Source organism: Dermacoccus sp. 147Ba, from assembly GCF_004151355.1.
GTDB classification, from domain to species: domain Bacteria; phylum Actinomycetota; class Actinomycetes; order Actinomycetales; family Dermatophilaceae; genus Dermacoccus; species Dermacoccus abyssi.
The window spans coordinates 399,501-456,569 of sequence record NZ_SEHL01000001.1; the positions used below are offsets into that span (position 1 = coordinate 399,501).

53 protein-coding genes and 1 riboswitch (2 of these 54 running past the window's edge) are annotated in these 57,069 nt (G+C 67.3%); of the genes, 29 read left to right on the forward strand and 24 right to left on the reverse strand.

Annotation, left to right across the window (positions count from 1 at the left end; translation table 11 throughout):
• From EVU97_RS01800 to EVU97_RS01815, 4 genes are all read left to right on the forward strand, one after another.
• Positions 1 to 116, forward strand: the end of a protein-coding gene (locus EVU97_RS01800) for a DUF4192 family protein (protein ID WP_129663007.1). The gene continues 871 nt to the left of window position 1, outside the view; the window shows 116 of its 987 coding nt (coding positions 872-987); its start codon lies off the left edge, out of view; it ends in the stop codon at positions 114 to 116.
• A 113-nt stretch (positions 117 to 229) separates the two neighbouring features.
• A riboswitch (SAM riboswitch) is annotated at positions 230 to 339 on the forward strand.
• A gap of 36 nt (positions 340 to 375) precedes the next feature.
• On the forward strand, positions 376 to 1,554 hold the full coding sequence (locus EVU97_RS01805) for a homoserine O-acetyltransferase (RefSeq protein ID WP_052946945.1): 1,179 nt from the start codon (positions 376 to 378) through the stop codon (positions 1,552 to 1,554).
• A gap of 65 nt (positions 1,555 to 1,619) precedes the next feature.
• Entirely contained in the window at positions 1,620 to 1,976 is a 357-nt protein-coding gene (locus tag EVU97_RS01810; RefSeq protein WP_047311427.1) for a universal stress protein, read from the forward strand.
• Positions 1,977 to 2,234: 258 nt separating this feature from the next.
• The gene (locus EVU97_RS01815) at positions 2,235 to 3,902 is read left to right on the forward strand and encodes an RNA polymerase sigma factor (protein WP_129663238.1); all 1,668 of its coding nucleotides are present in this window, start codon (positions 2,235 to 2,237) and stop codon (positions 3,900 to 3,902) included.
• Between the two features lie 245 nt (positions 3,903 to 4,147).
• On the opposite strand, the gene EVU97_RS01820 is transcribed toward EVU97_RS01815, so the two are convergent.
• Genes EVU97_RS01820 through EVU97_RS01830 form a run of 3 tightly spaced genes read right to left on the reverse strand, consistent with a single transcriptional unit; the run spans position 4,148 to position 8,507 of the window.
• Entirely contained in the window at positions 4,148 to 6,388 is a 2,241-nt protein-coding gene (locus EVU97_RS01820) for a DUF3488 and transglutaminase-like domain-containing protein (protein ID WP_129663010.1), read from the reverse strand.
• Complete coding sequence (locus EVU97_RS01825) at positions 6,385 to 7,464, reverse strand: DUF58 domain-containing protein (RefSeq protein WP_165357836.1); 1,080 nt, start codon at positions 7,462 to 7,464, stop codon at positions 6,385 to 6,387. Before EVU97_RS01825 ends, EVU97_RS01820 begins: the two co-directional genes overlap by 4 nt.
• A gap of 41 nt (positions 7,465 to 7,505) precedes the next feature.
• Positions 7,506 to 8,507, reverse strand: coding sequence for a MoxR family ATPase (locus tag EVU97_RS01830; protein ID WP_129663014.1), 1,002 nt, complete (start codon positions 8,505 to 8,507; stop codon positions 7,506 to 7,508).
• A 418-nt stretch (positions 8,508 to 8,925) separates the two neighbouring features.
• On the opposite strand from EVU97_RS01830, the gene mraZ reads away from it, so the two are divergent.
• From mraZ to EVU97_RS01935, 21 genes are all read left to right on the forward strand, one after another.
• Positions 8,926 to 9,357: a division/cell wall cluster transcriptional repressor MraZ gene (gene mraZ, locus EVU97_RS01835; protein ID WP_118913114.1), complete on the forward strand. Its 432-nt coding sequence runs from the start codon at positions 8,926 to 8,928 to the stop codon at positions 9,355 to 9,357.
• A 152-nt stretch (positions 9,358 to 9,509) separates the two neighbouring features.
• Positions 9,510 to 10,481 carry a 16S rRNA (cytosine(1402)-N(4))-methyltransferase RsmH gene (rsmH, locus tag EVU97_RS01840; RefSeq protein WP_240730089.1) on the forward strand — a complete coding sequence of 324 codons (972 nt, stop codon included), beginning with the start codon at positions 9,510 to 9,512 and terminating at the stop codon, positions 10,479 to 10,481.
• Positions 10,478 to 11,182 carry a hypothetical protein gene (locus EVU97_RS15085; protein WP_205744834.1) on the forward strand — a complete coding sequence of 235 codons (705 nt, stop codon included), beginning with the start codon at positions 10,478 to 10,480 and terminating at the stop codon, positions 11,180 to 11,182. Before rsmH ends, EVU97_RS15085 begins: the two co-directional genes overlap by 4 nt.
• Before the next feature lie 82 nt (positions 11,183 to 11,264).
• Entirely contained in the window at positions 11,265 to 13,076 is a 1,812-nt protein-coding gene (locus EVU97_RS01850) for a penicillin-binding protein 2 (protein ID WP_240730099.1), read from the forward strand.
• Positions 13,073 to 14,485 (forward strand): UDP-N-acetylmuramoyl-tripeptide--D-alanyl-D-alanine ligase, encoded by a 1,413-nt coding sequence (gene murF, locus EVU97_RS01855; protein ID WP_129663018.1) that lies wholly within the window; start codon positions 13,073 to 13,075, stop codon positions 14,483 to 14,485. The genes EVU97_RS01850 and murF overlap by 4 nt, the downstream gene beginning before the upstream one ends.
• Positions 14,482 to 15,570: a phospho-N-acetylmuramoyl-pentapeptide-transferase gene (gene mraY / locus EVU97_RS01860; protein ID WP_129663020.1), complete on the forward strand. Its 1,089-nt coding sequence runs from the start codon at positions 14,482 to 14,484 to the stop codon at positions 15,568 to 15,570. Before murF ends, mraY begins: the two co-directional genes overlap by 4 nt.
• Positions 15,567 to 17,072, forward strand: coding sequence for a UDP-N-acetylmuramoyl-L-alanine--D-glutamate ligase (murD, locus tag EVU97_RS01865; RefSeq protein WP_370448507.1), 1,506 nt, complete (start codon positions 15,567 to 15,569; stop codon positions 17,070 to 17,072). Before mraY ends, murD begins: the two co-directional genes overlap by 4 nt.
• Complete coding sequence (gene ftsW, locus EVU97_RS01870; protein WP_129663024.1) at positions 17,069 to 18,334, forward strand: putative lipid II flippase FtsW; 1,266 nt, start codon at positions 17,069 to 17,071, stop codon at positions 18,332 to 18,334. Before murD ends, ftsW begins: the two co-directional genes overlap by 4 nt.
• Positions 18,331 to 19,434 (forward strand): undecaprenyldiphospho-muramoylpentapeptide beta-N-acetylglucosaminyltransferase, encoded by a 1,104-nt coding sequence (gene murG / locus EVU97_RS01875; RefSeq protein WP_129663026.1) that lies wholly within the window; start codon positions 18,331 to 18,333, stop codon positions 19,432 to 19,434. Before ftsW ends, murG begins: the two co-directional genes overlap by 4 nt.
• Positions 19,431 to 20,873 (forward strand): UDP-N-acetylmuramate--L-alanine ligase, encoded by a 1,443-nt coding sequence (murC, locus tag EVU97_RS01880; RefSeq protein ID WP_227484668.1) that lies wholly within the window; start codon positions 19,431 to 19,433, stop codon positions 20,871 to 20,873. Before murG ends, murC begins: the two co-directional genes overlap by 4 nt.
• A gap of 232 nt (positions 20,874 to 21,105) precedes the next feature.
• A complete protein-coding gene (gene ftsZ / locus EVU97_RS01885; RefSeq protein WP_129663028.1) occupies positions 21,106 to 22,437 on the forward strand; it encodes a cell division protein FtsZ in 1,332 nt (443 codons plus the stop codon).
• Between the two features lie 15 nt (positions 22,438 to 22,452).
• On the forward strand, positions 22,453 to 23,193 hold the full coding sequence (gene pgeF / locus EVU97_RS01890; RefSeq protein ID WP_129663030.1) for a peptidoglycan editing factor PgeF: 741 nt from the start codon (positions 22,453 to 22,455) through the stop codon (positions 23,191 to 23,193).
• On the forward strand, positions 23,190 to 23,915 hold the full coding sequence (locus tag EVU97_RS01895; RefSeq protein WP_205744835.1) for a YggS family pyridoxal phosphate-dependent enzyme: 726 nt from the start codon (positions 23,190 to 23,192) through the stop codon (positions 23,913 to 23,915). The genes pgeF and EVU97_RS01895 overlap by 4 nt, the downstream gene beginning before the upstream one ends.
• 72 nt (positions 23,916 to 23,987) lie before the next feature.
• The gene (locus EVU97_RS01900; RefSeq protein WP_118913122.1) at positions 23,988 to 24,491 is read left to right on the forward strand and encodes a cell division protein SepF; all 504 of its coding nucleotides are present in this window, start codon (positions 23,988 to 23,990) and stop codon (positions 24,489 to 24,491) included.
• A gap of 103 nt (positions 24,492 to 24,594) precedes the next feature.
• Complete coding sequence (locus EVU97_RS01905) at positions 24,595 to 24,873, forward strand: YggT family protein (protein ID WP_118913123.1); 279 nt, start codon at positions 24,595 to 24,597, stop codon at positions 24,871 to 24,873.
• A gap of 94 nt (positions 24,874 to 24,967) precedes the next feature.
• The gene (locus EVU97_RS01910; RefSeq protein WP_129663034.1) at positions 24,968 to 26,092 is read left to right on the forward strand and encodes a DivIVA domain-containing protein; all 1,125 of its coding nucleotides are present in this window, start codon (positions 24,968 to 24,970) and stop codon (positions 26,090 to 26,092) included.
• Between the two features lie 239 nt (positions 26,093 to 26,331).
• Entirely contained in the window at positions 26,332 to 26,754 is a 423-nt protein-coding gene (locus tag EVU97_RS01915) for a TraR/DksA family transcriptional regulator (RefSeq protein WP_129663036.1), read from the forward strand.
• The gene (lspA, locus tag EVU97_RS01920) at positions 26,727 to 27,326 is read left to right on the forward strand and encodes a signal peptidase II (RefSeq protein WP_205744836.1); all 600 of its coding nucleotides are present in this window, start codon (positions 26,727 to 26,729) and stop codon (positions 27,324 to 27,326) included. Before EVU97_RS01915 ends, lspA begins: the two co-directional genes overlap by 28 nt.
• The gene (locus tag EVU97_RS01925; RefSeq protein WP_047311447.1) at positions 27,323 to 28,252 is read left to right on the forward strand and encodes an RluA family pseudouridine synthase; all 930 of its coding nucleotides are present in this window, start codon (positions 27,323 to 27,325) and stop codon (positions 28,250 to 28,252) included. Before lspA ends, EVU97_RS01925 begins: the two co-directional genes overlap by 4 nt.
• A gap of 127 nt (positions 28,253 to 28,379) precedes the next feature.
• Entirely contained in the window at positions 28,380 to 31,928 is a 3,549-nt protein-coding gene (dnaE, locus tag EVU97_RS01930) for a DNA polymerase III subunit alpha (RefSeq protein ID WP_129663040.1), read from the forward strand.
• Positions 31,929 to 31,951: 23 nt separating this feature from the next.
• Positions 31,952 to 34,078 (forward strand): S9 family peptidase, encoded by a 2,127-nt coding sequence (locus tag EVU97_RS01935; RefSeq protein WP_129663042.1) that lies wholly within the window; start codon positions 31,952 to 31,954, stop codon positions 34,076 to 34,078.
• Between the two features lie 9 nt (positions 34,079 to 34,087).
• Here the strand turns inward: EVU97_RS01935 and EVU97_RS01940 are convergent, their stop codons facing one another.
• The 14 genes from EVU97_RS01940 to EVU97_RS02010 all read right to left on the reverse strand — a co-directional run bounded on the left by EVU97_RS01940 (position 34,088) and on the right by EVU97_RS02010 (position 44,865).
• On the reverse strand, positions 34,088 to 34,891 hold the full coding sequence (locus tag EVU97_RS01940) for an alpha/beta hydrolase (RefSeq protein WP_129663044.1): 804 nt from the start codon (positions 34,889 to 34,891) through the stop codon (positions 34,088 to 34,090).
• Positions 34,888 to 35,361, reverse strand: a complete 474-nt coding sequence (locus EVU97_RS01945) for an SRPBCC family protein (protein ID WP_129663047.1) — start codon at positions 35,359 to 35,361, stop codon at positions 34,888 to 34,890. The genes EVU97_RS01940 and EVU97_RS01945 overlap by 4 nt, the downstream gene beginning before the upstream one ends.
• A gap of 46 nt (positions 35,362 to 35,407) precedes the next feature.
• Positions 35,408 to 36,256: an alpha/beta fold hydrolase gene (locus tag EVU97_RS01950; protein WP_129663048.1), complete on the reverse strand. Its 849-nt coding sequence runs from the start codon at positions 36,254 to 36,256 to the stop codon at positions 35,408 to 35,410.
• 723 nt (positions 36,257 to 36,979) lie between these two features.
• Positions 36,980 to 37,303 carry a hypothetical protein gene (locus EVU97_RS01955; protein WP_129663050.1) on the reverse strand — a complete coding sequence of 108 codons (324 nt, stop codon included), beginning with the start codon at positions 37,301 to 37,303 and terminating at the stop codon, positions 36,980 to 36,982.
• On the reverse strand, positions 37,300 to 37,605 hold the full coding sequence (locus tag EVU97_RS01960; RefSeq protein ID WP_129663051.1) for a hypothetical protein: 306 nt from the start codon (positions 37,603 to 37,605) through the stop codon (positions 37,300 to 37,302). The genes EVU97_RS01955 and EVU97_RS01960 overlap by 4 nt, the downstream gene beginning before the upstream one ends.
• On the reverse strand, positions 37,605 to 38,477 hold the full coding sequence (locus EVU97_RS01965; protein WP_129663053.1) for a phage major capsid protein: 873 nt from the start codon (positions 38,475 to 38,477) through the stop codon (positions 37,605 to 37,607). Before EVU97_RS01965 ends, EVU97_RS01960 begins: the two co-directional genes overlap by 1 nt.
• 129 nt (positions 38,478 to 38,606) lie before the next feature.
• A complete protein-coding gene (locus EVU97_RS01970) occupies positions 38,607 to 39,143 on the reverse strand; it encodes a hypothetical protein (RefSeq protein WP_205744837.1) in 537 nt (178 codons plus the stop codon).
• On the reverse strand, positions 39,140 to 39,676 hold the full coding sequence (locus EVU97_RS01975) for a hypothetical protein (protein WP_129663055.1): 537 nt from the start codon (positions 39,674 to 39,676) through the stop codon (positions 39,140 to 39,142). Before EVU97_RS01975 ends, EVU97_RS01970 begins: the two co-directional genes overlap by 4 nt.
• Positions 39,673 to 40,992, reverse strand: coding sequence for a phage portal protein (locus EVU97_RS01980; RefSeq protein WP_205744838.1), 1,320 nt, complete (start codon positions 40,990 to 40,992; stop codon positions 39,673 to 39,675). The genes EVU97_RS01975 and EVU97_RS01980 overlap by 4 nt, the downstream gene beginning before the upstream one ends.
• Positions 40,993 to 41,000: 8 nt before the next feature.
• Positions 41,001 to 42,455, reverse strand: a complete 1,455-nt coding sequence (locus tag EVU97_RS01985) for a terminase large subunit domain-containing protein (RefSeq protein ID WP_129663059.1) — start codon at positions 42,453 to 42,455, stop codon at positions 41,001 to 41,003.
• A gap of 397 nt (positions 42,456 to 42,852) precedes the next feature.
• Positions 42,853 to 44,133, reverse strand: a complete 1,281-nt coding sequence (locus tag EVU97_RS01995; RefSeq protein ID WP_129663061.1) for a DUF3631 domain-containing protein — start codon at positions 44,131 to 44,133, stop codon at positions 42,853 to 42,855.
• Entirely contained in the window at positions 44,130 to 44,348 is a 219-nt protein-coding gene (locus tag EVU97_RS02000) for a hypothetical protein (protein ID WP_129663063.1), read from the reverse strand. The genes EVU97_RS01995 and EVU97_RS02000 overlap by 4 nt, the downstream gene beginning before the upstream one ends.
• Complete coding sequence (locus EVU97_RS02005) at positions 44,345 to 44,677, reverse strand: hypothetical protein (protein ID WP_129663065.1); 333 nt, start codon at positions 44,675 to 44,677, stop codon at positions 44,345 to 44,347. Before EVU97_RS02005 ends, EVU97_RS02000 begins: the two co-directional genes overlap by 4 nt.
• On the reverse strand, positions 44,674 to 44,865 hold the full coding sequence (locus tag EVU97_RS02010) for an AlpA family transcriptional regulator (RefSeq protein ID WP_129663067.1): 192 nt from the start codon (positions 44,863 to 44,865) through the stop codon (positions 44,674 to 44,676). Before EVU97_RS02010 ends, EVU97_RS02005 begins: the two co-directional genes overlap by 4 nt.
• A 107-nt stretch (positions 44,866 to 44,972) precedes the next feature.
• Here EVU97_RS02010 and EVU97_RS02015 point away from each other — a divergent pair, with 107 nt between their 5' ends.
• On the forward strand, positions 44,973 to 45,410 hold the full coding sequence (locus EVU97_RS02015; RefSeq protein ID WP_129663069.1) for a helix-turn-helix domain-containing protein: 438 nt from the start codon (positions 44,973 to 44,975) through the stop codon (positions 45,408 to 45,410).
• The gene (locus EVU97_RS02020) at positions 45,397 to 46,545 is read left to right on the forward strand and encodes a site-specific integrase (RefSeq protein ID WP_240730090.1); all 1,149 of its coding nucleotides are present in this window, start codon (positions 45,397 to 45,399) and stop codon (positions 46,543 to 46,545) included. The genes EVU97_RS02015 and EVU97_RS02020 overlap by 14 nt, the downstream gene beginning before the upstream one ends.
• Here EVU97_RS02020 and glnA read toward each other — a convergent pair.
• Positions 46,533 to 47,957: a type I glutamate--ammonia ligase gene (glnA, locus tag EVU97_RS02025; protein WP_047311452.1), complete on the reverse strand. Its 1,425-nt coding sequence runs from the start codon at positions 47,955 to 47,957 to the stop codon at positions 46,533 to 46,535. The two genes, EVU97_RS02020 and glnA, sit on opposite strands and share 13 nt — an antisense overlap.
• A 251-nt stretch (positions 47,958 to 48,208) precedes the next feature.
• On the opposite strand from glnA, the gene EVU97_RS02030 reads away from it, so the two are divergent.
• Entirely contained in the window at positions 48,209 to 48,625 is a 417-nt protein-coding gene (locus EVU97_RS02030) for an RDD family protein (protein WP_129663071.1), read from the forward strand.
• Between the two features lie 78 nt (positions 48,626 to 48,703).
• Here EVU97_RS02030 and EVU97_RS02035 read toward each other — a convergent pair whose 3' ends face one another.
• The 3 genes from EVU97_RS02035 to lipB form a co-directional block, all read right to left on the reverse strand.
• Positions 48,704 to 49,480 (reverse strand): DUF4191 domain-containing protein, encoded by a 777-nt coding sequence (locus tag EVU97_RS02035; protein WP_129663073.1) that lies wholly within the window; start codon positions 49,478 to 49,480, stop codon positions 48,704 to 48,706.
• Positions 49,481 to 49,485: 5 nt separating this feature from the next.
• Positions 49,486 to 50,511: a lipoyl synthase gene (lipA, locus tag EVU97_RS02040; RefSeq protein ID WP_129663075.1), complete on the reverse strand. Its 1,026-nt coding sequence runs from the start codon at positions 50,509 to 50,511 to the stop codon at positions 49,486 to 49,488.
• Between the two features lie 88 nt (positions 50,512 to 50,599).
• Positions 50,600 to 51,241, reverse strand: coding sequence for a lipoyl(octanoyl) transferase LipB (gene lipB, locus EVU97_RS02045; protein WP_129663077.1), 642 nt, complete (start codon positions 51,239 to 51,241; stop codon positions 50,600 to 50,602).
• Between the two features lie 140 nt (positions 51,242 to 51,381).
• Here lipB and EVU97_RS02050 point away from each other — a divergent pair, with 140 nt between their 5' ends.
• Positions 51,382 to 52,914 (forward strand): serine/threonine-protein kinase, encoded by a 1,533-nt coding sequence (locus EVU97_RS02050; RefSeq protein ID WP_165357837.1) that lies wholly within the window; start codon positions 51,382 to 51,384, stop codon positions 52,912 to 52,914.
• Here EVU97_RS02050 and EVU97_RS02055 read toward each other — a convergent pair.
• The 3 genes from EVU97_RS02055 to EVU97_RS02065 all read right to left on the reverse strand — a co-directional run.
• The gene (locus EVU97_RS02055; RefSeq protein ID WP_129663080.1) at positions 52,892 to 53,815 is read right to left on the reverse strand and encodes a TIGR01777 family oxidoreductase; all 924 of its coding nucleotides are present in this window, start codon (positions 53,813 to 53,815) and stop codon (positions 52,892 to 52,894) included. The genes EVU97_RS02050 and EVU97_RS02055 overlap by 23 nt on opposite strands.
• 33 nt (positions 53,816 to 53,848) lie before the next feature.
• A complete protein-coding gene (gene sucB, locus EVU97_RS02060) occupies positions 53,849 to 55,705 on the reverse strand; it encodes a 2-oxoglutarate dehydrogenase, E2 component, dihydrolipoamide succinyltransferase (protein ID WP_129663082.1) in 1,857 nt (618 codons plus the stop codon).
• A 201-nt stretch (positions 55,706 to 55,906) separates the two neighbouring features.
• Positions 55,907 to 57,069 carry the 3' portion of a leucyl aminopeptidase gene (locus EVU97_RS02065; RefSeq protein ID WP_129663084.1) on the reverse strand. 322 nt of this gene lie beyond the right edge of the window, so 1,163 of the gene's 1,485 nt are visible here — the last part of the coding sequence; the start codon falls outside the window, past its right edge — the gene reads right to left on this strand; its stop codon occupies positions 55,907 to 55,909.

The following is a 57,069-nucleotide window of genomic DNA, read 5'->3' on the forward strand; positions in this document are numbered from 1 at the left end:
GGGGCGCGCGCCTACCTCTCGTCGACCTCGTCGTGAGGATGACCTCCTCCGGCATGGCGTACGAGGACTTCCTGCGGCCGGCGAGGCCGAATCGTGCGGCGCGGCGCCGTCGCTGACGTCGTGGCGACGAGGCGAGAGAGTGCGGGCAGCCACCGGGCCGGCGCTTCACATCGTGGACATCAGCAGGGGCCTTCCTGGCGCATTCGCTGCACTCGCCCTAGTCTCAAAGCGTCAAGAGTCTCAGTCACACAAGCCCCGGCTGACTGAGCGGCAACCCTCCACCGCGGTGGGGTGCCCCGGGTGACGACAGGGCCGTGAACGCTGCGGCAAGCGCGGACTCGCCAGTCGCTTCGGCGAGTCCTTCGAGGAGGACACATGGCGAGCTCTCATTCAGCGCACGTCGCACCGGCCGCTACGCGTCCTGTGCAGGCGCCGAGTGGGTTCAACGCGCAGGCACGAGCCGTCGCTCTGGGAGACGTCGTTCTCGAAAGTGGCCGCACGCTGCCGGATGTCGTCATGACCTACGAGTGCTGGGGCGAGTTGAACGACGACGCGTCGAACGTCGTCCTCGTCGAGCACGCGCTCACGGGTGATTCGCACGTCGTCGGCGATACTGGCGACGGGCAGCCCACCCCGGGTTGGTGGCCAGGAATCATCGGCCCCGGCGCAGCACTGGACACCGACGAGTACTTCGTCGTCGCCATCAACGTTCTCGGTGGATGCCGTGGCAGTACCGGCCCCATCTCGCTCGCTCCGGACGGCGAGCCCTGGGGCGGACGTTTCCCGCAGGTGACCGTCCGAGACCAGGTCCGCGCCGAGGCGGCGTGCCTCGAAGCGCTCGGTGTGCGACGTCTGCACGCCGTCATCGGAGGCTCCTTCGGGGGGATGCGCACGGCCGAGTGGGTCGCGGGGTTCCCGGACCGCGTCGAGCGGGCATTGGTCGTGGCGAGCAGTGGCTGCGCGACCGCGGACCAGATTGCCTGGGGTCACACCCAGGTCGTCGCCATCACGTCCGACCCGGAATTCCGCGACGGCGACTACCTGCGTCACGGCACGTTTCCCACGAACGGCCTCGCCTTGGCCCGCCAGATCGCTCACGCCTCGTATCGCAGCGCAAGCGAGTTCGAGGCACGGTTCGGCGCCGAGCCCCAGCCAGGTGAGGACCCGCTCGAGGGCGGTCGCTTCAGCGTCGAGGGCTACCTCGACCACCACGGGGCCAAACTCGCGCGACGCTTCGACCCGCTGGCCTACGTGCGCCTGACGCAGGCCATGGCGACCCACGACATCGGGCGAGGACGCGGCGGGCTCGACGCGGTGCTGGAGGCGTACGAAGGAGAACTCCTCGTGGCCGCAGTCGACTCCGATCGACTCTTTCCCGTGAGCGCATCGACGCGGATGGTGCGCGCCTACGGTCGCGGACGACTGCGCATGATCCACTCGCCCTACGGCCACGACGGATTCCTCATCGAGGCCGACCAGATCGCGTCGCTCGTGCATGAACTCGTCCAGCGACCGTTGCGCGGAACACCGCGGCTCGTGCGCGGCGTCGCATGAGTGGCCCACCGCAGGGGCCTCGGGTAGCGTGACGGCAGATTCCGAATTTCGCGAGTGAGGTCGCCATGTCCGTCATCGTCAGTTTCGCGCCCGGCCCCGAGGGCGAAGCCGCCCTCGCCGAGGCAGCTCGCCAGTCGAAGGATCTGGGTCGCCCGCTCATCGTGGTGTGCACGGTGCCCTCGGACGAGGCTCGCACCGCGGCCCGCAAGGCGGCCGAGGAGTACACCGGCGCACAGGTCGTCGATGTGCAGGACGGCGCCGACGCCGTGGAATCCATCCTCGAGGAGATTTCCCGAGTGCAGCCCGCCCTGCTCGTCATCGGGCTGCGCAGGCGCACCCCTGTCGGCAAGTTGATCCTGGGCACGAGTGCTCAGCGCTTGTTGCTCGACGCCCCGTGCCCCGTGCTCGCCGTCAAGCCCTGAGGCTCCCGAACGGCCTTCAGTTGCTGAGATGGCGGCCGATCCGGGGCAGGGAATGAACGTCAATCGAAGCTCGTTGAACCCCGTGATTCTGCGGTTTCGTCCGTCGAGTTTTATAATGGGTGAAGAAGCGGTCACCACCCGGAGCGCCAAGCGCGGGGTTTCGTGATCGCACTCCTCGTTCCGGTGTCGCTTCGATCGTCGCTGCCCTGCGGCCGACGACGGCGACGCATTACTTTCGGAAGGTAGTTGGTGACGACAGTGTCGAAGACCACGCAGCCCCCCGCACTTCCCGCGGATGTCGACCACCCGGCTCTGGCAGCTCTGTTCGAATCGGGTCGTGAGACGGGCTCGGTGGACAGCGTCGCATTGAAGGACGCGATCGAAGAGGCACAGGTGTCGTCCGCCAAGCAGAAGTCCGTGTTGAAGGCGCTGGCCGCCGAGAACATCGAGGTCGTCCTCGACCAGGCCCACGCCGAGCAGGCCGTGGCCACCACAGCCGGACGTCGTAAGACGGCCGCGAAGAAGACGACGGCCAAGAAGGCCACCGCGAAGTCCGCTGCGGCCAAGACCACTGCGGCCAAGAAGACCACCGCCAAGAAGGCGACGGCGAAGACCGCGACCGCGAAGGTTGCGGCTGTCGAGGAGTCGAGCGAGGCGGACGAGACCGCCAACGAGGCTCCCGCCAAGAAGACGACGGCCAAGAAGGCTGCCGCGAAGAAGACCACGGCTAAGAAGGCTGCCGCCAAGACGGCCACGGCCAAGACCGCGACGGCTAAGACCGCAACGGCGAAGAAGGCTGCTGCAAAGAAGGCGACTAAGGCCGCCGACGAGCCCGAGGTCGACGAGGTCGAGCCGGTCGACATCGCGGCCGAAACCGGTGACGATGTCGAGACGCCCGAGCAGGCCTCCGACAGCAAGGCCGGCGACACCTCCGAGCCGGAGGACGAGAAGGGCGGCTTCGTCCTGCGTCAGGGCGACGAGGACGACGCTCCTGCTCAGCAGGTCGTCACGGCAGGCGCCACGGCAGACCCGGTCAAGGACTACCTCAAGCAGATCGGTAAGGTCGCGCTGCTCAACGCCGAGCAGGAGGTCGAGCTCGCCAAGCGCATCGAGGCCGGCCTGTTCGCGGAGCAGAAGCTCGACTCCGGCGACAAGATCGACATGAAGCTCAAGCGTGAGCTGTGGTGGATCGCCTCGGACGGCAAGAACGCCAAGAACCACCTCCTCGAGGCCAACCTGCGTCTCGTCGTGTCGCTCGCCAAGCGCTACACCGGTCGCGGAATGCTCTTCCTCGACCTCATCCAGGAAGGCAACCTGGGCCTCATCCGTGCGGTCGAGAAGTTCGACTACACCAAGGGCTACAAGTTCTCGACCTACGCGACGTGGTGGATTCGTCAGGCCATCACCCGCGCCATGGCCGACCAGGCGCGCACCATCCGCATCCCGGTGCACATGGTCGAGGTCATCAACAAGCTGGCCCGCGTCCAGCGCCAGATGCTCCAGGACCTGGGCCGCGAGCCCACCCCGGACGAGCTGGCCAAGGAACTCGACATGACCCCCGAGAAGGTCGTGGAGGTCCAGAAGTACGGTCGCGAGCCGATCTCCCTGCACACCCCGCTCGGCGAGGACGGCGACAGCGAGTTCGGTGACCTCATCGAGGACTCCGAGGCCGTCGTCCCGGCCGACGCCGTGAGCTTCACGCTGCTGCAGGAGCAGCTGCACTCGGTGCTCGACACGCTGAGCGAGCGCGAAGCGGGCGTCGTCTCGATGCGCTTCGGTCTCACCGACGGTCAGCCGAAGACGCTCGACGAGATCGGCAAGGTCTACGGCGTGACGCGCGAGCGTATCCGTCAGATCGAGAGCAAGACGATGAGCAAGCTGCGTCACCCGTCGCGCTCGCAGGTTCTGCGCGACTACCTCGACTGAGTAGCGGCGTTCACCGCCGAAGGGCGCATCCCATGGGGGATGCGCCCTTCGGCGTGTGCACGTCGTCGGAACCCTTCACGCCGAAGGATGGTGGGTTTGGCTGAAGGTGGCAGGGATATCGGTCGCATCTTCGGCCAAACCCAGCACCAGCGTTCGCCCGCGTGGCGTCGGACGGAGGATCGGCGCGAGAACGGACGAACCCGGCTCCACCCGTCAGGGGAGAGCCGGGGTCATCTCGTGTGGCGTCAGGTGCGGTTCCGGCGGCCGAGTGCCGTGAGGTAGGCGCGACCCGAGGCAGGGACGAGGAGGGCCTTCACCCGCGCACCCCACGATGCTTCGTCCCGTGCAGCCCGGACCACCCGGTCACACGCTGACGCCTGGGACCGGCCCGTCGTCGGCGCGTAGCGCGAGGCTTCCATACCTGAACACGCTCGCTCGAGGGCCTCACGCACCGTGGTGCCCGACTCCGGGTTGTCCCGGGTGAACGCCTCTGCGGTGGCTCGTGGCGACAAGCCCTCCGGCGTCGTGTAACCGAGATCGCGCAGCGACCAGAGCATGGCGTGCCACGCTCCCTCGTCACGTTCGCGATCCGTCGATGCCGTACGGGTGACCTCCTGCCGCTTACGTCGACCCGCCAGGGGCAGGACCGACGCGAGCAGCGCGACCAGGGCAAGACCCCCCAGCACCGCGAGCAGGCGGGCCCAAGGGAAGGAGTCCGAGTCGGGCTCGGCCGGCTGGGTCGTGCTCGACGAGGTGCTCGTCTCGCTCGACGGGCGCACGCTCGAGGTGGACGAGGACGTGCTCGTCGAGCTCGTGGGCGCACTAGAGGACGAGGACGCCGACGAGTCGCCGGTGGGGGTGTCCGGCGCGTAGGGCGGCGGCGCACCCGAACGCAGGCCGGGCGTCGGGTCGAAGCGCGTCCACCCCATACCGGGGAAGTAGACCTCCGCCCAGGCGTGGGCGTCCGCAGCTCGCACCTCGTACGTGCCGCTGCGCTCCGTGCCGGGCAGGAAGCCGATGGCCACACGCGCGGGCAGCCCCATCTGCCGCGCTCCCATGACCATGGCCGTCGCGAACTGAGTGCAGTAGCCCCGTCGCGTCTCCAGGAAGTTCGACAGCGGATCGAGCTCGCGACCGTTCTCCGAACGGGTCGGGGCCAACTTGAGCGAGTACGTGAACGACGGGTCGGTACGCAGATAGCGCTGCAGCGCGACGGCCTGCTCGAACGGTGTTCCCGCGTCGGCGGCCCCGGAGGCCTGATTGAGCCGAGTGATGCGCTGCTTCGCCGCCTCCGGGAGCGTTGCGGTGTCGAGATCCTTCGCCGTGACACTGCCACCGACTCCCGCGCGCTCGTTGCTCGTGGGTCGTGCGGCCGCCGTGTACTCGCGGTAGAGCACCGAGTAGGCCGGCGCGGGCTGCGACAGGAACGGCACACCGTTGTTCGTGCCGACACGGAAGGTCGGGTTCGCGGAACCGAAGTTGGCCGCACGCAGCTGAGCGGGCGCCGCGACGAACGGCGGTCGCATGCCGTTGAGGGTCACGGACATGCGTTCCGTGCGCGCCGGCATCGAATCCTCGGCGCCGGGGTTCGGCAACTCGGTGTTGGGACGGGCATCGGTGAACGGGCCCGACGACTCGGCGCGCCAGACGCCGTCAGCGTAGGAAGAGCTCGTCGTGGCACGCAACGGCGCAGGAGTGGTTGCCTGGGTCGTGTAGGTGAGCACGGGCGCGGCGTTGCGAGAGTTCAGGCTCTTGCTGAGGTCGAGCGTCTCGGAGAAGTCGACCGAGTTGTTGACGCCCTGTGCACCGCCCTCGGCGAGCGCGGGGGTGGCTCGCTGTGGCACTGAGGGGGCCAGGACGAGAGCCGTGAGTACGGCAACCGCCGTCATGGCGGCGAACACCGGCAGGGAGCGCATGAGGCCGGTGCGCAAGCTCGAGCCTTCGGCGAAGGACGCTGCCAGGACGACGAGGGCCCAGGCGATCGCCGCCGCGACGAAGTAGCGCGCGCGAAGGGTGTCACCGAGTGCGGTGGTGGCCAGGATGAAGGGCGCCGCCACCGGAAGGACCGTGAGCATGGGCATACGTGCGGTGCCGCCCACGTAGTCGACGACGAGCGTGACGAGACCCGCGGCGAGAGCCAGCATGACGAGGACGCCGAGCATCGCCGGCAACGGAGCGACGGAGGTGTTCGCCGCTTCCTGGGCAGAGGCGGCCGTTGCCTTCACGGACGCCGCAGTGAGTGACCCTCCCTTGGCGACGAAGACTCCCAGGGTGGCGACGGCGAGTGCGACGAGCTGTGCCGTCACGATGAAAGCCGGTGCGCGGTGTGTGAAGCGGCACAGAGCACCGACGAACCACACGAGAGCGACGACGGCGAGTGCGGGCCCCACGAGGGCAGAGCTGCTCGTCAGTTCCACCAGCGGCCAACTCGCGGCCAGAGCCAGGAGCAGGAGGGCGACGTCGGAGGGGAGTTGACGACTCTTCATCGAAGATCACCTCCGGACATCGCGGGGTACAGGGACTCGGCGATGGAGTCGTAGGGGGAGATGGCGACGGCGTCCCAACCCAACCGGGTCAGTTCGTTCGCGCCGTGCTCCGCGCTCGCGCCGCCCACCCAGGCGAACGCCGGGGAGTGGTGTGGGGCCGCGGGGAAGTGATCGGCGCTTGTGTGCAGGAAGAGCAAGGTGGGGCTCTCCTCGATGGTCAAACGGTCGGGCAGACTCTCACCGGCGCGAGCCAGGGCGTCGAGGATGTCGTCATGGTTGTCGTACTCGCGCTCGCCGACGGTCGCAAGGGTTGCGAGGTTGTGGTTCTCGAGCTCGGTGCATACCGAGGCCGCTGCGCTGATCAGCCACTCCCACGACTCGTTGGTACCGGGTCGTGGCACGTTGCCGAGCACGACCACATGGATGCGGGGCTGGGCCGGCGGGTCGAACTGACGCACCATGAGCTCGCCCCGGTGCGCCGTGGCGGGCCAGTGCACGGTGCGCAGGTCGTCGCCCTGGACGTACTCGCGGATGCTGGCGCCGGGTCGCCCGGCGTGGGTCGCGTGAGCGGAGATGACGGTGTCGTCGCCGTCACCCTGAGCGACGGTTTGCGGCGTCTCGAGACTCACCGTATGGGCGCGCACGAGCCAGGTCGAGGCACGGCCCTGCTCGAGCGACGTCTCGAAGAGGCCGAAGGGATCGGACGCGACGAGTCGCGCCGGTCCACTCGTGAAGGAGCCACGGTGACGTGCGGTGACGTCGTAGGCCGCCCGACCCCCTTGAACCTGCGAAAGGGGCCACCTCGCCACGCCGTCGCGGGTGAACGTGTGTGGCTCCTCGAGCGTCGTCTCGATCCATCCCGCACGCCGGGCCTTCACGCCGAGCGTGATCTGCCCCTCGTCACCGACGCTGAGGCGCTCCGGGGGGCCGTGACGGGTCACGTCGACCCGACCGGTCCGAGCGGCGACGGCGATGAGGAAGGCCAGCAGCGCCAGCACCAGGACGAAGATGCCTGCACGCACCACATCGGTGAAGCCTGAGGCCGCCCCCACGACGACGAGGAGTGCCCCCGCCACGAGGACGAGCAAACCTCGGCGGGTGGGGCGCGGCAGCGACTTCACCGGGAGGCGCGCTGTGTCGGCACGCGCACGCCGGCGATGACGTCGGCGACGACCTCGCCTGCGCTGAGGTCGTTGCGGCCGCGGCGCAGAAGCACGCGGTGGCCGAGCACGGCCGGTGCCATCGCGGTGACGTCTTCGGGGATGACGTGGTCGCGGCCGGCGAGTGCGGCGTGGGCGCGCGCGGCGCGCAGCAGCTGCAGGGACGCACGCGGGCTGGCGCCGAGGCGGACGCTCGGGTGCTCGCGCGTGGCGGAGACGACATCGACGACGTACTGCCGCAGTGCGTCACTCGTGTGAAGACGGGAGATCGCACCCACGCAGGCGGCGATCTCGGCGGCGCTCGTCACCGGACGCAGAACGCTGAGGGGATCGGTGACACCGTGGTGCTCGAGCATGTCGAACTCGGCCCGGGGTGAGGGGTAGCCCATGCTCACCTGCGCCATGAACCGGTCTCGCTGCGCCTCGGGCAGCGGGAAGGTTCCGTCCATCTCGACGGGGTTCTGCGTGGCGACGACCATGAACGGGTCGGGCAGCGCACGCGTCGTGCCGTCGATCGTCACTTGGTGTTCTTCCATGGCCTCGAGCAGCGCAGCCTGCGTCTTGGGGGACGCGCGGTTGATCTCGTCGCCGATGACCACGTTGGCGAAGACCCCGCCGGGACGGAAACGGAACTCGCCGCTCGTCTGGTCGTAGATCGTCACGCCGGTGATGTCGCTCGGAAGCAGGTCGGGCGTGAACTGGATGCGGCGCAAGGATGCGTCGACAGAACGGGCCAGGGCTTTGGCCAGCACCGTCTTGCCGACGCCGGGCACGTCCTCGACGAGCAGGTGCCCGCCGGCGAAGAGCACCGTCGTGGCCACCCGGACGACGTCCGGCTTGCCCTCGATGACCTGCTCGACGTTGCGTCGCACAGCGTCAGCCGTCGCGATGACGTCGACGCCCGAGCGGCGGCGGGAAGCGGGGGCGGGGTAGCCGTGATCGCGTGACGAGGTGTCCATGCAAACCGATCTTGCCAAATACGGCGGCACCCTGTCCTGCACAGGCACGTGGGGATGGTCGAAGGTGAGCCTTCCCACGCCACTCCACCCTGCTCCACCCCGTCCTTCACCGCGCTCCCCACTTCGCCCCACGAGGCGTGAGTCCGCTGTGGAGCGCGCTTCGTCCTTGGCGGAATATCGCGGAATCCCGCGGAAGTCCGTGCGGTCCATTCGCCGTGGAGCGTCGTGGGGCAAGCTTCTGCAGGGTCTGGCGCACGATTTTCCTCCACCGCACTCCACCCGTGAATTTCCTTGCAATCACTGGGGCGCTTCGCCAACTCGCCGGTTGATTCCGGGCAAGGGGGGAGACTTTGTGGGGTGAAGTGGAGTAGAGTGGGGGGCATCGGATCGACGTGTCGGTGACGGGAGGTGCCCAGCCGTGTTTCTGGGTACCCATTCGCCTCGACTCGACGACAAGGGCCGCATGTTCCTTCCGGCGAAGTTCCGCGAACGTCTCGCCGGCGGGCTGGTCATGACTCGAGGACAGGAACGCTGCCTCTACGTCTTTCCGATGGCCGAGTTCGAGCGCATCGCCACGGCGATGAACACGACGCCTGTCACCTCGCGTGCGGTGCGTGATTATCAGCGCGTCCTGCTCTCGGGGGCCTCCGACGAGATCCCCGACAAGCAAGGACGCGTGACGATCCCGCAGCTGCTTCGTGACTACGCAGGTCTGTCGAAGGAATGCACGGTGATCGGTGCGGGTAACCGCATTGAGATCTGGGACACGCAGGCGTGGAACGACTACCTCGCCGGCGCGGAACAGCCGTTCGCCGACCAGGCGGAAGAGGTCGTTCCGGGGCTGCTGTAGCCCTCTGCGTCCAGGTCTCCGGCCGCTGCTTTCCGGCACACCTTCCCCGGTGCCGGAGCGTAGCGGCGGGGGCCCTGGACGCAGAGTCGCAGCGGCCCGACCACCACGCACGAGGACCGACGTCCCACGACCCGAGCACTGAGGGAGTGAACATGCGAGACGAGTTCGCGCCCGCCGCCGATCGTCACGTTCCCGTCATGCTCGCCGAGATTCTCGACGTTCTCGCCCCGGCCCTCGAGCGTCCGGGAGCTCTGTACGTCGACGGCACGCTCGGGATGGGTGGCCACGCCGAAGCCGTCCTCGAACGCTTCCCCGAGGCAAGGGTCGTCGGAATCGACCGTGACGCGCAGGCCCTTGAACTCGCTGGCGAGCGTCTGGCTCGCTTCGGTGAGCGCTTCCGCGGCGTTCACGCCGTCAACACGGAGCTCGCAGACGTCCTCGACGGGCCGGCCGACGCGATGCTCTTCGACCTCGGCGTCTCCAGTTTCCAGCTCGACGAACTCGAGCGAGGCTTCTCCTACCGCGCTGACGCGCCCCTCGACATGAGGATGGACCAGTCGAGCGCGGGGCAGACGGCGGCCGACGTCCTCAACACCTACTCGCAGGACGAGCTCGAGCGCATCCTGCGCGTCTACGGCGAGGAACGCTATGCGCGCAAGATCGCCCACGCCGTCGTCAAGGAACGCGAGAAGCAGGCGTGGACCACCTCCGCGCGGCTCGTCGAGATGCTCCGCTCCGTCATTCCGTCTGCCTCGCAGCGTCAGAGCGGTCACCCCGCCAAGCGCACCTTCCAGGCTTTGCGCATCGAGGTCAACGACGAACTGCGTGGCTGGGAGAACACGGTCGACACCGCGCTCGACACCCTCGCCGTCGACGGTCGACTCGCCGTCCTGTCGTTCCACTCCCTCGAAGACCGCATCACCAAGCAGGCCTTCGCTCGGGCGTGCCGTTCCACCGCACCGGCAGGGCTTCCGGTGGAGCTGCCCGAGCACCTTCCCGAGTTCGAGCTGCTCCTGCGTGGCGCCTCGACTCCCTCAGCAACCGAACTGGAGCACAACTCGCGTTCCGCCTCGGTGAAACTCCGTGCCATCCGTCGTACCCGACCGAAAGGAAGCCAGTCATGAGCCAACTGGCCGCCCCCTCCCGCGCACCCCGTTCCACGCGCGCGAGTTCCCGACCGGCACGCACGACGAGGCGCCCGGCGCCCGCGTCTCGCGCGGCGGCCATTCGTCCGGTGCGTGCCCGGACGGAGACCGTCGCGGGCAAGCGTCCGGTCTCGGGTTTCATGGCGCTCGTCTTCGTCTTCGCGTTCGTTTCGGCGCTGTCGTTGCTCCTGCTCAACACGATGCGCGCGGAGCAGTCCTTCACGCTCAACAAGCTGCGCAGTGATGTCGCGACGCTCGATGACCGTCAGCAGGGTCTCGACAGCGAGATCTCCGCGGTCTCGGCACCCGAGCACCTTGCGGTGAAGGCCGAGGAGTACGGCATGGTCCGGGCCGAGCAGGTGCGCTACGTGAACCGCACCACGGGCAAGCAGGTCGGCGTGGCGACTTCGGGCCAGGCAGGTCAGCGTCTTAGTGTGAACACGCTGTCGACGACCCCCGCGAGCAAGGCGGCGGCCGACGTGCTCGACAGCGGCACCATCGGACTGCACATCACGGATCCGGTGGCCAAGGCGAAGGCCGCGGCGGACGCGAAGGCCAAGGCCGACGCCGCCAAGGCGAAGGCTGAGGCGGATGCGAAGGCCAAGCAGGCCAAGTCCAAGGACGCCAAGGCGAAGGGCAGCGACGCGAAGTCCGACGCCACGAGCACGACCGGGAAGTAAGAGCAAGAGCTTTCGTCCGCGACGAGGGGAATCCGTGGAACAACGTCGCAGGCCGGCGCCCTCGAAGGCGCGTCCGGTGCGTATGTCGCGACCGGCCGAGGCGCGTCTGCGCGCCGTCGGTCACCCCCGTCGTCGTACCCGCACGATGCTGGCCGTCTTCGCCATCATCCTGTCGTTGTTCACCTGGCAGCTCGTCAAGGTTCAGTGGATCCAGGCGGACGAGATCGCGCAGAAGGCCACCAACAACCGTCTGACGACATCGAAGGTCCCCGCAGCCCGTGGTGAGATCACGGATTCCGCCGGGACGGTGCTCGCACGCAGCGTGGAGCGTCGCGACGTCGCCGGTGACCCGGTGGCCGCGAAGTCGTTCCGGGAGCGCTCGACCAACGGCAAGCCCAAGGGCATCGACGGCGTCTCGCAGGAATTGGCTCGCATCCTCGGGGGAGACGCAGCCGAGATCCGGGCCACGTTCGAGCGCGCCGATGCCCGCGACAGTCGGTTCGTCTACCTCGCCAAGGACATCAGCCCCGCTCAGTGGAGCCAGATCCGGGCGCTCGACTTGCCCGGAATCACGTCCGAGCAGGTGCAGAAGCGCGAGTACCCGCAAGGCACGGCCCTCGCTCCGTTGCTCGGTTCGGTCAACGCACAGGACGTGCCCGGTGGCGGTATCGAGCAGATGCTCAACACGACCTTGCAGGGCAAGGCCGGCCTGCACCAGGTCGAGCGTGCACGCAACGGCTCCGAGATCGCGACGGGTGAGAACCTCGACCGCAAGCCGGTTGCGGGCCGTGGTGCCAAGCTGACGATCGACAGCGACCTGCAGTGGTTCGCGCAGAACGAACTCGCCGCACAGGTGAAGGCGTCGAAGGCGGTCTCGGGCGAGATCGTCGTCGCGGACAAGGCGGGCAACATTCTCGTGGCGGCGAGCTATCCGAGCTTCGACAACAATGACATGTCGACGGCCAAGTCCGAGAACCTGCAGAACCGTGCCTTCACGGACACCTTCGAGCCCGGCTCCACGCAGAAGATGGTGACTGCCGGCGCCGTCCTCGAAGAAGGCATCATGACGCCGAAGTCGCATGTCGAGGTGCCGCCGAGTCTGAAACGCGCGGGACGTCCTTTCCACGACTCGCACCCACACCCCACCGAGTACCTGACGCTTGCCGGTGTCATCGCGCAGTCCTCGAACATCGGCACGATCCTCGCGGGGGAGAAGCTGCCCAAGGAAAAGCTGTACACCTACATGAAGAAGTTCGGGCTCGGGGAGGCCACCGGGATCGGTTTCCCCGGCGAGTCCACGGGCATCGTGCCGAAGGTCTCGACCTGGAAGGGCGACACCTGGTACACGATCATGTTCGGTCAGGGGCTCGCGAGCAGCGCTGTGCAGCAGGTCGGGCTGTTCCAGGCGATCGCCAACGGTGGAGTGCGTGAGCCGCTCAAGCTCGTCTCCGAGGTTCAAGGCGGCGACGGTGCGATGCAGCCCTACACGGACGATCGGAAGTCGACGCGCGTTTTCAGCGCGAAGACCTCGAAGGAACTCGTCGGCATGATGCAGGGTGTCGTGACGAAGGACGGCAGCGCGCCGAAGGCGGCCGTCCCGGGCTACGACGTCGCCGGCAAGACGTCGACGGCCGAGCGCTACGACTCGGTGAAGGGTGGCTACGACGGTGTGACCGCAGGTTTCATCGGTATGGCGCCGGCCAAGGATCCGCAGCTCATCGTGTCGGTGACGCTGCAGCGTCCGCAGGCGGGAACGTTCGGTGGTGACCTAGCGGCCCCCGTGTTTTCCAAGGTGATGGCCGAGGCGCTGCGCCAGCGTAAAATACCGCCGAACAAGAGCGACAAGCTTCCGTTCCCGATCAAATACCGCTCAGAGGAGTCGACGTCCAAGTGATCGAATTTTCGCTCGACGAGATCGCACGCATCACCGGAGGTCACCTCGTCGGTGCCGACGCCACGGTGAGCGCATGCGTCGTCACGGACTCCCGCGAGTGCGTGCCGGGCAGCCTGTACGTGGCTCGCGTCGGTGAGCACGCGGACGGGCACGATTACGCCCCGGCCGCACGGGACGCCGGTGCCGTCGGCGTGCTCGGTGAGCGTGCTGTCGACATCCTGCCGACCGTCGTCGTCGAGAACTCGGAGCTTGCCTTCGCCAAACTGGCACGCGGCGTCGTGGATGCGATTGCCGACCTCGAGATCGTGGGCATCACGGGGTCGTCCGGCAAGACCTCGACCAAGGATCTCCTCGGGGCCGTCCTTGCCCTTTTCGGCCCGACGGTGGCACCCCACGGCTCGCTCAACTCGGAGGTCGGTGTTCCCCTCACGGTGTGCCGGCTCGGTTCGAACAGCCGTTACCTCGTGGCGGAGATGGGTGCCTCCGGCGTCGGTCACATCGAGTACCTGACGAAGATCGCCCCGCCCAAGGTGGGCATCGTCCTCAACGTCGGCAAAGCGCACATGGGTGAGTTCGGCTCCGTCGACGCGATTGCGCAGACCAAGGGTGAACTCGTCGAAGCCCTGCCCGAGGACGGTTTCGCCGTGCTCAACGTCGACGACGAACGCGTGCGCGCCATGGCCTCACGGACGAAGGCCACGGTGGTCCTCGTCGGTCTCGGAGAGGACGCCGACTACCGCGCGACGAACGTCGAGGTCGACACCTCCGGTCGCGCCTTTTACGACCTCACGTGCCCGGCCGGTACGGCGCGTGTGCGCCTTGCCGTGTTTGGTGAGCACCAGGTCGGCAACTCGCTCAGCGTCATTGCAGCGGCTGTCAGCCTGGGGCTCGATCTCGACACCGTGGTGGAGGCGCTGGCCGCCGCCGGAGCGACCTCTCGCTGGCGCATGGAGGTTCACGAACTGCCGGGCGACATCACGCTCGTCAACGACGCCTACAACGCCAACCCCGACTCGATGCGTGCCGCAATGCGCTCGCTGGCCCACATGGGACGCGAGCGTCACAGCATCGCCGTGCTCGGCGAGATGCGTGAGCTGGGGGATAGCTCCTTCGACGAACACGCCGGTGTTGGTCGCGAGATCGCGGCCCTCGGGATTGACGAGGTCTACGTCGTCGGCGCGGGTGCCGCGCCCATCGCCGTCGGGGCACGTGAGGCCGGAATGGCGGCCGAGCGCGTCCACGAGGTCGAGAACGCGGACGCGGCGCACGACGCACTCGTGCGCGATCTGAGCGCGGGCCGCATCCTGCTGCTGAAGTCGAGTCGTGACTCGGGTTTGCGTCTGCTGGGCGATAGGTTGGTCGAGGAAGCCGGAACGTCCGCGTTTCCCGCAACGGAGGTGACCGCATGAAGGGCGTCCTCATCGCGGCCATCGTGTCGCTCGTCGTCGGGCTTTTCGGCACCCCCATGTTCATCAAGTTCCTGGTGCGCAAGGGGTACGGCCAGTTCATTCGTGACGACGGCCCCACGACGCACCACACGAAGCGTGGAACGCCGACGATGGGTGGAGCGGTCATCATCGCCGCGAGCCTTCTCGCCTACGGAACGGCCCACCTCGTCACCATGACGCCCGTGACGGCCAGCGGCATGCTCGTGCTGTTCCTCATGACGGGCCTCGGGCTCGTCGGTTTTGCGGACGACGCGATCAAGATCACCAAGCAGCGATCTCTGGGTCTGACGTCCGTGCAGAAGCTGCTCGGCCAGACGCTCGTGGCGGTCATCTTCGCGGTGTTGGCCCTTCAGTTCCGCAACGACGCCGGCCTCACCCCCGCCAGCTACAACATCTCCTTCGCGCGCGACTCGAACGTCTCGCTCGCCCTCGGCGGCACGGTCGTCAGTCTCATTCTGTTCGTCATCTGGGCGAACCTGCTCATCGCAGGGACGTCGAACGGCGTCAACCTCACGGACGGGCTGGACGGTCTGGCCACCGGCGCCAGCGTCATGGTGTTCGGCGCGTACGTGCTCATCGCGATCTGGCAGTTCAACCAGAACTGCCAGAACGGCCTCGCCTCCAACGCGGCCAAGTGTTACGACGTGCGTGATCCCCACGACCTCGCCGTCGTCGCCGCAGCCCTCATGGGTGCCTGTTTCGGCTTCCTGTGGTGGAACGCGACACCGGCCAAGATCTTCATGGGTGACACCGGCTCGCTCGCCCTCGGTGGCGCACTCGCCGGCCTGGCCATCACGACGCGCACCGAGTTCCTCGTCGTCATCCTGGCGGGTCTGTTCGTCCTCGAAACCCTCTCGGTCATCCTTCAGGTCGGGTCGTTCAAATTGCGCCGCAAACGCATCTTCCGGATGGCGCCGTTGCACCACCACTTCGAGATGGTGGGCTGGAACGAGATCACCGTCGTCATCCGCTTCTGGATCATCGCCGGCCTGTGCGTGGCCTTCGGCCTCGGAATCTTCTACGCGGAATGGAACGTCAACCAGTGACCGACAACGAGCTGTGGCCGCTCGACCCGAGCTACGAACCGTTCGGGGGCGAGCGTGATCTGACGCATCGTGACGCCGACTGGTCCGGCCTCTCGGTCCTCGTCGTCGGACTCGGCGTCAGTGGCTTCGCCGCCGCCGATGCGCTGCTCGAACGAGGGGCGAACGTGCGCGTCGTCTCTCGCGACAAGACCGACGTCATGGCCGAACGGGCCCAGATCCTCGAGATGCTCGGCGCCGAGATCGCGTTCGGTGCGGAGCACATGACGAGTGCGCCCCAGGGCACGCAGCTCGTCGTCACCTCGCCCGGCGTCCCTCCCACCGATCCGCTCATGACGGACGCCGCGGATCGCGGCATCCCCGTCTGGGGGGAGGTCGAGCTCGCGTGGCGCATGCGCCCGCGTGAGGGCGCGGCCCCGTGGATCACCATCACGGGGACGAACGGCAAGACGACCGCCGTCACGATGCTGGAGTCGATCCTGCAGGCCCAAGGTCTGCGCGCTGTGGCCGCGGGCAACGTCGGCATGCCGATCATGGAGGCCATCCTCGATCCGCAGCCGTTCGACGTCATCGCCGTCGAACTGTCGACGTTCCAGTTGCACTGGTCGCGCAGCGTCTCGCCGTTCGCGTCGTGCCTGCTCAACGTCGCGCCCGACCACGTCGACTGGCACGGCTCGTTCGAGGAGTACCGCCGGCAGAAGGGACGCGTTTTCGAGCGCACCCAGGCTGCCTGCGTCTACAACGTCGACGACCCGACGACGGAGGCGCTCCTCGAGGAGGCCGAGGTCGTCGAGGGCTGTCGTGCCATCGGCTTCACTCTCGGCACACCGGCTCCGTCGATGGTCGGAATCGTCGAGGACGTGCTCGCCGACCGCGCCTTCGTCGAGGAACGCCGCACGAGCGCGGCGGAACTGGCCGTACTGCGTGATCTCGGCCCGAACGCTGCGGCGCCGCACTACGTCGCCGACGCACTGGCCGCAGCGGCGCTCGCCCGTAGTTACGGCGTCTCACCCGCCGCCGTGCGCAAGGGGCTCATGGACTACTCGCCGCAGCCGCACCGTATGGCGCTCGTCGCGACGCTCGACGGCGTGCGGTACGTCAACGACTCCAAGGCCACCAACCCGCCGGCCGCGGCCGCGTCGCTGACGGCGTACGAACCTGTCGTCTGGATCGCTGGCGGCCTGCTCAAGGGCGCCGATGTGAGCGAACTGGTCCGCGACAACGCGACGCGTCTTCGCGGGGCTGTGCTCATGGGACGTGACCGGGACGCCATCGCGCGTGCTCTTGCCGAGCACGCCCCCGACGTTCCCGTGGAGATCGTCGAGGAGAGCGAACCCGAGGCCGCGATGACGCAGGCGCTCGAACACGCGCGAGGCATGGCGCAGTCGGGGGACACCGTTCTGCTTGCCCCTGCTGCAGCTTCGTTGGACATGTACGCCTCCTACGGTGCGCGCGGTGAAGCGTTCACCCGCATCGTCGAATCCCTGGGTGGCGCTGACGCATGACGACCCGCACACCCTGGCGTGAGGAGACCTCACAGGACGTGTGGGGTGAGCGACTGCGACGGCGACTGGGCTGGCTCGAGTCGCCTCTCGCGACGTACTACCTGCTGCTCGGCTCCACGTCGGTGCTCGTCGTGCTGGGCCTCGTCATGGTGCTGTCCGCCTCGAGTGTCCAGTCGTACATGCGCGGTGGATCGGTTTTCTCGCAGTTCACCAACCAGTTGATGTTCGCCGTCATCGGCCTCGTGGCTGCGGCGGTGTTCAGTAGGCTGCCGACACCGTTCCTCAAGAAGGTCGCCGGCATCTTCTTCCTGCTCGCCGCAGCGATGCAGGCCGCCGTGATGATTCCCGGCGTCGGAGTCGAGGTCCTGGGCAACCGGAACTGGCTTCAGGTCGGTGGGCTGCGAATCCAACCGTCGGAGATCGGCAAGATCGCCATGATCCTCGTCGTCGCCGTCATCCTCGACAACCGTCGGGCTCAGCTGTACGACTTCAAGAAGTCGGTGTTGCCGACGTTCTGGTTCGCAGGTCTGCTCGCCGGTCTCGTCATGGTCGGGCGCGACCTCGGCACGACGATGGTCTTCGCCGTCATCTACCTGGGGATGCTGTGGGCCGCGGGTGCCAAGGGATCCTGGTTCGCCTGGCTGGGCCTGGGTATCGCGGTGCTCCTTCCCGTCGCGGTCATGACGAGCGGTAACCGCACCTCGCGCATCGGTGCGTGGCTCGGTGGCTGTGACGCTCCGAGCGACATCGATGTCGCTGCCTGCTACCAGAAGATCCACGGCTCCTGGGCTCTGGCCGACGGTGGCCTGTGGGGCCTCGGCCCCGGCGCCTCGCGCGAGAAGTGGGGCTGGCTGCCGGAGGCGCACAACGACTTCATCTTCGCGATCATCGGCGAGGAGCTGGGCCTGCCTGGCACGCTCGCCGTCCTCGCGCTCTACCTCGTCTTCGCGTACGCCTGCTACCGCCTCATCGCGCAGTCCACCGACATGTTCGTGCGCGTCGCCACCGCAGGCATCATGATGTGGATCTGCTTCCAGGCCGTCGTCAACATCGGCTCCGTTCTCGGCCTCCTGCCGATCGTGGGTGTGCCGTTGCCCCTCGTCAGCGCCGGTGGTTCCGCTCTCGTCATGACGCTCGTGGGCATCGGGATCCTTCTGTCGTTCGCACGCCGCGAACCACGGGCTGCCGAAGCCCTGCGCGCCAAGCCCCGTCTCGTCCGCCGCACGATGGCGGTCCTGCCCAACCGAAAGGGTCGCTCATGACCACCCTCGATCGCGTTCTGCTCGCCGGTGGTGGCACCGCCGGTCACGTGTCTCCGTTGTTGGCCACCGCGGAGGAGATCACCCGCCGTCACCCCGATGCGGTCGTCACGGCTGTCGGCTCGCCGGGTGGGCTCGAGGAACGCCTCGTGCCCGAACGTGGATTCGCCCTCGCGTTCGTGCCGAAGGTGGCCTTCCCGCGCCGTCCGAACGGCGCAGCCCTTCGCTTCCCGGCCGCCTTTCGTGGCGCACTGCGCGAGGCCGATCGTCTCGTCGAGACGCACCGCCCACAGGTGATCGTCGGGTTCGGCGGGTACGTCTCGACACCGATGTACCTCGCGGCTCGCAAGGCCGGCGTGCCCTTCGTCATCCACGAGCAGAACGCCCGCCCGGGCCTGGCGAACAAGCTCGGCGCGCGCTGGGCCGAGCACGTCGCGGTAACCTTCCCCTCGACGCCGATGAAGGACGCCGAGGTCGTCGGTATGCCGCTGCGCCGAGAGATCACCGAGATCAAGCCGGCCATGTTGCGTGCGGAGGGTCTCGAGCACTTCGGCCTCGAGCCGGGCCGCCCGACCGTGCTCGTCACCGGTGGCTCGCTCGGTGCAGTGAGCCTCAACGAGGCCTTCCGCGCTCGTGTCGAGCAGCTCACCGGCGCCGGCATCCAGATCCTCCACGTCACCGGACGGGGCAAGGGCTTCGAGGTTCCCGAACAGACGGGCGGTGCCCGTTACGTCGTCGTCGAGTACGTCGACCGCATGGATCTCGCCTACAGCGTCGCCGATCTCGTCGTGACGCGCAGCGGCGCCGGCATGGTGAGCGAACTGACGACGGTCGGCCTGCCCGCCGTCTACGTGCCGCTTCCCATCGGCAACGGAGAGCAGAAGCTGAACAGCCGCGACGTCGTGGCGGCCGGCGGTGGCATCGTCGCCGACAACGACGACTTCACGCCGGCCTGGATCGACGAGAACCTCGTGCCGCTCGTGCGTGACGAGGAGCGCCTCGCGGCAATGCGCCGCGCAGCCGCCGGTCAGGGCCACGCCGATGCCGCGGGCAAGCTCGTCGACCTCGTTGAGGACGCCGCCTCGACGTCGAAGGGGGCATGAGCATGGGCAACGGTGTGAACGAGAGGTTCGACTTCTCCGAGTCCCTGCCCAACCTCGCCGACGTCCCGCACGTGCACATGATCGCCGTGGGCGGCTCAGGTATGTCCGGCGTTGCGAGGCTCTTCCTGGCTGATGGTGTGCAGCTCAGCGGATCCGACAACGTGGAGCTCCCGGTGCTCGACGACCTGAGTGCCCAGGGTGCTCGTATCGCTGTCGGGTACGCGGCAGCGAACCTCGCCGAGGTGCCGGACGGCGCCGTGGTCGTCGTCTCGAGCGCGATCAACGAATTGAACCCCGAACTCGTCGAGGTGCGCCGCCGCGGCCTGCGTGTCCTCCACCGTTCGCAGGGTCTGGCCATGCTCATGCAGGGCCGCCGCGGTCTCGCCGTCGCCGGCGCGAACGGCAAGACGACGACGAGTGGCATGGCCACCGCAGCGCTCACCGCGCTGGGGGAGAAGCCGTCGTTCGCAATCGGCGCCAACGTGGCCGGCCTCGGCGTCAACGCGGCACCGGGGGAGGGCGACGTGTTCGTCGTCGAGGCCGACGAGAGCGATGGTTCCTTCGTCGTCTATCACCCGGACGTCGCGATCGTGACGAACATCAAGGACGATCACCTCGACTTCTACGGCACGTCCGCGAACCTCGCGAAGGCGTACGAGATCTTCGCGGCAACCATCGCGACCGACGGTCTTCTCGTGGCCTGCGCCGACGACGACGGCAGCCGCGCGCTGGCGGACGAGCGTCGCGAGGCGGGAGCGCGCGTGCTCACGTACGGGCGTAGCGACGACGCGGATGTGCGCATCGTGAGTGAACACGGTGCCGGATTCGCCTGGGGTGCTCGTGTGGCACTTCCCGGCGGGCGGGAGGTCGATCTTGCTCTCGAGGTGCCCGGCGCACACAACGTCCTCAACGCCACCGGCGTCCTCACGGCCCTCGTCGAGGGGCTGGGCATCGATGCCGAGCGCGCGGCGCACTCGCTCAGTGCCTTCCGCGGAACGTCGCGCCGCTTCGAGCCCCGCGGCGAGGCCGCGGGCGTGCGGGTCGTCGACGATTATGCCCACAATCCCGGCAAGCTCGAAGCGCTCGTGCGCACCGCTGACGCCCTTAAGGAGTCGGGCCGGCTCTTCGTCGTGTTCCAACCGCACCTGTACTCGCGGACGCAGAACGCCGCTCTCGGTCTCGCGGAGGCGCTCGACGGTGCCGACCGTGCTCTCGTCCTCGACGTGTACGGGGCTCGTGAGCAGCCGGTCGAGGGTGTCTCGGGTCGCCTCATCACCGATGCGATGACGTCGGGTGTCGCGACGTTCACGCCGACGGCCGACGATGCGCTCGCCGTGCTTCTGGAGGAAGTTCGCTCGGGCGACCTCGTCGTGACGGTCGGAGCCGGTGACATCACGCACCTCGGCCCACGCATCCTCGAGAGCCTGGAGCGGCGCTAACCCTCAACTTGATGATGAGACCCTCTTTCCCCGTCGTGACGGGGAACGAGGGTGTTTTCATCACGAATGTCCGGGGGAGTGGGCCACGGCGGCGGATCGCGTTGTCGTGCGCGGGCGAACCCGGAATCCGCGGGTAACGTTCAACGGGATGTTGAAGTGTTCGCCAAGTGGTCGACGGTTCGCGTAGCATCGAGTTCGCATACCCGCACCCGCGTTCGAAAGGCCCCTCCCCGTGGCAACTCCCCAGAACTACCTGGCCGTCATCAAGGTCGTCGGTATCGGCGGCGGTGGCGTCAACGCCATCAACCGGATGATCGAAGTCGGGCTCAAGGGAGTCGAGTTCATCGCGATCAACACCGACGCCCAGGCGCTGCTCATGAGCGATGCAGACGTGAAGCTCGACGTGGGCCGCGAGCTCACGCGCGGTCTGGGCGCCGGCGCCGACCCGGAGGTCGGCCGCAAGGCCGCCGAGGACCACGCCGAGGAGATCGAAGAGGTCCTCAAGGGCGCCGACATGGTCTTCGTCACTGCGGGTGAGGGTGGCGGTACCGGTACCGGTGGCGCCCCCGTCGTCGCGAAGATCGCCAAGGGCCTCGGTGCGCTGACCATCGGTGTCGTCACGCGTCCGTTCACGTTCGAGGGCCGTCGCCGCGCCAACCAGGCCGAGCTCGGCATCAACGCGCTGCGCGAAGAGGTCGACACCCTCATCGTCATCCCGAACGATCGCCTCCTGTCGATCTCCGACCGCGCCGTGTCGATGCTCGACGCGTTCCGTTCGGCCGACCAGGTTCTCCTCTCGGGTGTTCAGGGCATCACCGACCTCATCACGACGCCGGGTCTGATCAACCTCGACTTCGCCGACGTCAAGTCCGTCATGCAAGGCGCCGGTTCGGCCCTCATGGGCATCGGTTCGGCTCGCGGCGAGGACCGTGCGGTCCAGGCCGCGGAGCTCGCGATCTCCAGCCCGCTGCTCGAGGCGAGCATCGACGGTGCGCACGGTGTGCTCCTGTCGGTCCAGGGTGGCTCCGACCTCGGTCTGTTCGAGATCAACGAGGCCGCGCGCCTCGTGCAGGAGGCCGCCCACCCGGAGGCCAACATCATCTTCGGTGCCGTCATCGACGACGCCCTCGGCGACGAGGTCCGCGTCACCGTCATCGCGGCGGGCTTCGACGGCGGCGCTCCGCAGAAGCGCTCGGACGAGTCGCAGCGCTCCGGTGGCAACGCCGGTGGCGGCGCTCAGCGTCAGCAGCAGTCGTCGATGACGCAGGCGCCGTCCGCGGCCCCGGCTCAGCAGACGCAGCAGCCGGCGGCCCCCCAGACGATCCAGCCGGCCACGGTGCCGGGTACGACGTCGGGCCCGACGCGCGTGTCGGCTCCGCCGGCGCGTCAGCAGCACGGCCAGGAGGCCGGTCAGGACGACTCGCGTCAGTCCGGCTCCGAGCAGCGTCAGGGCAGCTCCGCGGCGGGCACCCAGACGCAGGGTCAGCAGCAGGTCGCGCGTCCTCCCAAGGAGGTCACCTTCGAGGACCGTGACGACCTGGACGTCCCCGACTTCCTCAAGTGAGAAAGGCCCCGGTCGATGTTCTACTGGCACGACCGGCGTGACCTGCCGCAAGGCAACCTGGAACGGTGCTTCACCGACTCCCTCTCGGGAGTCAGCGAGGCGCCGTTCTCGGCGTTGAACCTCGGCCTTCACGTCGGTGACGATGAAGCGCACGTTCGCGCGAACCGTGACCTCCTGTCCGCGGAACTCGGGGGCGTTCCCATCGCCTGGATGAACCAGGTCCACGGACGCGATGTCGTCGAGGTGACACCCGATTCGCTCGGGCAGGTCCACGACGTTGATGCCATGGTCACCAACTCGTCGGATCTCGCGCTCGCGGTCATGGTGGCGGACTGCGTCCCGGTTCTCCTCGAAGATGCCGAGGCAGGTGTGCTCGGCGTTGCTCATGCCGGGCGCCCCGGCATGCTCGCGGGCGTCGTGCCCGCGGCTGTTGCTGCCATGCGTGACCTGGGGGCCACATCGGTGCGCGCCACGCTCGGCCCGTCCGTGTGCGGACGCTGTTACGAGGTGCCGCACGAGATGTACGACGGTGCTCGGACGCAGTACCCCACGAGCGCCGCGATCACGCGCTGGGGCACCCCGGCCATCGACGTCGCCTCCGGTGTGGCGTCACAACTCGCCGAGCTCGACGTGCCGTTCGAGTGGATCGCCGGGTGCACCGTCGAGGACGAGCGGCTCTTCTCCTACCGCCGTGACGGACGGACAGGCCGCTTCGCCGGTGTCATCGTCCGCCGAGAAGGATCGGAGGCGGCGTGATCGAGGTTGACGACGAGCGTCGGGCGGAACTCGCCACCCGGCTCGAGCAGGTGCGTGAGCGCATCACGTCGGCCACCCGGGATGCGGGGCGCGACGAAGAGCCGACCCTTGTCGTGGTGACGAAGTTCTTCCCGGTCTCGGATCTCGTCGCGCTCGCCGAGTTGGGCGTCACCGACGTCGGGGAGAGCCGCGAGCAGGAACTGCACGAGAAGGTCGACTCGCTGCGTGAAGAGCGCCCCGATCTTCTCAAGGCTCCGACCCGGCACTTCATCGGCCAGTTGCAGAGCAAGAAGGCCAAGCGCGTCGCCTCGCTCGTCGACGTCGTGCAGTCCCTCGACCGGCCCAAGCTCGTCCCGCTGCTCGACGCTGCGGGTGCGGAGCGCGACACGCCGCTCGAGGTTCTCCTCCAGGTTGATCTCGAGGAGAACTCGCAAGGACGTGGGGGCGTGGCGCCCGCTGAGCTCGCCGCTCTGGCCGACGAGGTGGCTCAGGCGTCAGGGTTGACGTTGAGCGGCCTCATGGCCGTTGCCCCGCGCGGCGAGGAGCCTGAGCGCGCTTTCGAGCGGCTTGCCGCCCTGCGCGAGAGCTTCCTCGCAGACCACCCCGCGGCGCGCGTGTTGTCGGCGGGGATGTCGGGCGATCTGGAGGCCGCGGTGAAAATCGGCGCGACACACCTGCGTGTCGGTAGCGCAATACTCGGTTCACGCCCTGCTGCCAGGTAACTTCGAACGCGACACCGACGAGCACGTGGTGCCCTTCCGCAGGGGCCAGGGCGGACCAAGGAGCAAGAAGTTATGAGTGGCGCACTGCGCAAGACGATGGAATACCTCGGCCTGTCCGACACCGACCCTCATGCAGCCCGGAACGTCGACGCCTATGGCGACGAGTACGACGCCGCCTACGACGAGCGTGACCCGGAGACGTACGAGGCGTACGAGCGTCGCACTCCCGCCGAGGTCACGCCGCTGCGGCCCGAGGTGGCCCACCACGACATCCCGGACATGGAGGCCTCGAGCATGAGCCGCATCACGACGATCCACCCTCGCACCTACAACGAGGCGAAGGAGATCGGCGAGGCCTTCCGCGACAACGTTCCGGTCATCATGAACCTCTCGGACATGGACGACACGGACGCCAAGCGACTCGTCGACTTCGCCGCCGGCCTCGTCTTCGGCCTGCACGGCTCGATCGAGCGCGTCACGAGCAAGGTCTTCCTCCTGTCCCCGGAGAACGTCGAGGTCTCGACCTCCGGCCCCGAGGTCGCCAAGGCGACGCGAGGCCTGTTCAACCAGAGCTGACACCCGGCGTCCGACGTCGGTGGGGCCGCGTCTTCCCGAACCGGGAAGGCGCGGCCCTGCTCGTACGTTGACCCAATCGACCCGATGACCATGCGGAGGAAACATGGACGTTGTTCGCCACTCCGTGGCCACGTTGCTCGATCTGTACTTCGTCGTGCTCATCGCACGACTGGTCTTCGACTGGATCCAGCTCTTCGCGCGCGAATGGCGCCCGAAGGGACCGGTTCTCGTCGTCGCGGAGTTCGTCTACACGCTGACGGACCCGCCCCTGAAGGCCATCCGGAAGGTGGTTCCGCCCTTGCGTTTGGGAGGCATCGCCCTCGATCTGGCCTTCATCATCCTGGCCCTGGCTGTGCAAGTGGCCGCGAATCTCCTAAGGTGAGCGTAGGAGTATTGTCGATTGCCCGGCTTCCGTGCCGGGCATGATCCGTAGCCACAGGGCGTGCCCGTGGCTCGAGCGTTACTGAGGTGAACACATGGCGCTGACGCCAGAAGACGTCGTGAAGAAGGAGTTCTCGAAACCCAAGGGCTTCGGGCGCAGCGGTTACGACGAGATTCAGGTCGACGACTTTCTCGACGAGATCGTCGTCGAGTTGCGCCGACTGAACGCTGAGAACGACACCCTGAGCGACAAGCTCGACGACTGCCGTCGCGGGCAGGGCGGGTCCGAATCCGACGCCACGATGGCCGGGCAGACCGCTACGCGCGGTGCTGCAGCCGTCCCGGCGCTCACGCCGGTTGCCGGGGGGCAGGGCTCGTCCGACGCGGACAAGGCTGAGATCGAGCGTCTGAAGGCCGAACTCGCCAAGGCACGTGAGACGTCGTCCACGTCACAGCAGCCCGTCAAGAACGACGGGTCCGGTTCGGACGCCTTGAACAAGCAGGTCGGCGACCTGACGAGCGAGCGCGATGCGGCGAAGGAAGCTGCGGAGACCGCTCGTCGTGAGGCGGCCACGGCTCAGTCCGAGCTCGAGGCGGCGCGCAAGCGGGTCAGTGAACTCGAGAACGAACTGCGCTCGACGAAGAACCAGCAGCAGAGCGACGCGGCCGCCTTGGCGGCCCCGAGCGACAACGGCGCAAACGCGGGTGCCGGCGACGCCGCGGGCGTCCTCGCCCTCGCCCAGCGTCTGCACGACCAGCACGTCAAGGACGGCGAGAACGAGCGCGACCGCCTGCTGAGCGAGGCGAAGGCCCACCACGAGAAGGTCGTCGGGGAGGCCAACTCGAAGAGCGAAGAGCTCCTCAGCTCGGCCAAGAAGCGCCACGACGAGCTCGTCACGACCGGCCAGAAGCAGCATGACGACCTGGTCAGCAAGGGCCAGAAGCAGTACGACGACCTCGTGAGCAAGGGCCAGAAGCAGCACGACGACCTCGTGCGCACCGGTACCGAGAAGTCGACGAGCCTCGTGTCGGAGGCCGAGGAGCGCCGTAAGGGCATCCTCGCCGACCTCGAGACCCGCCGCACGTCGCTCACCGGCGAGATCGACCGCCTCAAGGGCTTCGAGACGGACTACCGCTCGAACCTCAAGGGCTACCTCAGCGAGCAGCTCCGCAAGCTCGACGAGAAGGAAACGCAGTCGCCCGCCGACAAGCGCCAGTGATCTCGCGACGAGGGGCCCCGACACCACCCGGTGTCGGGGCCCCTCGTCCTGTTCGGCGCGCGGGTAGCGACGGGCGTGACGGCCTGTTGCCCACGCGGGGGTGGATTACTTGTCGGTTAGGCGAATTCTTCGGCGGATCACGCACGACGCCTCAACTTGTGCCCTATCCTCTGACCTTAATCAGGCTCGCTCGGAGCATCGTGCGCCGGGCGAGCCACCACCAAGGGGAAGAGAAGACGATGGCAACCAAGGACGCTGCGGCTTCGGCGCAGGATCTGGCCGTGAAGGCCGAGGAAGAGCCCTGGACCGACGCTGAGCTGGCCGAGGTGCGCGAGGAACTCGAGGCTGAGGTCGCGCGCGTGCGAGCCGAACTCGAGAGCCTGGCCAGCGACCTCGAGGGGCTGCTGCGCAACCCGGGTGACGGCGCCGGCGACGACGAGGCCGACGTGGGCAACGCGAACTTCGAGCGCGACCACGAGATCTCGCTTGCCCGCAAGTCCGCCGAGGTGCTCGAACAGAACGAGAAGGCCCTGGCCCGCATCGACGACGGCACCTACGGCGTGTGCGAATCGTGCGGCGGCGCGATCGGCAAACTTCGACTTCAAGCCTTCCCGCGTGCGACCCTATGCCTTGTATGCAAGCAGAAGCAGGAGCGTCGCTGAGTTCCGCGACCACACCCGACCACCCTCGAACGCCCCGCCGGGCGTCCACGAGGCACCTCGCCGTCCTCGGCCTGGCGGCAGCCGCGGCCTACGGCATCGACCAGGCGACGAAGGCGTGGGCGCTCGATGCCTTGGCCGACGGGCGCCCGCGTGAAGTGATCGGGTCGTTCCTGCGATTCCAGCTCACGCACAACCCGGGGGCTGCCTTCAGCCTCGGCACGAACTCGACGATCTTCATCACCGCGATCGCGGTAGCCGTCGTCATCGCGGTGCTCGTCACGGCGCGCAAGCTGCGCAGCACGGGCTGGGCTCTCGCCTTCGGTCTCATCGTCGGGGGAGCGGTGGGCAACCTCACCGACCGCTTCTTCCGTCCGCCGGGCGGCGGCAAGGGGTACGTCGTCGACTTCCTCCAACTGCCGAACTGGCCGATCTTCAACGTGGCCGACATCGCGATCTGCACGGCTGCGGCCCTCGTCGTCGTGCTGACGTTCCGCGGCGTCGGCCTGGACGGCATCCGTGACCGTGATCGAGAGAGCGAAACCGAGAACGACGGGAACGAGGACGCAGCATGAGCGAGGTCAAGGCACTTCCGGTCCCCGAGGGTCTCGAGGGTGAACGCGTCGATGCGGCCATCGCCCGGCTGCTCGGGTTCTCGCGGACTCGGGCGGCGGAGCTGGCTGCCGAGGGCGCCGTGAGCGTCGACGGCAAGGTCGTCGCCAAGTCCGAGCGTGTGAGCGCCGGCTCCTGGCTCGAGGTGACGATGCCCGAGCGCACCGGCCCTCGCGAGGCCAAGCCCCGCGTCGAGGCGATCCCCGGAATGCGCATCGTCCACGACGACTCGGAGATCGTCGTCGTCGACAAGCCTGCGGGCGTCGCAGCCCACCCGAGCGTCGGCTGGGACGGACCCGACGTCGTGGGCGGTCTCGCCGCCGCCGGTTACCGCATCTCGACGTCCGGTGCGCCCGAGCGTCAGGGCATCGTCCAGCGCCTCGACGTGGGCACGAGCGGCCTCATGGTCGTGGCCAAGAGTGAGCGGGCCTACACGCTGCTCAAGCAGGCGTTCCGCGACCGCACGGTCGACAAGACCTACCACACCCTCGTTCAGGGGCTGCCGGACCCGATCGAGGGCACGATCAGCGCGCCGATCGGGCGTCACCCCGGCCACGACTACAAGTTTGCCGTGATGAACTCCGGCCGAGCTTCGGTCACCCACTACGAGCTTCTCGAGGCCTTCCGCTCGGCGTCGCTGCTCGAGGTTCACCTCGAGACGGGGCGCACGCACCAGATTCGCGTGCACTTCTCCGCGATGCACCACCCGTGCGTCGGCGACCCGCTGTACGGCAGCGACCCCAAGCTCGCCAAGACCCTGCGTCTGGACCGCCAGTGGCTGCACGCCGTCGAGCTCGGTTTCGAGCACCCAGGCAGCGGTGAGCACGTGACGTTCACCTCGCCGTACCCCGAGGATCTGGCGCGCGCGCTCGACCTCATCAGGGGCTGAACAACACACTTGCCCGTGTTCGCGGGGGTCGTCACGAGGGTCGTGCGCTCGTGGTCGATCCGCCGTGAGCGAACGCGGCGCTCAGCGCACAGGTGGTTGTCGGTGGCCGGTCGTAGACTCGTCCCCGATGTCCAGTCAGTCGCGCAGCTTCGTCCACCTGCACAACCACACCGAGTACTCGATGCTCGACGGTGCAGCCCGTATCGATGACATGTTCGCCCGTGCCCAGGAATTCGGCATGCCGGCGATCGCCACCACCGACCACGGGTACCTCTTCGGTGCCTACGAGTTCTGGTCGAAGTCGCGCAAGTACGACGTTAAGCCCATCATCGGGCTCGAGGCCTACCTCACGCCGGGTACGCACCGCACCGACCGCACGCGTACGACCTGGGGCGAGCGCGGCCAGGAGGCCGACGACGTCTCGAACCGCGGTCTTTACACGCACATGACGTTGCTGGCGAAGAACAACGACGGCATGCACAACCTGTTCCGCATGGGTTCGCAGGCCTCACTCGATCAGGTCTACTCGAAGTACCCGCGCCTCGACCGCGAGTTGCTGCAGCAGTACGGCGAGGGTCTCATCGGCACGACGGGCTGCCCCTCGGGCGAGATCCAGACTCGCCTGCGCCTCGGGCAGTACGACAAGGCCGTCGAGGCGGCCGCCGAGTTCCGTGACATCTTCGGCGAGGGCAACTTCTACTGCGAGCTCATGGAGCACGACCTCGACGTCGACATCGAACGTCGGGTGCGCAGCGACCTGCTCAAGCTGGCGAAGGACCTGGGCCTGCCGCTGCTCGCGACGAACGACCTGCACTACACGAACAAGGAGGACGCGGTTCACCACGATGCGCTGCTGTGCATCAACTCCGGTTCGCGTCTGACCGACCCCAACCGCTTCAAGTTCGGCTCGCACGAGTTCTACCTCAAGTCGGCCGACGAGATGCGTCACCTCTTCCGCGACCACCCGGACGCGTGCGACAACACGCTGCTCATCGCCGAGCAGTGCGAGGTCTCCTTCACCGAGGGCGAAGGCCGCTACATGCCGCGCTTCCCGTGCCCCGAGGGGGAGGACGAGACGTCGTGGTTCATCAAGGAGGTCGAGAGCGGCCTCAAGCGGCGCTTCCCCGAAGGGGTGCCGGACTACGCGATCAAGCAGGCTCGCTACGAGCAGGACGTCATCGTCGGCAAGGGCTACCCGGGCTACTTCCTCGTCGTCGCCGACTTCATCAACTGGGCGAAGGACAACGGCATCCGCGTGGGGCCGGGGCGTGGTTCGGGTGCAGGTTCGATGTGCGCCTACGCCATGGGCATCACCGACCTCGACCCGATCCCGCACGGTCTGATCTTCGAGCGCTTCCTCAACCCCGAGCGAAAGTCGATGCCCGACTTCGACGTCGACTTCGACGAGCGCCGGCGCTCCGAGGTGATCCGTTACGTCGTCGACAAGTACGGAGACGACCGCGTCTCGTACATCGTCACGTACGGCACGATCAAGGCGAAGCAGGCCGTCAAGGACGCCTCGCGCGTCATGGACTTCCCGTTCACCGTCGGTGAGCAGATGACGAAGGCGATGCCCGCCGACGTCATGGGTAAGGGCGTGCCGCTCGCGAAGATGTACGACACCGAGCACGCCCGCTACGCCGAGGGTGGCGAGTTCCGCGCGCTCATCGAGTCCGACCCGATGTTCAAGAACATCTTCGACGCCGGTGTCGGCCTCGAAGGGCTGAAGCGTCAGTGGGGCGTGCACGCGGCCGGCGTCATCATGTCGAGCGAGCCGCTCATGGACGTCATCCCGATCATGCGGCGCCTTCAGGACGGGGCCGTCATCACGCAGTTCGACTACCCGAGCTGCGAGACGCTCGGCCTGGTCAAGATGGACTTCCTCGGTCTGCGAAACCTCACGATCCTCGACGACGCCCTCAAGAACATCCAGGCCAACCGCGACGAGGAGGTCGACCTCGACGCGCTGAGCAAGGACATGACGGACGCGCGCACGTACGACCTGCTCGCGCGCGGTGACACCCTCGGTGTCTTCCAGCTCGACGGCGGCGGCATGCGCCAGCTGCTGCGTCTCATGCAGCCGGACAACTTCGAAGACATCTCCGCTGCTCTCGCGCTCTATCGTCCGGGCCCGATGGGTGCCAACGCGCACACCAACTTCGCGCTGCGCAAGAACGGGCGCCAGCCGATCGACTACATCCACCCCGAGCTGACGGACGCCCTCGAGCCGATCCTCAACATGACCTACGGCCTGATCATTTATCAGGAGCAGGTCATGGAGATCGCCCAGAAGCTGGCCGGTTACACCCTCGGCAACGCCGACCTGCTGCGTCGAGCCATGGGTAAGAAGAAGAAGGAAGTGCTCGACGCCGAGTACGTCAACTTCGAGAAGGGCATGCTCGACAACGGCTTCTCCGTGGAGTCGGTGCAGACGCTGTGGAGCATCCTCCTGCCGTTCTCCGACTACGCGTTCAACAAGGCGCACACGGCCGCCTACGGGCTCGTGTCGTACTGGACCGGCTACCTCAAGGCCAACTACCCGGCCGAGTACATGGCCGCGCTCCTGACGAGCGTGCGCGACGACAAGGACAAGTCGGCGCTGTACCTCAACGAGTGCCGACACATGGGCATCAAGGTGCTGCCGCCCGACGTCAACGAGTCGATCGGTAACTTCGCCGCTGTGGGTGAGGACATCCGCTTCGGTCTCGAGGCGATCCGCAACGTCGGTTCGAACGTCGTCTCCGCCATCGTCGCGACGCGTGAGGAGAAGGGACGCTTCACCTCCTTCGAGGACTTCTTGCGCAAGTGCCCGGCGACGGTCCTCAACAAGCGCACCGTCGAGTCGCTCGTCAAGGCCGGCGCCTTCGACGACCTCGGCCACCCGCGTCAGGGCCTCGTGCAGATTCACGAGTCGTACGTCGACGCCCTCATCGAGGAGAAGCGCAAGGAGGAACACGGACAGGATTCGCTGTTCGCCGGCTTCGGTGACGACGCGCCGGGCATCGAGTTCGCGGCCCTACCGCAGATTCCGCCGATCGAGTGGGACAAGCAGACGAAGCTCGCGTTCGAGCGCGAGATGCTCGGCCTGTACGTCTCCGACCACCCGTTGTTCGGCATCGAGGCTGCGCTGTCACAGTTCTCGGACACGTCCGTCGCAAAGCTCCTCGGTGAGGACTCGCTGCCCGACGGGGCCATGGTGACGATTGCCGGTCTCATCACGGGTCTGCAGGTCAAGCGCACGAAGAAGGGCGACCTGTGGGCCATCGCCACGGTCGAGGACATGGACGGAGCCATCGAGTGCCTGTTCTTCCCCTCGACCTATGCCACGGTCTCCACGATGCTCAGTCAGGACGTCGTGTGCGCCGTCAAGGGCCGCGTCAACCGTCGTGACGAGTCGGTCGCGCTCAACGCGATGGAACTCACGCTGCCGGAGCTCACGGACGGCCCACGCGGCCCGGTGACCCTCCACTTGCCCTATGCCCGCGCCACGCAGGGCCTCGCCGAGCGGCTCAAGGAGGTACTCGGCGAGCACCCCGGCATCACAGAGGTGCACCTGCGCCTCACCCGGCCGGGTCGCACGCTCACGGTCAAGCTCGACGACAGTCTGCGCGTCAACGCGACCCCGGCCCTGTTCGGCGACCTCAAGGCGCTGCTGGGCCCCGCCTGCCTCGGCTGAGCCGACGACGAAGAGAAGGAAACATGACGACGAACGGCCCCAGCGCACCCCAGGCGAAGCGGGTGCCGCACGAGCGCATCCACCACGGCGACGTCTTCGTCGACGACTACGAGTGGTTGCGCGACAAGTCCGACCCCGAGGTCATCGCGCACCTCAACGCGGAGAACGGCTACACCGACGCCGTCCTTGCGCCGCAGCAGGAGTTGCGCGACCGGATCTTCGCCGAGATCAAGGGGCGTACCAAGGAGACGGATCTGTCGATCCCGGTGCGTGACAAGGACTGGTGGTACTACGCCCGCACGGTGGAGGGCCAGCAGTACGGCATCAGTTGCCGAGCACCGTACCGCGAAGGCGACAGCCGTCCTGTGCCGACGCCCGAGGCGTCGCTTCCGGGTGAGCAGGTGCTCCTCGACGGCAACGTCGAAGCGGAGGGCAAGGACTTCTACTCGGTCGGTGGCCTGGCTCTCAGCCCCGACCAGAACCGTCTCGCGGCGCTCATGGACTTCGAGGGCGACGAGCGCTACAAGATCAGCGTGCGCACGATCCCCACGGGTGAGGTTCTCGAGGAGAGCGTCACCGGGGTCGGCTACGGCCTCGTCTGGGCCGCCGACGGTGAGTCGTACTACTACACGCGCGTCGACGAGGCGTGGCGGCCCTTCCAGGTGTGGCACCACGTCGTCGGTGAGGACCCGAGCGCGGACACGCTCCTGTTCACCGAGGAGGACGCCTCGTACTGGCTCGGCATCGGGGGAACGCACGACGACCGGTGGCTCGTCCTGTCGCTCGGTTCGAAGGACACCGCGGAATTCCACCTGCTCGACCTGCAGGACGTCGAGGCAGGTCTGCGCGTCGTTCAGCCGCGCACTCCGGGGCTCGACTACGACATCGAGATCGACGGTCAGCGCCTCTACATCGTGCACAATCGCGACCGCGTCGACTATGACGTCTCCTGGGCGCCCCTCGCGACGCCGGGAATCGAGCACTGGCAGCTCCTCCTCGAAGGAGGAGAGGGCGAGCGCCTCATGGGCGTCTCCGCGTTCCGCGACTTCGTGCTCGTCGGGCTGCGTTCCGGTGGCCTCGCCACGGTCAAGCTGCTGCCCAAGGAGGGCGACGGTTTCGGCGTCCTACGTGACCTGCCGTTCTCCGGCGAGCTGATGTCCGTGGGCGTCGGCGCCAACCCCACCTACGAGGCGACGACGCTCATGGTGGCCACCGAGTCGTTCGTCGAGCCGCGCTCGGTCTACGACTGGGACACGACGACCGACGAGGTCACGCTGCTCAAGCGCCGTGAGGTGCTCGGTGGCCACGAGCCGTCCGACTATCAGCAGCACCGTCTGTGGGCCACGGCCCCGGACGGGGCGCAGGTGCCGATCTCGCTCGTGGCGCACAAGGACGTCGCGGCCGACGGCACCAACCCTGTACTCCTCTACGGCTACGGCTCCTACGAGTCGTCGATCGATCCGTACTTCTCGGTGTTGCGTCTGAGCCTCCTGCAGCGTGGTGTCGTCTTCGCCATCGCCCACGTGCGTGGCGGTGGTGAGATGGGCCGTTCCTGGTACCTCGACGGCCGGTTGGAGCACAAGAAGAACACGTTCGATGACTTCGTCGCGTGTGGGCGTCACCTCGTCGACACGGGTTGGGCTTCGCCGGATCGCCTCGCTGCAGAGGGGGGTTCCGCCGGTGGTCTGCTCATCGGCGCGGTGATCAACGAGGCGCCGGAGCTGTTCTGCGCGGTCGTCACGCAGGTGCCGTTCGTCGATGCCCTGACGACGACGCTCGATCCGTCGATGCCGTTGACGCAGGGGGAGTGGGAGGAGTGGGGCAACCCGCTCGCCGACGCCGAGGTGTACGCGTACATGAAGTCGTACGCGCCGTACGAGAACGTGCGTGCCGAGCGCTACCCGGCCGTGCTCGCCACGACGAGCCTCAACGACACGCGCGTGTTCTTCGTCGAACCGGCCAAGTGGGTGCAGCAGCTGCGTCGCACCGTGACGAGTGACCAGAGCGAGCGTCCGATCCTGCTCAAGACGGAGATGGTGGCCGGCCACGGCGGTGTGAGCGGCCGGTACGAGTCGTGGAAGGAAGCCGCGTTCGAAACGGCCTACCTGCTCGATCGCCTCGGCGCGACGCAGATCGTGTACGGCGGCTGACGCGGGGCGTCAGCTCGCCGGAAGGCGGAAGAACACGCGGGCTTCGTCCGCGATGCGCTCGACGAGGTGGCTCTCGCTCACGAGACCGTGACCCACGGCCTCGAACTCGAGGAGCCGGGACGGCACGCGGGCTCGCGTGCAGGCGGCGTGCAAGGTTCTCGCTTCGGGAGCGAGGCTGTCGTCCGTGCCGACCGCGACGAGGGTGCGTGGCAACCGACGAGCGTCCTGGTCGAGGCGAAGCCCGGCGTGTTCGTCGCCCAGCCATTGGGCGAACGCGTGGCTCATGAGGCCGGAGTCGGGTCCGGCCGGCGCGTTCAGAGCGAGCGAGCCGAGCGTGAGGTCGAGGTTGGGGTTGGTGAGCAGCAGACCGTCGACGCACTCGGGCCACTCCTCACCGGCCCGCGCTGTGGCGACAGCGAGTGCGCCACCGGCCGAATCGCCCGCCAGAACGCTCACACCGGTGTTCTCTTCCCTCAGTACCGCCTGCACGGCCGCGATGGCGTGAGCAAACGTGTTCTCGGGGGCGAGGGGGTAATCGATGGCGATGACCCCGTGGGCCAACCGCATCGCGAGCAGGCGGCAGTACCCGTCCTGGAGCTCGACGTCCCCGAAGAGGCCGTAGCCGCCGTGGAGGAAGAAGAACGTCGTCGCGGAGGCGTGGATGGTACTGGGCAGGTAGCGACGAACCCGGACGCCGGCGACCGAGTCGTCCGCGATCTGCCCGTCGAAAGCTTGCCCCACCCGTTGGGCGGCACGCGCCCGCGCTCGGCGACGCAGTTCGCCGATGTCGTACAGGCGCGCACCGTCGTTCATGCGCTCGGACCGGCCTTCGACGTTTCGACACTCGCCTTGATGCGCTTGAGCGTGGCGTTCATTCCGGCGACGAGGTTGGCCTCGAAGTCGGCTTCGCCGCCGAGCACCTTGTCGATGAGGACGCGCGAGATCTGGGTGGTGCCGCGAGTGGGAACGTCACGTCGCTCGACGAGGCGGGTGCGCTCACCATCGGAAACGAGCGTGAAGCTCCACTCCGTGTTGTTGTCGAGCACGCGGAAGGCGACACGCTGCTGGTGGCTGAAGTCGGTGACCTTGGACCGAGTGGGCCACCACAGCTTGCCGTCACGGTTGATGTTGAGCATGAAGATACCCTGACGAATCGGTCCGCGCGCGATGACCTTGCGGCACTGGGGCGACCACTGCGGCATCCGGCGTAGGTCGCTGACGACCTCCCAGACACGCTCCACAGGCGCATCGATGATCACATCGGATTCAAGATTCTTAGCCATGAGGCCACCGTAGCGCGACGCCAAGAACGTGGTCGCCTCGGATCGGTTACCGCCGGCTAGTAGGAGTTCCTTCGGCTCGGCGCAGGATGACGTCGGCAACCGCTGCCGGGCACTGGCTCGGGAGCCAGTGATTCGCCCCTTCGAGGACGACGAGCTCGTAAGGTGCCTCGACGTGGTTGCCGCAGGCTCGAACGCCCGCCTCGTCGATGAAGTCGTCGCCGGTGCTCCACACCATCGTCGTGGGAACCCGGACCGCTGGGCAGCTCTGACTGGAGAAAGGCAATCCGCGGTACCACCCGAGACCGCCGGGCAACGCGCCGTCGTCGACGATCTCGGTGCGGAAGCGGGCAACCTCGTCGGGCGTCATGCCACCCGCGCGCATCGCCCGGTCCATGACGCCTCCCGCCCGACGTGCGAGGAGCTCGGGGACCTTCGGGAGCTGGAAGGCTCCCATGTACCAGGAGCGCGCGAGCTGACGCCCGCGCATAGCGCGCAGGAACGCTTCGGGGTGGGGGACGGAGATCGCCGTGAGGGTGCGGATCCTGTCGGGATGGTGCGCGGTCACCGTCCAGGCCACCGCGGAGCCCCAGTCGTGACCGACGAGGTGGACGGGTGCGTCGAGCGTGTCGATGAGCGCCACGACATCCTGGGCGAGCCGCGGCATCGCGTAGTCACGACGCCGCCGCGGGCGAGCGCCGGGGGAGTAGCCCCGCTGATCCGGAGCAATCGTCCGATAGCCGGCCTCGTTGAGGCGCGCCGTCACTCCTCGCCACGACGACGCCCGCTCGGGAAATCCGTGAAGCAGCACGACGATCTTGCCGTCCAGCGGCCCCTCGTCGACGACGTCGAACGTCAGAGCGTGGTTACGGAAACTCGTCACCCGAGAAGAAGACATGGAGCCCAGACTGGCACGGCTCGGAGCGGTCGGGGCGGTTCTGTAGACGTTGCGCGGCGTATGTGACGCCGAACGTCTACAGAATGGGGGGCGGCTGCGGGGCATAGGTGGGTTTGCTTGCTGTGGAAAGGTCGACACAGATGACGATGTTTTTTACGACATCTGACCCCGCTCGACTACGGCCGGAGGCCCCGGCGCGGTGCTCGCATTCGCTCGCACCGCATCGGGGCCTCCAACCTTCGTCTCCCAGGATCAGATGTCGTAGTACATCTCGGACTTTACCTAGCGGTTTGCACTGTACGGTTGCGGCTGAGTTCCCCGGTTTTCCGGGCTTTTACCGTTGGGTGTGATGGGTGAGGGGAGGGGGTTTGCGAGGGTTTTGAGTCCCCGCCTGAGTCCCCGGAATCGGTGCGCGTGACGCCCTAAGTAGTACTGAGGTCATCGACTCGATGGCTGACGCCCGCGCGCACGCGGGGAGGGCGTTCGCCGGTGGGGGTCTGCGAATTGTGCAGACCCCCACGCCGACTAGCCGGTGACGCGCTCGAGCAGCACCTCGTCTCAGCGGACTATTTGCGGACAGGGAACCGCCCGCCCGGTGAAAGGAGTGAAAGCCCGGGCGGGCGGTTCGTCCTGGCGCTGGTGGCCTTGCGAGATCAAGGGGCCACCATCGATTCCTTGGTCGCCCGGATCTGAGACGGGCGGGTGACGTTGACGCCAGGTATTTCAGCCGGTGATGCGCTCGAGCAGCACCTCGTAATGGTGGACTCGTCCACCGATGCTGTGCGGCTCGGGCTGACCGACAATCTTGTACTCCTGCCCGTTCACGTTCACCGTGCACAGGGCCGTGAGCGTGATCGTGCGTGGGTAGAACAGTCGGAACCGGGTGACGATGAGGTCACGCTCGGCCGAGTCTTTCTCGTCTCCCGTGAGGGGGCGCAACTCGGCCCGGAACGTGATCGTCTCGCCCGGAACCGGGATCTCGTTGTGGTACTCGTCCTCGATGAAGCCACCCTCGAGCGTGGCGCTGACCTTCGTGTGAAAGATCATCGGATGCGCGCCCGGTAGCGGTTGAGCACGAACAACTCGGCCAGCGTCCACCCCTGGAAGCCGTCCGTCTGCACGCCGCCGATGGTGACGCGCAACTGCTCCGGGTTCGCCACGAGTCGTGCGGTGGCCGCGGTGATGACGGCCGCGATCTCGTCGTTCGCGCCGAAGTCGTCGAAGCCGTTACCGCGGGTGTACGAGCGCGCCATCGCCGTGATGATCGTGACGGACTGCCCCGCCAGGGCGACGAGTTGTTCGTCGTCGCCCTGGCCGAGGAAGTCGGCTACGTCCTGGCCGGTGACCATCAGGCCGGCGTGATGCCCGTGAGCGTGACGATTGCCTGCGGGTTCAGCGGCGCCGCGTCGTAACGAGCGACAACGCGGATGGCCTGCTGGTCGAAGTCGGCGTAACGCTCGGTGAGGATCTTCACCGACGGTGCCACGTCGCGGGCAACGGCGATCTGCGAGAAGTCGACGAGCGCAGCGCGGCCCGTGGACGACGAACCGCCCGTGTCCGGCACGCGACCGGAGACGACGACGGGGGCACCGAACAGGCGGAACACGCCGTCCTGCGTCGGGTCCGGGGTGAGCATGTAGCGGCCGTCGCCGTCCTTGAGCTTGCGGAGGGTGACGAACTCACGCGGGGTCATGACCCACTTGAGCGCGGCCATGTTCACGTTCGCGCTGAGAGCCTTGCCCCAAGCGTCGAGCAGCGCGTCGAGGCTGATCTTGCCGCCGACCGCGACGTTCTGCACGCCGCTGTAGGCGAACAGACCCTTGGGGGTCGTGATGCCGTCACCGGAGGCGGAGAGGAACTGCGTGTCGAGCTTCGAGGCGACGTCGGTGACGAGGCGGTCGCGCAGCGTCGCGTCGAGGGAGACGACGGACTGACGGGCCAGCTCGTTCGAGTAGCGCGTGATGACCTTGACCGACTTCATCGTCGAGGGGAGCAGCTGCACCTCGTCGAAGTCGACGTCCTTCTCGGTGATCGGCTCGTTCTCGCCGATCCAGTCAGGGGAGGTCGGGCCGCCGAGCTTGGGGATGCGGACGGGCGACGCCGAGTCGAAGATGCGCGGGCCAGCGGCGAGGAAGATAGACGCGGCCTCGAGGGGCTTGACGAGGACGGTCTGCACCTGCTCGCGGGTGAGCTCGGGTGCGTTGGTGGTGGATTCAGCCATGATGGGGCTCCTGTACGTGAGAATCGGGTTTCGATCACGCTGGACGCCAGGCCCAATAGTGAAGGGGGACGAGCGCCAGGCCCGTCCCCCTCACTATCTCACACTGTGAGAATGATTCTCAACTTCCCGTCACTGTGCGTTATGGCGGAGGATCCCGGCCAGGCTGACGCTATCGGCGGGAGCCGTCGCACCCTGCCCGATTGAGCCAACCGGGCGACGTGACGCAAGGTGCGGCTTGCGGGCGAGCAGGGCGTCGACGGCCGCGTTCAGCGCGTCAGCGTCCTCGAGGTGAGCGTCGTCGAACGGGAGGTCGGACGGGTCCGCGAGACGGCCCGTAGCGGCCACAAGAGCAGTGTGCAGCCGTGCGGCCAGGTCATCGGCGCGCTTCGCCTTCACGCGGGCGTCGGCGTTCTCCTTCCGCAGCTTCTCGACGTACTCGCGGGGGAACGTCTCATCGCCGGAGGGATCATCTGATCCCTCGCCCTCGGCGCGCTCGTCCTCAAGGGTGTCGGTAGTAGTGACACCCTCGGGGGTACGCGCATTCTGCGTACCCTCCTCGTCGCCCGTAGTGTCCACATCTGAACCGGAAACATTTCCGGTTGAGGCCAGGTCGTTGTGGACGTCCTGCTCGTTGGTGTCGTTCTCGATGGTCAGTTCCTCGGTCATGCTGTCTCCTTCTCGGTTGGTACTTGGCTGCAGGTGCAGCCCTTGTGTGTAGGCATCGGATGATCGGCGGGCCACACCTGGCCGTCACGCGCCCACCAGGTGCAGAGTTCGCACCCGGAGCCGGACACCGAACGCACCCACCCAGTGACGTGCGGCGACCTCTTGACTCCCTCACTGAACGCCGTAGATGCCGCGCCGAGCGGTTCAGCCCGGGCGAGGCGTTGCACGCGCTCGAGGGTGACGTCAGGGACGGCGAGGATCGTTCGTGCCGCCTTATGCAGCCGGTCAGCATCCCCCGCGTCAGGGACGAGCCCCAGCGTCGCCACCGGAACACCCATCTGCTGCATGAGCGTCGCCGCGAGAGCCAGGTCGGCCAGTGCGACGGCCCTCGAGTTCGCGCCGGCGATGAACGCGGCCAACAGGTCGACGGCTTCGTCGGTGTCGATCAGTTCCTCGCGCCACGACGCGAAGATCGCGGCGACCTGCTCGGCTGCCTGCTCACCGAGAGCACGAATCTGCTCGCGGTACGTCACGACGCGGCCAACTTCCCAAGATCGACCGCAGCCGCGTCGAGAGCATCACCACGACGAGCGGAACGCACCCGCTCCACCTGCTCCGGCGAAAAGCCGAGCGTGTCGGCCAGGACGACGGACAGCGGCACACCGACACCGACGAGCTTCGCGGCGGCGTCCGCTGCCTGCGCCGGGGTGCGCGTCTCCGGGTTCGCCCACATCGGCTCAACGTCCAGCGTGCGAGGGTCCACGCCGTCGCGGACGGCGAGCATGAGACGAGCAACCGCTGCCCACGCCGTACCGAACGTGCGGTGCAGCGCGTACGCGCGAGCGACGAGGGAAGCCTCAGCGGAACGGATCGCGTCCGCCGACGCAGGCTGATCGCCGTGCAATCCCAGGTAGTGCGGCGGTAGGCCCGTGAGAGCGCCGATCTGCTGCGTGATGAGCGCGGCCGCGTCGGCGTACCCGTCGAGACGAGCAGCGTCGAACTGCCCGAACTTCGTGTCTGCTGCCTCCGACTGCCACACGTCATCGAGAGCGGCGCTGAACGGCTTCACCGGGTTACCGTCCTCATCCTCAACAACCTCGAGGCCCGTCGCCCAACGGCGGGGGCGAGCGTAGAACTCCGACGTCACGAGCATGTCAAGGTTGATCTTGTTCAGCGCATCGGTCAGGTCGAGGATGTCCGCCATCTCCGACACGCCGTCAACGTCGAGCAGACGACCACGGTTCACCACCGGGACGACCGGGACAACGCCGAGCGGGTTCGGGATCGTCTCAGTCACCGTCCAGCCCGTCGAAGGCATCGCAGCCGCGTCAACCATCGTGCCGGGATGCTCGAGCATCGTGATCGAGTCCCGCTCGTACAGGACCGCCCGCGCCGTGCTGCCGTCGATCCACCGCTTGAGCGCGGCCGTCACCTCACGCGACGCCGGGTCGCGCGTCACAGCCACCTGCAACGGGCTCTCGACCGTCACAACCGGAGCGCCGGCGGAGTCGGCCCACACGATGACGAACGAACGCCCGTAGGCGAGAGCGTCAACGTGAGCCTGCGCCGATGCTTCCTCCATCCCGCAGCGCCGCCACACGTTCCACAGGTCCGTGTCGGGTTCAGCGTCCAGACCGCCAGCACGGAAACCGGTCAGGTCAAGACGTTCCGCCAGGGCCGTGACGGCGAGGCGGGGGAAGTTCACCGACACGCGCCGCAGGCGGTCGCCCAGCGCCTCACGCGACTCGGCGGACAGGAACGCGGCAGGCTGCCGTCCATTCCAGTAGGCGTCGAGTTCGGCGAGCTTCGGGACGGTCGAGTCCAGCTTCTCGTTCAGGGTCTTGATCATGGTGGTGTTCATCGGAAACTAACTGCCCTTCGTTTGGTCGGCTTGTTGGTGTGGAATGACGCCCGGTCGAACGCGATGATCGCGCCGACAGCCGCGTCGATCTTTCGGGGACTGCCCTTCTTGTCCTTGCTCACGAGGTCACCCATCGGTGTTCGCTTGGCGATGCAGTGCGCGACGTGCGCGGCCAGGTCCTTGTTGCCGTCGTGCGTGACGGTCTGCTCCTGCGTCGCCGTGTAAAGCCGGTCCGTCGCAGGGGCCATACGGTTCGCGGCTGCCGTGTTCCACATCAGCACCCGCTTCTCACCGTGACGCGCTGCCCACGCCTCGATCTCCGAATTCCAACCCCAAGGGTCAGCGGCCAGCTCGAGAACGTCGTACTTCTGGAACGCGACGTCGACGGCGTTGCTCACGTCCGAACGCGGAACACGCCAGCGCGGATCGCCGGGGTTCTCCCACAGCCCCTCGACGAACAGGTGCGGGTTGTCTCCGACCGTGCAACCAATGAGCGCCGTCGAGTCACCCGACGCGCTGCCGTCGAACGCGAGGACCACGCGGGCCTTCTTCTCCACGCGCCGTTCCGTGTCCGCCAGGGCGTCCCAGGTGCCGAAAGGCAGCCACGACTCCGAACCGCTCACCCACTGCCCGAGACGCAACTGACGGAACACCGGCTCACGCAACGTGCGACGAGCAGACGCGAGGCCGTCACGGCTCAGGAAGTCATCGAGAGCAGGGTTAGCCTCGGCCCACGCCGCCTCGTCATCGGTGGCGCACCCGTCCGGTGCCTGAAACTCGCGCAGGAAAAACGCCGAGTCATCGCCACGACGGCCATGCTCGATGAGCCTCCACATCACACAATCCGGCGACGTGGACGGCGTACTGATCGCCAGCGTCAGCGACTCGGGCCGCTTACCCTGAACCGACGTCACAGCCTCCCACACCGCTTCGCTGACGACGTGAAGCTCGTCCACGATCAACAGCGACGGATCCCAGCCGTGCAGCGCGCCAGGATCAGCCGGGAGAGCAATCATCGTTGCATCGTTGTGGGGAACGACGATCTTGTCGCTGAACACCTGCGCCCGCTCGGCAAGCTCAGGGGAGAGCTCGATCATGCGCTTAGCCATGCGGAGCGCAATGTTCGCCTGACGCTGGTCAGAGGCGACAACAAGCACCTCAGCGGACGGCGGGCCGACGAACAACTCGGCCACAGCCAGAGCAGCCGCGAGAGCCGTCTTACCGTTCGCACGCGGCAAGGAGACGAGCGCCGTACGGATACCGTCAGCGAACGCGCCAGAGACGATCTCACGCTGCCACGGACGGAAGCGCATCGGCTCGAGCGCCCCAACGCCCTTCGGCGTGACGACGTACTCGTCGACGAACCGGATACGACGCTCAGCGCGGGCCGTAGTCCAGCCGGAGAAGTCCAGAGGCGCGACCTCAATGTTGCCCTTCGGCCCTGCCCTCACGCCTCAACACCCCCTAGACGAGAATCGTTCTCAAATAGTGTCTCACATTCTGACTTAGCGGAAGGCTCCTCTTGACAAACGTCCGCCCCTTCCCCCCTGGTTCGTGCTCGTCCGCGTCGGGAGTTACATGAGCGGCAGACCACATCGACGTCCTCGAGTCGGATCGCGAGGCCGCGTTCCTTGCGCTTCCATGCCTGGGGGCTGTGGTCACAGGTGAGGTCGTCGGTCGCACCGCAGTCGCTGCAGAACGGCTGGAGCTTGCGTGCTCGGCGGCTGAGACGATCCCAGGCTGTGTCGTAGCCAGCAGCGCGGGAAGGCCGGGAGACGGACGGGGGGCGATGCTCGTCGCAGCGGGGGCCGTTCGAGGGCTCGCCGCACTCGAGGCACGAGGTGAGGGTCATGCAGACTTCCTTTCGTGCGCCGGATGCGCCGGATGCGCCGGATGCGCCAGTTCAACTGAGGGGGTGGAGGTATCTGGCGCAGCAACTCCGAGCCGCTCCCAAGCGCGGGCGAGGGATGCGCGGGTGTAGCCTCGCGGGCCCGTGCGATCAAGGCGGCTGCCGCTCACGCCATAGCTCTTGTTGAGCATCCGTCCGAATCGCTGGGCGGTAAGTGCCTTGCCGTAGTTGGAACTCTCGCCCCACATGTCCGGGTACTCGAGGGTGAGGTTTCGCACGAGGTCAGCGGTCGGCACGAACTCCACGCCGTTCGGCCAGACCTCGTAAAGGTGGTTGAGTAGGGCGACGTGCGGGGACTGGACGGCCACACCGTCTTCGATGTCCTGCTCGAGTTGCTGCATGTCGCGGCGGGCCATGTCGTCGACGATGCTGGGCCAGTTGCTACCGGCTGCGACGGCGACGCGCTTGAGCGGACGCCACTTCTCAGCCATGCGTCCCCGAACACCTTCGGGAAGGTCGGGACGATTCGCGCGCACCTGGTCACGCACCGTCTCGGCCCATGCGGCGAGGCGCCCGCCGAGGTAGACGGCGTCGTCTTCCATGACCTCCCAGTCGGTTTCGTCTGCGAGGCCGTGAACGTCGGGCATTAGAAGAACGCGGACCGAGCGTGAGCGCATGTCTTCGGGGAGGTTGGGGCTGTTACCTGCCATAGCGCACGGTGCGAACGTCGGCATCTCCTTGACGTTCCAGGTGCCCTCCTTGCCGGGGACGAGGACGGGCCGCGTGCCGCCCCGCTTGTAACCGGAGTTGAGGACGGCGACGAGCTCGGCTATGCCTTCCTTCTTCGGGTCGAGGCTTCGGTCAGCCTCGTCGATCAGGACGGTGCGCTGTTCGGCGTCGAGCATCCGGGTAAGCAACGCCGGCGACGACAGGGACGCCATCTGGACGCTGCGACGGGCCAGTCGCTCGAGGTGTTCGAGGACGGTCGTCTTGCCGCTGCCGTGGACGGGACTGTCGACGATGAGGCGGGGGGAGGTGTAGCACTCGAACGCAAGGTGCGTGTGAGCGGCCCACAGGGTGAGTAGGTCGAGGTCGGGTTCGTTCAAGACGGTGATGTACCGACCGAACCATTCGCGCACGTCATCGAGGACTGCGCCGGTTTCTCCGGACCCCTCCCCGTGAACTGGCGCATCTGGCGCAACTGGCGCAACTGGCGCAAGTTCGGCTTCGTCGTCCCACGGTGAGGGCACCGGGCCGTCGTACACGTCGAGGCCGTTCATGCTGCGGCCTCGTCGATCACCTCGTGCACACGGCCAGCGATGGTGAGTGCTGCGAGCACGTCCCCTAGCCGGGACTTGTGGACCCATAGGCCACGGTCACGCGCGGACCACATGCCGCGGATGCCTGCGAGGTCTTCGCGGGCGTGTCCCTTGACGAGGACGTTTCGACCGTCTGTGGGCACGAACACGTAGACGGTGTTTCGTCGGTTCTTCACGCTGCGGCTCCTTCATGCGTTAGGGTCGAGCGGAAGCGGGCGATGCCTGCTGCTCGCCGGTCTGCTGCTGCTTGGGTGAGTTCGTCCGACGTGGCTGTTACCGGGTCAAGGTCAAGCCACGACGGATCTGTGTGGCCGGTGAGTCCGGCCGTGATGTAGACCGCCCGCTCGTGGAGTTCCCGCTCCACGGCGGCGGCTGCATCTTCTTCGTGCTTTCGTGCGTTCGCCTCGTCCGCTGCGGCGAGACCGGCGCGGAACCCTTCGGCGTATTTCATGCGGCCTTCGGCCTCGGCCATGTCCAGCAGTTGCTGGAGTGAGAACATGGTCATTCGCAGTCCCCGGCCTCGTACTGCGCCCGCAGCCATGCCTCGACGTCTTCGCGCATGTATGCGACGCGCTTCGCGCCGAGCTTGAACGACTTCGGGCCGGTGCCCTGGTGTCGCCAGTAGCGAAGGGTGCCTACGGGAACGCGCAGCACCTCGGCTGCTTCGGCTGTGGTCAGGATCGTGTGTGCCATGGTTCCTCCCAGGAACATCGTTGGTTGAGGGATGTTCCCCTCACTCGCCACAGGTTAAAGCACGACGAGGCTTGCCGCAAGCACACACGCTCGGCTAGGTTGTTCCCGTGAGTGAACACGACAAATGGACGAGCAACTACATCGACCACTACGTGCGGAGATTCGGCGAGCAGGTGCGGCAAGTCCGCACCGCTGCTGACATGACGCAGCAACAGGTAGCCGAGAGCGCGACCGCGATGGGCGTGCCCTTGACGCGGGTCATGGTGGCGAAGATCGAGACCAACCGACGTCCTGCGACGGTGCAGGAACTTCTCGCCCTCTCGGCGGCCATGCATGTTCCGTTGACGCACCTCTTGCCGGGAGCGATGGACAAGGGCGAACTAGCGGCGCGAAGGGCGGGGCTTGAAGAACTTTGGCTGCTTGCCGAGTCGTCGGAAGCGCACCTCGAGGGAGTGCTTGCATCCCTTGAAGAACTGCGGGCGACATTCAGCAGTGAGGCCCGCCGCACCAAAGAACGTCTCAAGGCGCTAGGTGACGATCAGTAGCCACATCGACGACCGCTGGGTCGTCGAGCGTGACGGCGTGAAGGTTCGCACCGACCGCTACGGCAAGGGCAAGCGGTACCGTGCCCGCTACCGGCCCGAGCGCGGCGGGCGGCAATTCTCGAAGGCGTTCGACACGAAGCGTGACGCGAAGGCGTGGCTTCACGCGAAGGCGAACGAGGTCGCTGTCGGGTCGTGGGTCCCCCCCGACCGGGAACGGTTGACGGTCGGGCAATGGTGCGAGAAGTGGCTTGAGGGCTACTCGTCGAGGAAGGCGTCGACGTACCGGCAGGCTGAGACGCACGTTCAGATCATTCGCCTGACGTTCGAGGACAAGCCGGTCAGGTCGGTGAAGCCATCCGACGTGAACGCCTGGGTCGCCACCCTGCAAAACGACGGACGAGCGCAGAGCTACGTTTACGCCGTTTACAGGCGCTTTGCGCAGATCATGGGAGACGCCGTTCACGACGGCCTGATCCCACGTTCGCCGTGCTCACGTCGAACGGCACCATCGCAGGGACAACAGCGCCCGTACGTCGCGACGACCGGGCAGGTATGGGCGCTGCATGATGCGTTCCCCGAGCACCTGCGTCCGGCTGTGTTGCTCGCTGCGTTCGCCGGTCTGCGTCTCGCTGAGTGCGTAGGGTTGCGCGTCGATGACGTGGACTTCGAGGCGGGCGTCATCGCGCCGGCGGTGCAGTATCCGGCCGAGCCGTTGAAGACGGACTACTCGCGTACGCCCGTGCCTGTGCCGTTCGAGTTGGTGCGGATTATTCCGCGTGAGGGTGAGCACGTCGTGACGAGCGAGTACGGGCGCCAGTCATCGCCGTGGGCCGTCGAACGGGCGATGCGCGCGGCGCGGGGGAGCGTGGACGGGCTGCCGGACGGGTTCAGGTTCCACGACCTGCGGCACTACTACGCGAGCTTGTTGATCGCAGCGGGACTCGACGTGAAGGTCGTTCAGGCGAGGATGCGGCACAAGAACGCGACGACGACGCTCAACACATATGGGCACCTGTGGCCCGACAAAGACGAGACCGCCCGTTCTGCCGTGGCGGCTGCCATGACGAACGGACGGTCTGAGTCCCTGCTGAGTCCCGAGGGGGAAACTTCCCGCGCTATTGCTCAGATGTCGTAGTACATCTCGAACTCGTGCGGGTGCGGACGGAACCGGATCGGGTCGACCTCGTTGAGGCGCTTGTACTCGATCCACGTCTGGATGAGGTCCTCCGTGAACACGTCGCCCTCGAGCAGGTACTCGTGGTCGGCCTCGAGCGCGTCGAGAACGGCCGGCAGCGACGCCGGAACCTGCTCGATGGCGTCGTGCTCCTCGGGCGGAAGCTCGTAGAGGTCCTTGTCCACCGGCTCCGGCGGCTCGATGCGGTTCTTGATGCCGTCCAGGCCCGCCATGAGCTGCGCCGCGAAGCACAGGTACGGGTTCGCCGAAGGGTCCGGCACGCGGAACTCGACACGCTTCGCCTTCGGCGACGTACCCGTGATCGGGATACGCACACACGCCGAACGGTTACGCGCGGAGTACACGAGGTTCACGGGAGCCTCGTAACCCGGCACGAGGCGGTGGTAGGAGTTCATCGACGGGTTCGTGAACGCCAGCAGCGACGGAGCGTGCTTGAGCAGACCACCGATGTACCAGCGGGCGATGTCCGACAGGCCGCCGTAGCCGCGCTCGTCGTAGAACAGCGGCTCGCCGTCCTTCCACAGCGACTGGTGCGTGTGCATACCCGAACCGTTGTCACCGAACAGCGGTTTCGGCATGAACGTCGCCGACTTGCCGTTCGCGAACGCCGTGTTCTTGATGACGTACTTGAACTTCATGACGTCGTCGCCCGACTGCAGAAGCTCGTTGAACTTGTAGTTGATCTCCATCTGGCCGGCGGTGCCGACCTCGTGGTGGCTGCGCTCGACCTCGAGGCCCACCTCGGCCAGACGCAGGCACATCTCGTCACGCAGGTCGGCGTAGTGGTCGACCGGGGGAACGGGGAAGTAGCCACCCTTGTAACGGGTCTTGTACCCGAGGTTGCCACCCTCCTCCTCGCGGCCCGTGTTCCAGGCGGCCTCGATGGAGTCGATGTAGTAGTAGCTGGCGTTCTGCTTCGTCTCGAAACGGATGTCGTCGAAGACGTAGAACTCCGCCTCCGCGCCGAAGAACGCCGTGTCGGCGATGCCCGTCGACTTGAGGTAGGCCTCGGCCTTGGCCGCGATGTTGCGCGGGTCGCGCGAGTACTGCTCGCCCGTGAACGGATCCACGATCGAGAAGTTGATGATGAGCGTCTTTTCCTTGCGGTACGGGTCGACGAACGCCGTCTTGAGATCCGGCACGAGCTTCATGTCCGACTCGTGGATCGCCTGGAAACCGCGGATGGACGAGCCGTCGAACATCTGGCCCTCTTCGATCGCGTCGGCGTCGAAGCTCTCGGCCGGGATGTTGAAGTGCTGCATGACCCCGGGGAGGTCGCAGAATCGGATGTCGATGAACTTGACATCCTCGTCCTTGATGAATTTCAAGGCCTCGTCAGCGGTCTGGAACATTGATCCTCCTGATCGGATGGGCGAGACCGGTCGGCGTCGCACCGCGTGTTCACCACGACAGTAGTCGGGGGGAGTTTCCCTCTCGTGGCTTCAATGTTTCAGCGGTGTTACACACGTGCCGATCTGTCGAAGTGTCCGGGACGCGTCCCGGACGCACGGATTAAACCTATCGGTAGGCACGGCCCTAGGGTTGGAGCAACACAGATCGTGCCTCACAGTGCGAGACGATCATGTCCGGAAAAGGAGAGACGATGACGAGCCCCGAGGCCCACGCCGACCCCGCCGCAGGGCGCCCCGTCGAGGGGCCGGGTTCACTGGGACGCTTCCTTCCCCGTATCGGCGCACTGCTCATCGACTGGTTCCTGTGCTCCCTGATCGCGGCGGCATTCCTCGACTACCGCTGGGGCGGCTCCGGCGCCGAGGGGTTCAAGCCGCTCCTCGTCTTCGCGATCGAGAACTTCCTGCTCGTGAGCACCATCGGCATGACGATCGGTCACCGCATCTTCGGGCTCGTCGTCCAGCGTCCGGATGCAACGCCTCCCGGTCTGGTCTCCGGCGCCGTGCGCACCGTCCTGCTGTGCCTCGTCGTACCCGCCGTCGTCACCGACGGCTACGGACGAGGACTGCACGACAAGATCGCGGGAACGCTCATCCTGCGCACGCGCTGACGCGTCGCCGCCTGCTGAACGACGAAGGCTCCTTCCCCAAGCGGGGGAAGGAGCCTTCGTCACGTTCGAATCGAGCGGTCAGCGTCCGCGCATGGCCGCACGGTTGACGCGCGCCTTGTTCGGGTCGACGCCGGCGGGCACCCCCGGCTTAAGTCCGCCGAGGGCGCGCAGGCGCCTCGTCACCTGGCCGGACTCGTCGTCGGTGAGCACCTTGGGGAGCTTCTGCATGTCCTTCGTCAGACGCTCGACGGGGACGGCCTCGTCGTCCGTGCCGACGCGGATCGTGTGCACCGGAACCTCGGGACCGAGCACGCGGCTCGTGCGCTTGCTCTCCTGGGCGAGGAGGCGGGTTGCGCCGCCCTTGGGGCCCTCGGCCACGAGCACGACGCCCGGCTTGCCGACGGCGCGATACACCATCGCGGCGCTCGAGAGATCCTTGACCTGACGGCTGCGACCCATGTCGGCGCCGACCGGCTCCTGCTCGACGAACCAACCGCGACGAAGCGACGACATCGCCGCCGCGCTCGCACCCGGCTGACCCGAGATCGACTTGTAGATCGCGGTGTTCGCACGGCGCGCCAGCACCACCATCGCTGCGAGCAGACCGAACAGCAGCCCGAGGATGCCGAAGTAGATCGGGTGGCCGAAACCGAAACCGATCGCGAGGAACACGAGGAAGACGAGGGCGAAAGCCCCCACCATCCACGGGATCAGCGCCGGGTCGTTCGCGCGCGTCGTCTCGAAGACCTGCTTGAACTGCGACGAGCGACCGGGAGCCTTGCTCGCTCCCGCCTCACCGCGACCGCGCCGGAAGCGTGACTTCTTGGGCTCGTTCGAGCCGGAGGATGTTGCCATGCCGATCAGAATACGTCGGAGCGCGTGCGCTCGACCAACGACGCCGCCTCCTGGCGGGCCGGGGACGATGCCGCTGCGGCGAGGTGCTGGAGGTTCTCCGGCAGGGCCTGGCCGCGCTTGGCCATGACCTGTGCGTAGAGGCGTCCGGCACGGTAGGACGAACGCACGAGCGGGCCGGCCATGACGCCGGAGAAACCGATCTCCTCCGCGCGGTCACTCCAGTGGACGAACTCCTCGGGCTTGACCCACCGGTCGATCGGGTGGTGCAGCTTCGAAGGACGCAGGTACTGCGTGATCGTGATGATGTCGCAGCCAGCCTCGTGCAGATCCTGCAGGGCCTGGTCGATCTCGTGCTCCTCCTCACCCATGCCGAGGATGAGGTTCGACTTCGTCACGAGTTCCTGCTCGCGCGCCATCGTCAGCACCTTCAGCGACTTCTCGTAGGTGAAAGCCGGGCGGATGCGGCGGAAGATGCGCGGCACCGTCTCGAGGTTGTGTGCGAACACCTCGGGGCGTGCATCGAAGACCTTGCCGACGAGCTCCGGCACGGCGCCGAAGTCGGGAGGGAGGATCTCGACGCCCGTGTTGGGGTTGAGTTCGTGGATGAGACGCACGGTGTCGCCGTAGAGCTGCGCAGCGCCGTCCTTGAGGTCGTCGCGGGCCACACCGGTGACGGTGGCGTAGCGCAGGCCCATCTCGCGCACCGACTCCGCGACACGGCGCGGCTCGTCGAGGTCGAGGGGACCGGGCTTGCCGGTGGCGATGTCGCAGAAGTCGCAACGACGCGTGCAGGTGTCACCACCGATGAGGAACGTGGCCTCGCGGTCTTCCCAACACTCGAAGATGTTCGGACAGCCGGCTTCCTGGCACACGGTGTGCAGGCCCTCGCCCTTGACGAGCTTCTGGAGCGAGTTGTACTCCGGGCCCATCTTGGCGGTGGTACGGATCCAACTCGGCTTGCGTTCGATGGGGGTCTCGGCGTTGCGCGCCTCGACGCGCAACAGACGACGGCCTTCGGGCGCGACGGTCAAGACACTGACTCCTTGCGGTGGTTTGGCATGGCCTTTCCAGCACAACAGCCTACGCCCGCCGGAACTTCCCGAGCGACTTCGAGAGTCGTCATGAACGACGCCGGGGCGACAGAAGATCAGGCAGACGCGCCTCGACGAGGGGAAGCAGCTCACGCACGGGTACGTCGCGGCCGAGCTCCTTGCTCAGGGTGGTCACCCCGGCGTCGGAAATGCCGCACGGAACGATGGTCTGCGTCCAGCCGAGATCGCAGTTCGCATTGAGGGAGAAACCGTGCATCGTGGCGCGCTTCGAGACGCGCACGCCGATGGCGCCGATCTTGCGGTCGGGACCCTTGTCGTCGGCGAGCACCCAGGTACCTGTGCGGCCCTCGACGGTGGTGGCCTCGACCCCGAGGTCAGCGCACACACCGATCATGAGCTGCTCGATGCGGCGCACGTGCGCCACGACGTCAATGGGGATGGGCAGCGCGAAGATCGGGTACCCGACGAGCTGACCCGGGCCGTGCCACGTGATCTTGCCGCCGCGGTCGACGTCGACGACGGGCGTGCCGTCGAAGGGACGCTCGTGCGCCTCGGTGCGCTTGCCGGCGGTGTAGACGGGGGTGTGTTCGAGCAGGAGGACCGTGTCCTCGCCACCCGCCACGACCTCGGCGTGAATCTCCCGTTGTTTGCTCCAACCGGCCTCGTAATCGACGAAATCAGGATCGAAGCCGAGGTGGATGACGCGCATGAGGGGAGCCTACGCCCGGGCTCATGTCGGGGCGCTCGGAGGGGGCTGTGGATAACTTCTGCGCCGCTCGCCGCGATCTTGGCAGGCTGAAAACGGCGACCCGATCGGGCGTCAGATCGCAACGGAGCAGGGAGGCCGTCATGACACAGGAGCCACGGCTCGAGGGTTACACGGTGGAGGAGTTCATCGGTGCGGGCGGCAGTGCAGATGTCTGGCGCGTCATCGCACCCGGTGGTGCGAGCCTCGCGGCGAAGGTGTTCCGCGAGGCCGGTGAGGCCTCCGGACGCGCCGAGTGGCGCAGCATGCGTCGTCATGCCGGGGACCACGTCGTGCCGGTTGTCGACTTCCTCCGCGACGACGACGGGCGCAGCGTTCTGCTCATGCCGTACCTGCCGGGCGGGAGCTTGCACGACGTCGTCGTCGGTCGCGGCGGACTCACGGCGGGGGAGTGCGTGACGGCACTCGCGCCCATTGCAGGAGCGCTCTCGCGCATTCACGACGGAGGGTGCGTCCATGGCGACGTCACCCCGCGCAACGTGCTGTTCGACGATGTCGGGCGACCGTTGTTGAGCGATCTCGGTGCGTCACGCGTGGCGGCTCTGCCCGGCGAGGCCGAATGGGGCAGCGCAGGTTTCGTCGCCCCCGAGGTTCTTGAAGGACATGCTCCTGCGGCGTCGAGCGACGTGTTCTCCCTGGCTGCGGTGGCGTGGTTCGCGCTCGTCGGCGAGGCGCCCGCGCCCGCGTCGTTTCGACCGCCGCTGAGCGAACTCGTGCCCGACGTCCCGGAGCCCCTGGAGCGCCTTATCGCGGCCGGTCTGGCCCTCACTCCGTCGGCTCGCCCTTACTCCGACGACGTGGCTCGCAAGCTACTCGAGGCTGCCGACCCGGTGGCTGTGCCCGTCGATCGGTCGCTGCCTCGAGTGGCCGGGGCGGATGCGCCGGCCGAATCGATCACACGTCGTCTGCGGGAGGAAGCGCAGAAGCGACAGCTCGCCGAAGGTCCCGAAACGCGTCGCGAGGTGAGCCGGAGTCGTCGTTCCGGGGAGCGGGCGCGCGGCAGAACACCGCTGCTCGTCGGCGCCCTGGTGTTGGGCGTGACGCTGGTGGCCGGAGCCGCCCTGTGGCCCACGGATGATGCTCCCGATTCGGTGGAGGCTCCGGCACGAGGCGCCGCGGCGGAACACTCGCCGTACGCCGCGCGGGGCGCAACCTCCGAGCCGAGAGCGACGACGTCGACGGCGCGCCCCTCGGCCTCCGGCAAGGCGAGCACCGCCTCGAAGGACTCGTCGAGTGCCACCTCGCGCCCACCGACCCGCGGCGAGGTGGAGGCACTGCTCGCATGTCGCGCCGAGGCATGGAACACCGTCGATCAGCGCCGGCTCGAGCGATGCCTGGCGCCGAAGTCGCCGGCGCTGACGAGCGACAGCGCGGCCCTACGCCAAGCGCAGCGTGACGGCATCGTCTATTCGGGGGTCTCCTACCGCGTCGCGAGCTACACCCCCAAGACAGGCGCTGCCGGTACGGCCGGAGCCACCGCAACAGTCACGCGCTCGGGCTACACGGTGACCCATGGCAACGACCGGTCGCGCAGGGCGAGTCAATCCACTCAGGTGGAGCTGCGCCTCGTGAGCGATGCCGGGCAGTGGCGCATCAGTGAGTGGAGTGGTCGCTGAGATCGGCCGCGAGGCGGTCGAGGACCTGATCGAGGTTGGAATCCATCCATGTGAAGCCGGACGCCTGCAGGACGGCCGGGCGCACTCTCGTCGAGGCGGTGAGCTGGGTCGACATCTCGCCCAGAACTGCGCGCAGTGCGAACTCCGGCGCCGGCGCCACGGCTGGGCGGCGCATCGAGCGCCCCAGCGCCTTGGCGACACCGGCCTGGCGGCACGCGAGTGGCGCCGCGAGGTTGACCGGTCCCGTGATGTCCGGGTGGTCGATGAGGTGGGCCAGCGCGCGCACTTCGTCACGCAGGCTGATCCAGCTCCACCACTGACGACCGGAGCCCAACGGGCCGAGCACGCCGAACTTGGCCGGAAGGGCCATCTGGGCGAAGGCCCCGCCCTGTGCGGAGACGACGAGCGTCGTGCGGGCGAACGCAACGCTGTGGCCGTCGCTCGTGGCCCGCTCGGCACACCCTTCCCAGTCGACGACGAGGTCGGCCAGGAAGTCCGACCCGGCTGACGAGGTCTCGTCGAGGACCTCCTCGCCGCGGTCGCCGTAGAAACCCATCGCCGAGCCGGAGACGAGGCGCTTCGGCGTGCAGTGGGCCAGCGCCTCAACGAGCGTCGTCGTCGTGTCGATGCGAGAGTCCCGTAGGGCTTTCTTGTACGAAGCCGTCCACCGATGGTCCCCGATGCCGGCACCCGCGAGATTGACGACGACATCGACATCGTTCAAGGCGGCGGCCAACTCGTCCACCGGTTCACCGGGGGCGGGCAGCGCGACCTCGTACGGCGGCACGGGGTGCCTGCGCACAAGTCGCACGACAGTGTCCCTGCGTTCGCGCAGAAATGCAGACAGCGCACCGCCGATCAATCCGGAGGAACCGGTGATGGCGATGCGCTGCCTGGTCATGGCTTCAGGTTAAGCCGTCGGACCGCCTGAGGGTCACACCTCGAAGGCGCCCTCTTCCAGACGGGCCTTGACGGCCGAGAGGAAGCGACCGGCGTCCGCGCCGTCGACCACGCGGTGGTCGTAGGTGAGGACGAGGTACATCATCTGGCGGACCGCGATGGAGTCGTTGCCGAACTCGTCCGTGACGACAACCGGGCGCTTCGTCATCGCGCCGGTGCCGAGGATGGCGACCTGCGGCTGGTTGATGATCGGCGTGTCGAGGAGCGAACCGTTCGAGCCGATGTTGGAGATGGTGAACGTGCCACCACCCAGCTCGTCCGGCGTCACCTTGTTGTCACGCGTACGCGCGGCAAGGTCGGCGATCTTCTTCGCGATGCCGGCGATCGACAGGTCACCGGCGTCCTTGACCACCGGCACGAGCAGGCCGCGCGGCGTGTCAACCGCAATGCCGATGTGCTCGGCGTTGTGGTAGACGATGTTCTCGCCGTCGACCGAGGAGTTGACCTGCGGGAACGCCTTGAGTGCCTCGACGACCGCCGTCGTGATGAACGGCAGGTAGGAGAGGTTGACGCCCTCGCGGGACTTGAAGTTCTCCTTGTTGCGCGCACGCGTGGCGGCGACCTTGGTCATGTCGACCTCGACGACGGCCGTGAGCTGCGCCGACGTGGCGAGCGACTCGACCATGCGCTGGGCGATGACCTTGCGCAGACGCGACATCTTCTCGGTCGTGCCGCGCTTGGCCTGGGCCTCGGCGGACGCCTGGGGAGCGGCCTGCGGCGTGGCCGAAGCTGCGGGAGCAGCGGCAGCCGACTCCTGTGCGGGGGCCGGTGCCTCTTCCTTGGGCGCCGAAGCGGCCTTGGCGGCGTCGAGGACGTCCTGCTTACGGATACGACCGCCGACACCGGTGCCCTTGATAGACGACAGGTCGATGTTGTTCTCGGCCGCGATCTTGCGCACGAGCGGCGTGACGTACGTGCCGGAGTTGTCGATCTTCGTCGAGGCCTCCTGCTGCTTGTCACCCTGGTCGCTGGAGGAAGACTCCTTGGCGGGAGCCTCCTGCTTCGGCTCTTCCTTCGGCTCGTCCTTGGCCTCGGGAGCCTTCTCGGGCTCGGAGGTCTCGGACTTGTTCTCGGCAGCCTCGACGGCCTCGTCCTGCTTCTCGGAGTCGACGGACTCCTGCGGCTGCTCGGCCTTCTCCTCGGACTCGGCCGAGTCGTCGGACGAACCGCCCGCCTCGCCCCCGATGACGGCGAGGTCGGCGCCGACCGGCACCGTCTCGTCCTCAGAAACCAGGATCTTCGTCAGCTTGCCCGCCACGGGGGAGGGAACCTCGGTGTCGACCTTGTCCGTGGAGACCTCGAGCAGCGGCTCGTCGACGGCGACGTCGTCGCCCTCGGCCTTGAGCCAGCGCGTGATGGTGCCCTCGGTGACGGACTCGCCGAGCGCCGGCATCGTCACCTTCTCGCCACCGGAGACCTCGCCGCCGCCGGAGGAGGCAGCTTCCTGCTTGGGCTCTTCGGACTTCTGCTCGTCGTCGGAGGACTTGGACTCCTTCTCGGAGGAGGTCTCCTCAGCAGCTTCCTCGGTCTTCTCCTCGCCCTTGTCCTCGGCCTCGGCCGAGTCGTCGGAGGAGTCGGAACCGCCGGAGGCCTCACCGTCGCCGACGACGGCGAGGTCAGCGCCGACCGGCACCGTCTCGTCCTCTTCGACGAGGATCTCCTGCAGCGTGCCGGCAACCGGGGACGGAATCTCGGTGTCGACCTTGTCCGTGGAGACCTCGAGCAGCGGCTCGTCAACGGCAACGGTGTCACCGACGTTCTTCAGCCAACGGGTCACGGTGCCTTCGGTCACCGACTCGCCGAGGGCCGGCATGGTCACGCGGTCAGACATGGGTGGAGGTCTCCTCAATCCAAATTGCACGTTTGGGGTCGCGGATGAAGTTGTCGACTCCGGGGGCGGGTCGCGAAACGGGCTCCCGATCAGACCCCATCTTGTCACTGTCGAGCGAGGTTGCGGAAACCCGGGCCAGTACCCGTCAGTAGGAAGTTGGGCTTCCTCGGAACGGCCCGGGTTCGCGCGGGGAGGGCCGCGTCAGGACGCGGCGACCTCGAGCAGAGTGCGCACGGCAAAGCCGGTGCCGCCCTTGGGGGTGAAGCCGTAGGCGCCGCCCTCGTTGAACGCCGGAGCGGCGATGTCGAGGTGCACCCAGTCGATCTGCTCACCGTTCTTCTCGCCGACGAACTCCTTGAGGAACATGGCGGCCGTGATGAGCCCGCCCATGCGCTCGCCGGTGTGCTTGAGGTCGGCGACCTCGGAGTTGATGCTCGGGCGCAGGTGGTCGAGCAGCGGCATCGGCCACATGTGCTCGCCCACGCGGTCGGAGGCGGAGATGACGTCGTCCCGGACCTCGTCGTTGTTGCCGACGACCGCGGCCGTGCGGTTGCCGAGAGCGAGCACCGCAGCGCCCGTGAGGGTGGCGATGTCGATGATGAGATCGGGCTCCTCGGCGCTGGCGTAGCAGAGGCCGTCGGCCATGACGAGGCGACCTTCGGCGTCGGTGTTGTCGATCTCCACCGTGGTGCCGTCGTGCATGCGGATGACGTCACCGGGGCGCTGGGCGTCGGCGCCGGTCATGTTCTCCGCGAGGCACAGGTAGCCGGTGATGGCGACCGGCAGTTCGAGTTCGGCGGCAGCTTCGACGAAGGCAGCGACGGCGGCGGCGCCGGCCATGTCGCACTTCATCGTCACCATGCCGTTGGCGGGCTTGATGCACAGGCCGCCGGAGTCGAACGTGATGCCCTTGCCGACGATCGAGATGTGGCGCTTGGCGTTGCTCGGCTTGTACGTGAGGGTGACCAGACGCGGCGGGCGCGCCGATCCGCGCCCGACGCCGATGAGGCCGCCGCACTCGGCCTTGGCGAGGGCCTTCTCGTCCATGACGGCGACCTTGACCTTCGAGCTCGCGAGGCGCTTGCGCACGATCTCGGCGAACGAACCGGGGTAGAGGTCGAGCGGCGGCATGTTGACGAGGTCACGGGCCCAGTTCTGCGCGTTGGCGCGGATCGTCGCGTCGGCGACGGCCTGCGTCAGGCCCTTCTCCTTGGCGTCGGCGACGAGGATCTTCACGTCGTCGACGGGCTTCGTCGGCTCCTTCTTGTACTCGCCGTACACATAAGCGCCCAGGAGGACGCCCTCGGTGACGGCGCCGACGGCCTCGGCGTGGCTCGCGGGGAAGGCGAAGACGGCGCTCTCGA

Bases quoted from the DNA above. Each gene is read 5' to 3' on its own strand.
- EVU97_RS01850 (WP_240730099.1), top strand. From the start codon at position 11,265: ATGTCGCGACCGGCCGAGGCGCGTCTGCGCGCCGTCGGTCACCCCCGT.
- glnA (WP_047311452.1), bottom strand. From the start codon at position 47,957: ATGTTCCAGACCGCTGACGAGGCCTTGAAATTCATCAAGGACGAGGAT.
- mraY (WP_129663020.1), top strand. From the start codon at position 14,482: ATGAAGGGCGTCCTCATCGCGGCCATCGTGTCGCTCGTCGTCGGGCTT.
- EVU97_RS02010 (WP_129663067.1), bottom strand. From the start codon at position 44,865: ATGGCACACACGATCCTGACCACAGCCGAAGCAGCCGAGGTGCTGCGC.
- EVU97_RS01810 (WP_047311427.1), top strand. From the start codon at position 1,620: ATGTCCGTCATCGTCAGTTTCGCGCCCGGCCCCGAGGGCGAAGCCGCC.
- EVU97_RS02005 (WP_129663065.1), bottom strand. From the start codon at position 44,677: ATGACCATGTTCTCACTCCAGCAACTGCTGGACATGGCCGAGGCCGAA.
- EVU97_RS02050 (WP_165357837.1), top strand. From the start codon at position 51,382: ATGACACAGGAGCCACGGCTCGAGGGTTACACGGTGGAGGAGTTCATC.
- EVU97_RS02030 (WP_129663071.1), top strand. From the start codon at position 48,209: ATGACGAGCCCCGAGGCCCACGCCGACCCCGCCGCAGGGCGCCCCGTC.
- EVU97_RS01955 (WP_129663050.1), bottom strand. From the start codon at position 37,303: ATGATCTTTCACACGAAGGTCAGCGCCACGCTCGAGGGTGGCTTCATC.
- EVU97_RS01900 (WP_118913122.1), top strand. From the start codon at position 23,988: ATGAGTGGCGCACTGCGCAAGACGATGGAATACCTCGGCCTGTCCGAC.
- rsmH (WP_240730089.1), top strand. From the start codon at position 9,510: ATGCGAGACGAGTTCGCGCCCGCCGCCGATCGTCACGTTCCCGTCATG.
- murC (WP_227484668.1), top strand. From the start codon at position 19,431: ATGAGCATGGGCAACGGTGTGAACGAGAGGTTCGACTTCTCCGAGTCC.
- EVU97_RS01950 (WP_129663048.1), bottom strand. From the start codon at position 36,256: ATGTCTTCTTCTCGGGTGACGAGTTTCCGTAACCACGCTCTGACGTTC.
- EVU97_RS01915 (WP_129663036.1), top strand. From the start codon at position 26,332: ATGGCAACCAAGGACGCTGCGGCTTCGGCGCAGGATCTGGCCGTGAAG.
- EVU97_RS01940 (WP_129663044.1), bottom strand. From the start codon at position 34,891: ATGAACGACGGTGCGCGCCTGTACGACATCGGCGAACTGCGTCGCCGA.
- EVU97_RS01995 (WP_129663061.1), bottom strand. From the start codon at position 44,133: ATGAACGGCCTCGACGTGTACGACGGCCCGGTGCCCTCACCGTGGGAC.
- EVU97_RS01980 (WP_205744838.1), bottom strand. From the start codon at position 40,992: ATGATCAAGACCCTGAACGAGAAGCTGGACTCGACCGTCCCGAAGCTC.
- EVU97_RS01925 (WP_047311447.1), top strand. From the start codon at position 27,323: ATGAGCGAGGTCAAGGCACTTCCGGTCCCCGAGGGTCTCGAGGGTGAA.
- lipB (WP_129663077.1), bottom strand. From the start codon at position 51,241: ATGCGCGTCATCCACCTCGGCTTCGATCCTGATTTCGTCGATTACGAG.
- EVU97_RS01960 (WP_129663051.1), bottom strand. From the start codon at position 37,605: ATGGTCACCGGCCAGGACGTAGCCGACTTCCTCGGCCAGGGCGACGAC.
- ftsW (WP_129663024.1), top strand. From the start codon at position 17,069: ATGACGACCCGCACACCCTGGCGTGAGGAGACCTCACAGGACGTGTGG.
- EVU97_RS01805 (WP_052946945.1), top strand. From the start codon at position 376: ATGGCGAGCTCTCATTCAGCGCACGTCGCACCGGCCGCTACGCGTCCT.
- EVU97_RS15085 (WP_205744834.1), top strand. From the start codon at position 10,478: ATGAGCCAACTGGCCGCCCCCTCCCGCGCACCCCGTTCCACGCGCGCG.
- EVU97_RS01830 (WP_129663014.1), bottom strand. From the start codon at position 8,507: ATGGACACCTCGTCACGCGATCACGGCTACCCCGCCCCCGCTTCCCGC.
- EVU97_RS01935 (WP_129663042.1), top strand. From the start codon at position 31,952: ATGACGACGAACGGCCCCAGCGCACCCCAGGCGAAGCGGGTGCCGCAC.
- EVU97_RS01905 (WP_118913123.1), top strand. From the start codon at position 24,595: ATGGACGTTGTTCGCCACTCCGTGGCCACGTTGCTCGATCTGTACTTC.
- murG (WP_129663026.1), top strand. From the start codon at position 18,331: ATGACCACCCTCGATCGCGTTCTGCTCGCCGGTGGTGGCACCGCCGGT.
- EVU97_RS01910 (WP_129663034.1), top strand. From the start codon at position 24,968: ATGGCGCTGACGCCAGAAGACGTCGTGAAGAAGGAGTTCTCGAAACCC.
- EVU97_RS01820 (WP_129663010.1), bottom strand. From the start codon at position 6,388: ATGAAGAGTCGTCAACTCCCCTCCGACGTCGCCCTCCTGCTCCTGGCT.
- EVU97_RS02055 (WP_129663080.1), bottom strand. From the start codon at position 53,815: ATGACCAGGCAGCGCATCGCCATCACCGGTTCCTCCGGATTGATCGGC.
- EVU97_RS01970 (WP_205744837.1), bottom strand. From the start codon at position 39,143: ATGACCGAGGAACTGACCATCGAGAACGACACCAACGAGCAGGACGTC.
- pgeF (WP_129663030.1), top strand. From the start codon at position 22,453: ATGTTCTACTGGCACGACCGGCGTGACCTGCCGCAAGGCAACCTGGAA.
- EVU97_RS01965 (WP_129663053.1), bottom strand. From the start codon at position 38,477: ATGGCTGAATCCACCACCAACGCACCCGAGCTCACCCGCGAGCAGGTG.
- sucB (WP_129663082.1), bottom strand. From the start codon at position 55,705: ATGTCTGACCGCGTGACCATGCCGGCCCTCGGCGAGTCGGTGACCGAA.
- dnaE (WP_129663040.1), top strand. From the start codon at position 28,380: ATGTCCAGTCAGTCGCGCAGCTTCGTCCACCTGCACAACCACACCGAG.
- lspA (WP_205744836.1), top strand. From the start codon at position 26,727: ATGCAAGCAGAAGCAGGAGCGTCGCTGAGTTCCGCGACCACACCCGAC.
- EVU97_RS02035 (WP_129663073.1), bottom strand. From the start codon at position 49,480: ATGGCAACATCCTCCGGCTCGAACGAGCCCAAGAAGTCACGCTTCCGG.
- EVU97_RS01945 (WP_129663047.1), bottom strand. From the start codon at position 35,361: ATGGCTAAGAATCTTGAATCCGATGTGATCATCGATGCGCCTGTGGAG.